Source organism: Cupriavidus sp. YAF13 (genome assembly GCF_052113425.1).
Classification (GTDB): domain Bacteria; phylum Pseudomonadota; class Gammaproteobacteria; order Burkholderiales; family Burkholderiaceae; genus Cupriavidus.
Map to the genome: position 1 here is coordinate 226,999 of NZ_JBFRDD010000007.1, position 57,671 is coordinate 284,669.

The following is a 57,671-nucleotide window of genomic DNA, read 5'->3' on the forward strand; positions in this document are numbered from 1 at the left end:
GCGCTCCAGCGAAAGCACCAGTTCGCCGCCTTCGGGCGTGGCGGCGCCGGCCAGGCCGGTCAGCCCGCCCTGGGGCACCACAGGCTGGCGCAGCCGGTGGCACAGCGCCAGCACGGCGGCCACTTCTGCCGTATTGCGCGGGCGCACCACCGCCAGCGGCGGCACCGCGCCAAGCGGCGCATACCAGTCCTTGCGAAAGCGCGTTTCGATGGCGTCGCCGGTTTGCAGCCCGGGCGCGTCCAGCAGCGTGGCGAGTTCCCTGAGCAGGGCGGAGGACGGGGCGGGTTGGGGAGCGGGGCTTGCCATGTGCGGTGTGTGTGAAGGAGAAGGGTGCTAATGCTATGGGAGGATGGGCACAGCGTTAAGGGCCAATCGGGCTGGTGACGATGGCACCATCACCGCAATGGGGCTCAGCCCGCCAGGAACGCCGAGATCGCCTGGGCCAGGAAGGCGCGGTCGGCCGGGATGTTGTGCGGGTTCCCGGCCCGGTGCCCGTAGTCCGAGGGAATCGGCCGCAGCGTGGCAGTGCGGGCTCCGGTGAGCTTGCCGATTTCCGCGGCGTTGTCCTGGGCCTGGAAGTAAGCATCGGTTTGGCCGGGCATCAGCAGCACGTGCGCCCTGATCGCCGCCAGCGCGCGGTCCAGATCGCCGCCGAAAGCGTCGCAGCGGCTGATATCGCCGTTCTGCCACGTCCACAGTTGCGCCAGCAGGTCGTTGGCGTCACGGCGCAAGAAATTGACGTCCCAGGTCTTCGCCAGGAAATCCTCCAGCGAGGCAAAGCCCGATTGCCGCCACAGCTCGTCGCGGTAGAACGCATGCGACAGCGCCCAGCCGGCGTACACGCGGCCCATGGCGCGGTACCCCGCGCGCGGCGGCTCGGTGAAGCGGCCGTCCCTGAATGCCGGATCGGCAGTGAGCGCGGCCCTGACGCCTTCGAGGAAAACCTGGTTGAACGGGGAGCATCGCGCGCTGCCGCAGACCACGGCGATCCGCTTGACCATGTCCGCATGGCAGGCGCCCCAGTGGTAGGCCTGCATGCCGCCCATCGACCAGCCGTACACCAGGGCGATCGTCTCGATGCCGAACACCTCCTGCAGCAGCCTGCGCTGCACCGCCACGGCGTCGTGGTGGGTAACGCAGGGGTAGGCGCCCGGCGCGAACCGTGCCGCGGCATTCGACGGCGACGCCGACAGGCCGTTGCCAAACAGGTTCGGGATGATGACGAAGTAGCGTTCCGGATCCAGCACGCCGCCCGGCGCGACCAGCCATTGGGTGTCGTAGTGCTGCGCGCTGAACGAGGTCGGGTAGACGATCACGTTGTCCTTGCGGGCGTTCAGCGTGCCGAAGGTCTTGTAGGCGAGCTGCATGCCGGGGAAGGCCTGGCCGGATTGCAGCGTCACGGTGCCTGCATCGAACAGCGCGTAGTCTTTGTCGACGGTCATGTCAGCAGCTCCAGGTAGGGTTGGCGGCTATTGTGCCCGCACTCGCATCAACACACTCAAGCACCGCTCCAGGCCTCCCGGTTGATCCCCGCCACCGGCGCGCGGCGTGGCGCCTGCGTGCGCGCCAGATGCTCCAGCGCGGGTTCGATCACCTCCGCCAGTTTGTGGAAGGCCGGCGCGATCTCGTCGTCCGGCACGCAGGCATATCCCAGCAGCAAGCCCTGGTTGGTCGCCCGCGCGGGGTCCGCGAAATAGCGCGACAGCGGCCGCGTCGACAAGCCCTGCGTACGCGCCGCCATGCTGATGCCGAGGTCGTCGGCGCCCGGCGGCAGGTGGATCACCATGTGCAGCCCGGCTTCATGCGTGGAGGTGGGCCAGTCCGCGCCCAGGCGCGTGGCGATGGCCTCGCGCAGCAGCCCCTGGCGCTGCGCGTAGCGCTGCCGCATGCGGCGGATATGCGTGGCGTAATGCCCCTCCTCGATAAAGTCGGCCAGCACCGCCTGCTGCACCAGCTGCCCCTCGCGGAACAGCTCCGACAGCCCTGTTGCGAAATGCGGCGCCAGCGGCTTGGGCAGCACCATGAAGCCCATGCGCAGGCCGGGGAACAGCGTCTTGGAAAACGTGCCCATGTAGATCACGCGGTCGTGCTCATCCAGCCCCTGCAGCGAGGCAAGCGGGCGGCCCTCGAAGCGGAATTCGCTGTCGTAGTCGTCCTCCACGATCCACGCGCCGCGCTGGCGCGCATATTCCAGCAGCATGCGCCGGCGCGACAAGCTCATCACCATGCCCAGCGGATATTGGTGTGACGGCGTGGCAAAGATAAAACGCGGCGGGTTCTGCAGCGTGGCCGCATCCGGGGCAAGGCCTTCGCTATCCACCGGCACGGGGATGGTCTCGATGCCGGCGCTGTTGAGCAGGCTGCGCGTGCCCCAGTAGCCGGGGTCTTCCATCCAGGCCTTGTCGCCGACATCGCCCAGCAGCCGCGCGATGAGGTCGATGGCCTGGTGGATGCCGGTGGTCAGGATGATCTGCTCCGGCTCGCAGCGCACCGAGCGCACCAGCCGCAGGTGCTCGGCCATCACGCGGCGCAGCGGCAGGTAGCCACCGTTGTGCGCATACGTCAGAAGCTCGGGCTTGGGGGCGCGCCAGTGCTTGTTCAGCAACCGTGCCCAGACCGCGTGCGGAAACAACGAAACGTCGGGTACGCCGGAGACGAACGCACCCCATTGGCGATCCGACGCACCGGAATGCGACACCAGATGCTGCCCGCGCCGCGAAAGCGCGAAGCGGTTCGGATTTTGCTGCGCCGCGAGCACTGGCATGGTGCCATTTTTCGCTCTGATGTTGTGCAATGCACTATGGTCGGGAAAACTCTGCGACACGAAGGTGCCACTTCCGCTAGCGGCGGTGACATAGCCCTCCGCCAGCAACTGCTCAAATGCATAAAGCACGGTATTGCGGGAAACCCCTATCTCCTTCGCAAGCAGGCGCGACGCAGGCAGCTTGCTACCCGCAACCAAAGACCCAGCAAGGATTTCCTGCCGAATGATCTCGTAGAGCTGGCGGTTCATATGCGCGCCGTTTTTATCCGCAGCACCATCCGCGGGCCGCTCCAGACGCTGCAGCAGCAGCTCCGACAAAATCGTCTCTTTCAAAGTGGCCCCGCGTGAAAAGAAAAATATGGATCTATGTATGGTACCAATGATCGGCTAAGTTTCGACACATCTTGTTTCGATCGTCGTTTTTTTCAACGGCGTTTTGCCGATCAGGCCGATTCGACCCCTCAGGGCACGTTCCAACCACGCGCCCCGCACAGCCAGTGGAGCCACTTATGCAACGTCCCACCGCTACGCCCGCCAGCCCCGCGCTTTCCACCGATGCCATCGCCGCCGCCGTGCGCGCGCTCGAGCCCTACATGGTCCGTACGCTGTCGGAGTTCGTGGCGGCGCCCAGCCCTTCCGGGCAGGAACAGCCGGCCGTGGCGTTCATGGAGGGCGCGCTGCGCGAGCTGGGCCTGGAGCCGGAGCGCATCTACCTGCGCAGCGAGACGTTGAAGGACCTGCCGCTGTTCTCGCCGCCATGCTGTCCGGACGGCGGACGCTACAACTTGCTGGCCACGCATCGCCCGGCGACGAAGGGCGGCCGCTCCGTGCTGTTCAACGGCCATCTGGACGTGGTGCCCACCGGCCCGGAGTCGATGTGGCGCCAGTCGCCCTATGCGCCGTTTGTCGAGGACGGCTGGCTGTTTGGCCGCGGCGCGGGCGACATGAAGGCCGGCATCATCTGCACGCTTGCCGCCTATAAGGCGCTGAAGGATCTCGGCGTGCAGCCCGCCGGCGCGGTCGGCTTCAACGCCGTGCTCGAAGAGGAGAACACGGGGAACGGCGCGCTGGCTACCGTGGCCGCGCTCGCCAGCGCGGTGGGCGCCGGCAAGCTGGCCTCGTTCGACACCGTTGTGATTCCCGAGCCGCTGGGCGAGAGCCTGATGAGCGCGCAGATGGGCGTGTTCTGGATGTTTGTCGAACTCACCGGCCGCCCGGCGCATGCCGCCTACATGACCACCGGCGTGAACCCGGTGGAGGCCGGCATCGCGGTGATGGCCGACCTGCGCAAGCTCGAGGCCGAGTGGAACCTGCCGCAGAACCGCCCCACCGTCTATCGCGACCACGCGCACCCGATCAACTTCAACCTCGGCCAGATCCAGGGCGGCGAATGGAACTCGTCGGTGCCCTGCACCTGCACGCTCGGCATTCGCATCGGCTTCTACCCGACCATGAGCGTGACCGATGCCAAGGCGCGCGTCGAAGCCTGTGTGCGCGGCACGCTGGAGCGCCTGGCCAGCAACCTCACGCTCCAACTCCGCTACGAAGGCTTCCACGCCCCGGGCTGCGAGTTCGATCTCGATGTGCCCAGCATGCAGGCGCTCGGCGAGGCCCACCGCAAGGTAAATGGCGAAGCGGTGCGGCGCGAAGCCACCACCGCCACCACCGACGCGCGGCACTTCCGCCTGATGCTGGAAACGCCGGTGACGTGCTACGGCCCGCAGGCCCGCAACATCCATGGCATCGACGAGTCGGTTTCCATCCAGAGCATGGTGCGCGTTACGACCACGCTCGCGCAGTTCATGCACGACTGGTGCGGCGTAGAGCCGGTCAGCGCTTGAAGTCCACGCAGCAAATCGCCTTCGCGTATCCGCAGATCACGATCACCACCACAGGAAACTGACCGATGAAACACCTCACCCAACACCTGAAAAAGAGCTTTGGTAAAAGCCTGGTGTCGATGGCGCTGGCAACCGCCGGCCTGGCCCTGGCACCGGCACTATTGCCCGCGGGCAGCGCGGTCGCGCAGACCGCTGGCGGCACCTTGTCCGGCATCGTGCAACCCGAGCCGCCGATCCTGATCAGCGCGATGAACTCGCAGGCGCCCACGCAATATGTCGCCGGCAAGATCTACCAGGGCCTGCTGACCTACGGCCCGGACCTGAAGCCGCACCCGGAACTCGCCAAGTCGTGGAAGATCTCGGCCGATGGCCTGACCTACACGTTCGAGCTGCAGAGTGGCGTGAAGTGGCATGACGGCAAGCCCTTCACGTCCGCCGACGTGGTGTTCTCGATCGACAAGATGCTGCGCGAAGTGCATGTGCGTACGCGCGCCGTGCTGAACAAATACATGGAATCGATCCGCGCCGTGAATGACAGCACGGTCGAGATCAAGCTCAAGGAAGCGTTCCCGCCGTTTATCTCGATGTTCGAGACCGGCACCATGCCGATGATGCCCAAGCACATCTACGACGGCACGGATTACCGCAACAACCCGGCCAACCAGAAGCCTGTCGGCACCGGCCCCTTCATGTTCAAGGAATGGAAGAAGGGCGCCTACATCAAGCTGGCCAAGAACCCCAACTACTGGAAGAAGGGCAAGCCCTACCTGGATGAACTGGTGTTCTACGTGATCCCGGACTCGGCCTCGCGCGCGGTGGCCTTCGAGAAGGGCGACGTGCAGGTGCTGCGCGGCGGCGACGTGGACAACGTGGACGTGAAGCGCCTGCGCGCGTTGCCTAATGTGGAATACACCACCAAGGGCTGGGAGCTGTTCTCGCCGATGTCGAACCTGTTGATGAACATGCGCAAGCCGCCGTTCAACAACGTCAAGGTACGCGAGGCGGTGATGCACGCGCTCAACCGCAAGATGATCGTGGACAACATCTTCTTCGGCATGGGCAAGCCGGCGGTCAGCCCGTTCGCCTCCGCCACGCTGTTCTTCGACAAGAGCACGCCGGTCTATGACTTCAACTTGAAGAAGGCGCGCGAGCTGATCAAGGAGTCCGGCGTCAACGTGGGCCAGTACCCGGTCAAGATCCTGTCGTCATCCTATGGCGCAAACTGGGACCGGCTTGACGAGTACATGAAGCAGATGCTGGAACAGCTTGGCTTCAAGGTCAGCATCGAGTCCGCCGACGCCGGTACGTGGTCCGCCCGCGTCAGCAACTGGGACTTCGACCTGACCGCCACGTACACCTACCAGTACGGCGATCCGGCGCTGGGCGTGGAACGTCTCTACGTGACCAAGAACATCGTCAAGGGCACGCCGTTCGCCAATGTGCAGGGCTACAGCAATCCGCAGGCCGATGAACTCTGGGCCAAGGCCAGCGTCACCATGGACCCGGCCGAGCGTCAGAAGCTCTATAGCCAGGTGCAGAAGATCCTGATGACGGAAGTGGCCGCGGGCAACCTGTTCGAGCTGGAGTTCCCCACGCTGTATCGCAAGAACGTGAAGAACCTCGTGACCACCGCCATCGGACTGAACGAGTCGTTCGACAACGTTTCCATCGAGAAGAACTGAGTACGCCGGAGTACGCCGTTACCCAGGTAACAAGTAGCCAGTACGGTCACGCGCCGGGCCATCCGCCCGGCGCGCGCGTGGAGCATGCCGTGAATTTTCTCTCTTTCCTGCTATCCCGACTGTGGAAGGCCCTCGTGGTCGTCCTCGGCGTGGTCATCATCAATTTCTTCCTGATCCGCATGGCGCCTGGCGACCCCGCCACCGTGCTGGCGGGTGAGGCCGGTGCGGGCGATGCCGCCTTCGTTGGCCAGTTGCGTCAGCAGTTCGGGCTGGACCAGCCGGTGCTCACGCAGCTTGGCATCTACCTCAAGGGCGTGGCCAAGCTCGATCTCGGCTACTCGTATCGCAATCACCTGCCGGTGCTCGACCTGATCCTGGACCGGCTGCCCGCCACCATCGTGCTGATGAGCGGTGCCTTTGTCTTTTCCATCGTGCTTGGCGTGTTCCTCGGCGTGATCTCGGCGCGCACGCGCTATGAGAACAAGCGGCGCTGGATCGACAGCGCGGTGATGTCCGCGGCGCTGCTGTTGTACGCCACGCCGCTGTTCTGGCTTTCGCTGATGGCCATCATCCTGTTCTCGGTGGTGCTGGGCTGGCTGCCGGCGTTTGGCATGGAAACCATTGGCGCAGGCTATACCGGGCTGGCGCGCATCCAGGATGTGGCGCTGCACTTGATCCTGCCCACCGTCTCGCTCGGCTGCTTCTTCATGGCGGTGTACGTGCGCCTGACCCGCGCCTCGATGCTGGAAGTGATGGGCATGGACTTCGTCAAGACCGCGCGCGCCAAGGGCGTGCCCGCTGGCCGCGTGATCCGCGTGCATGTGCTGCGCAACGCGCTGCTGCCAGTCATTACCTTTGCCGGCATCCAGCTTGGCCAGATGGCCGGCGGCGCGGTGCTGACCGAGACCGTCTTCTCCTGGCCGGGCATTGGCCGGCTGATGTTCGACGCCCTGCTGCAACGCGACTACCAGCTGCTGCTCGGCATCTTCTTTGTCACCTCGGCGCTGGTTGTGTTCTTCAACCTGGTGACCGATATCGTCTACCGCTTCATCGACCCCCGCATCTCGGTGGGCGGCAAGGGAGCCACGGCATGAAAGCCTTCGCACAACGTTATTGCCGCAACTACGGCGCCGTGATCGGCCTGGTCGTGCTGCTGCTGGTGGTCGCCGTGGCGCTGCTGGCGCCGGTGCTGTACGAGGAGTCGCCCTGGCTGATGGTGGGCGATCCGCTGGTGCGTCCGTTTGCCGACGCGGCGTTTCCCTTTGGCACCGACATGCTCGGGCGCGACATCACCGCTGGCATGCTGTACGGCGCGCGCGTCTCGCTGCTGGTGGGCGTGATCTCCACCGGGGTGGCGCTGGTGTTCGGCATCCTGATCGGGTCGGTGGCCGGCTACTGCGGCGGACGCATCGACGACGCGCTGATGCGTTTTACCGAGTTCTTCCAGACCATCCCGCAACTGGCGATGGCGGTGGTGATCGTGGCGATCTTCAATCCCACCATCTACTCCATCGTGGCGGCCATCTCGGTGGTGTCCTGGCCGCCGGTGGCGCGTCTGGTGCGCGGCGAGTTCCTCACGCTCAAGCAGCGCGAGTTCGTGCAGGCTGCGGTGGTGATCGGGCAGAAACCGCTGCGCATCATCCTCACGCAGATCCTGCCCAACGCCATGTCGCCCATCATCGTGTCGGCCTCCTTCATGGTGGCTACGGCAATCCTGACGGAATCCGCGTTGTCCTTCCTGGGCCTGGGCGACCGCAACATGATGAGCTGGGGCTTCATGATCGGCGCGGCCCGCACCATGATCCGCGAAGCCTGGTGGATGAGCGTGTGGCCCGGCGTGGCCATCCTGCTGACGGTGCTGTCCATCAATCTGATCGGCGAAGGCCTGAACGACGCCATGAACCCGCAACTGCGCCGCCGTGGCGAGTAACGACAAGGAAGACGCCACCATGCAAGCACAAGACAAGCTACCGCTGCTATCCGTGCGCGACCTCACCATTGCGCTGCCTGCGGGCGGTGACCGTGCGCACGCGGTGAGGGATGTCAGCTACGACCTGCACGCCGGCGAGATTCTCTGCATCGTCGGAGAATCCGGCTCGGGCAAGTCGATGAGCGCCAACGCCATCATGGGCCTGCTGCCGCCGTACCTGAAGCCGCAGGGTGGCCAGATCCTGTTCCAGGGCAAGGACTTGCTCACGCAGGATGAGCAGACCTTGCTGTCCATGCGCGGCAAGGCCATGGCCATGGTGTTCCAGGAGCCGCTGTCGGCGCTCAACCCCGTGATGACGGTGGGCGACCAGATTGCCGAGGTCATGCGCGTGCACGACGCCTACCCCGGCGAGGCGCGGACCAAGCGCGTGCTGGAACTGCTGGAGTTCGTCGGCCTGCCCGATCCGGCCACGCTGATCCACAGCTATCCGTTCCGCCTGTCCGGCGGGCAGCGCCAGCGCGTGGTGATCGCCATGGCGCTCGCGCTGGAGCCGGCTTTGCTGATCGCCGACGAGCCGACCACTGCCCTGGACGTGACCACGCAGGCCCAGATCCTGGCGTTGATCAAGCGCATCCAGGCGGACAAGGGCATGGGCGTGATGTTTGTCACGCACGATTTCGGCGTGGTGGCGGAAATCGCCGATCGCGTCGCGGTGATGGAGAAGGGCGTGCTGGTGGAGGTAGGCCCGGTGCAGCAGGTGCTCAACCATCCGCAGCATCCCTATACCCGCCGGCTGATCAGCGCCGTGCCGCACGGGCGCGCCAAGGCGCGCGACCAGCAGGCGGCAGAGACCGTGCTGGAAGTGCGCGACCTGCGCAAGACGTATTCCTCCGGCGGCGGCCTGTTCAGCAAGAAGCGCGTGGTCAACGCCGTGGACGGCGTGAGCTTCAGCGTGCGGCGCGGGCAAACACTCGGCATCGTTGGCGAATCCGGCTCGGGCAAGTCCACCATCGGCAAATGCCTGCTGAAGCTGACCGGCATCGACGGCGGCGAGCTGCTGTTCGACGGCCAGGACATCGCCCGGCTGACGGAGCGCCAGTTCCGCCCGCTGCGCAGCGATGTGCAGATGATCTTCCAGGATCCGTTCGCCTCGCTGAACCCGCGCCATACTGTGGGCCGCATCATCACGGATGGCCCCGTGGCCAATGGCGTGCCGCTGGCGCAGGCCCAGGCGCGCGGGCGTGAGCTGCTGCAGCTGGTGGGCCTGGAGCCTTCCGCGTTCGACCGCTATCCCAACCAGTTCTCCGGCGGGCAGCGCCAGCGCATCGGCATTGCGCGCGCGCTGGCGCTGGATCCCAAGTTGCTAGTGGCCGATGAATCCGTCTCCGCGCTGGATGTCTCGGTGCAGGCGCAGGTATTGCAACTGCTGAGCGACCTGCAAAAACGGCTGAACATCGGCCTGATCTTTATCACCCACGACCTGCGCGTGGCCGCCCAGATCTGCCACCACGTGATCGTGATGCACAAGGGCCGCGTGGTGGAGTCCGGCCCGCCCGATCAGATCTTCGACGCGCCGCAGCATGCCTACACCCAGCGGCTGATCGCCGCGATTCCCGGCAAGGAGTGGGACCCGGCCCTGATCCGCGCCGCTGCCTGAGCCCAACAGCACGACCCCGACAGCACAACCGATATCAACGATGGAGCAACAGATGAAGAACGCCGAACTGGTTCGCCGCAAGGATGCCGCCACGCCCCGTGGCGTTGGCGTGATGTGCAACTTCTACGCCGAGCGCGCCGAGAATTCGGAGATTTGGGATGTGGAAGGCAAGCGCTATATCGACTTCGCCGCCGGCATCGCCGTGCTCAACACCGGCCACCGCCACCCGCGCCTGGTCGAAGCCATACAACGCCAGCTTGAGCGCTTCACGCACACCGCCTACCAGATCGTGCCGTACGCCAGCTATATCGAGCTGGCCGAGCGGATCAACCAGCGCGCGCCGGGCCGCTCGGCCAAGAAGACGGCGTTCTTCACCACCGGCGCCGAGGCTGTGGAGAACGCCATCAAGATCGCCCGCGCCGCGACCGGCCGCCCGGGCGTGATCGCCTTCTCCGGCGGCTTCCACGGCCGCACCATGATGGGCATGGCGCTGACCGGCAAGGTGGTGCCGTACAAGGTGGGCTTTGGCCCGTTCCCCGGCGAGGTCTTCCACGCGCCGTACCCGTGCGCGCTGCATGGCGTGTCGGTGGAGGACTCGCTCAAGGCGATGGAGCACCTGTTCAAGGCCGACGTGGATCCCAAGCGCGTGGCCGCCATCATCTTCGAGCCGGTGCAGGGCGAGGGTGGCTTCAACGTGGCGCCGACGGCCTTCGTCAAGGCGCTGCGCGCGATCTGCGACGAGCACGGCATCCTGCTTGTCGCCGATGAAGTGCAGACCGGCTTCGGCCGTACCGGCAAGCTCTTCGCCATGGAGCACTACGACGTGGCGCCCGACCTCACCACCATGGCCAAGAGCCTGGCCGGCGGCATGCCGCTGTCGGCGGTGTGCGGCCGTGCCGAAGTGATGGACGCCCCCGCGCCCGGCGGCCTGGGCGGTACCTATGCCGGCAATCCGCTGGCCGTGGCGTCCGCCCTGGCGGTGCTGGACGTACTGGAAGGCGAACAGTTGATCCCGCGTGGCGCGGCACTCGGCCAGCGCCTGGTCGAGCGGCTGGAAACCCTGAAAGCGCGCGTGCCGCAGATCGCCGAGATCCGCGGCCTGGGCGCGATGGTGGCGGTGGAGTTCCGCCGCGCCGACGGCGCGCCGGACGCGGAGTTCACGCGCGAGGTGCAGAACCGCGCGCTGGAGCAAGGCTTGCTGCTGCTGTCCTGCGGCGTGTACGGCAATGTGATCCGCTTCCTGTTCCCGCTGACGATTTCCGATGCGGTGATGAACGAAGGGCTGGATATCCTGGCCGATGTGCTTACGCGCTGAGCCGCGAATCCATCCACGAATCCATCCGCGAATCAATCCACGAACGGACAGAGAGTCAGAACGATCATGCAACTCAAAGACCCCACCCTGCTACGCTCGCAAGCGTTTATCGGCGGCCAGTGGCAGAACGCCGACAGCGGCGCCACCTTCCCCGTGACCAACCCCGCCGACGGTTCGCTGATCGGCACCGTGCCGCTGATGGGCGCGGCGGAAACCACCCGCGCCATCGAGGCGGCCCGCGTGGCGCAGGCCGCATGGCGCCGCAAGACGGCCCGCGAGCGTGCCCAGGTGCTGCGCGCCTGGTACGACCTGATGCTGGCCAATGCCGACGACCTGGCCATGCTGATGACCACCGAGCAAGGCAAGCCGCTGGCCGAGGCGCGCGGGGAAGCCGTCTACGCCGCCTCTTTCCTGGAATGGTTCGCCGAGGAAGCCAAGCGCGTCCACGGCGACGTGCTGGCCACGCCCGCGTCCGACAAGCGCCTGCTGGTGGTCAAGGAACCGGTTGGCGTGTGCGCGGCCATCACGCCGTGGAACTTCCCGCTGGCCATGATCACGCGCAAGGCGGGCCCGGCGCTGGCGGCGGGTTGCGCCATGGTGCTCAAGCCGGCTGAAGACACACCGCTGTCGGCGCTTGCGCTGGCGCTGCTGGCCGAACGCGCGGGCTTGCCCGCTGGCCTGCTGAGCGTGGTGACGGGCGACGCTGCCAGCTCGATCGAGATCGGCGGCGAGCTGACCGGCAGCCCGGTGGTGCGCAAGCTCAGCTTTACCGGCTCCACGGAAGTCGGCCGCATCCTGATGCGCCAGTCGGCGCCCACCATCAAGAAGCTGTCGCTGGAACTCGGCGGCAACGCGCCCTTCATCGTGTTCGACGACGCGGACCTGGACGCCGCCGTGGAAGGGGCCATGGCCTCCAAGTACCGCAACGCCGGCCAGACCTGCGTCTGCGCCAACCGCCTCTACGTGCATGACAAGGTGTACGACGCCTTCGCCGAAAAGCTGGTCGCCGCGGTGAACAAGCTCAAGGTTGGCCACGGCCTGGAACCCGGCGTACTGCAAGGCCCGCTGATCAATGAAGACGCGGTCGCCAAGGTGGAGCAGCACATTGCCGATGCACTGGGCAAAGGCGCGCGCGTACTCACGGGCGGCAAGCGCCACAGCCTGGGCGGCACGTTCTTCGAGCCCACCGTGCTGGCCGGCGTCACGCCGGACATGGTGGTGGCCAAACAGGAAACCTTCGGCCCGCTCGCGCCGCTGTTCCGCTTCACCAGCGACGAGGAAGTGGTCAACATGGCCAACGATACCGAGTTCGGCCTGGCCTCGTACTTCTTCAGCCGCGACATCGGCCGCATCTGGCGCGTGGCCGAGGCGCTGGAGTACGGCATGGTGGGCATCAATACCGGCCTGATCTCCAACGAGGTGGCGCCTTTCGGTGGCGTCAAGCAATCCGGCCTGGGCCGCGAAGGCTCCTCGTACGGCATCGAGGAATACCTGGAGGTCAAGTACCTCTGCATGGGCGGCGTGGACCGCTAAGCCCTCAGCCCAACGCAACGCGTTTTCAGGAGAAACCGCCATGAGCAGACCCCAGGCCGTACCCACCGTGCAGGTCGACAATGATCGCGTGGTCGTCACCGAGTGGCGCTTTGCGCCGGGCGCGCAGACCGGGCATCACCGCCACGGCTACGACTACGTGGTGGTGCCGATGACCACCGGCGCGCTGCGGCTGGAGACGCCGGCCGGCGAAGTCGTCAGCCAGCTCGTGGCGGGCCACGCCTATTACCGCGGCGCGGGCGTCGAGCACAACGTGATCAACGCGCACGAAGGCGACTGCGTGTTCGTGGAAATCGAGATCAAGCCAGTTGCGCCGCCTCCCGCAGCCGGGAAACCGTGAGTCTCACCAAAAGAAATCATGCGCGCCTTCTTCTCGGATGACCAACTGCTGCACCAGCCCCGCCAGTTCATGCGTGCGGGCCGCCTGTGCGAACCCACCGACGTGCCCGCCCGGGCCCACGCGCTGCAACGCGCGCTGGCCGGGCGCGGCATCACGCTGGCTGAGCCGGCCGACTTTGGCCGCGCGCCGCTGGAGGCCGTGCATAGCCCGGCGTATCTGGATTTTCTTGGCTATGCGTACGAGCGCTGGATGGCGCTGGCGCGGCCCGGGTTCGAGCCGGGCATCGAAGTGCTGCCCAATCTTTCGCCCTACTACAACGGCCGCGTGGACCAGCCGCGCCGCGTGCCATGCCCGACGGATTCCATCATTGCCCAGGCCGGCTATTACCTCGGCGACCTGAGCGCGCCGCTCGGGCCGCAGAGCTGGCGCTCCATCCTGCGCTCCGCGCACAGCGCCGTGGCGGCCGCGCAGTACGTGTGCGAGCAGCAAGACCGGCAAGGCATCGCCTACTCGCTGTCGCGCCCGTCCGGCCACCATGCGCACAGCGACCGCGCGGTGGGCTTTTGCTACGTCAACAACTCAGCCATCGCCGCAGAGACCTTGCTCAATCGCTTCAACAAGGTGGCGGTGCTCGACGTGGACGCACACCATGGCGATGGCACGCAGCAGATCTTCTACCAGCGCTCCGACGTGATGACGATCTCCCTGCACGCCGACCCGAGCGCGTACTACCCCTTCTATACCGGCTATGCCGTTGAGCGCGGCTATGGCGCGGGCTACGGCTACAACCTGAACTTTCCGTTGCCGCATGGCACCGAGGACGCCGGCTTCCTCGGCGCGCTCGACAACGCGCTCGATGCCCTGCGCGACTACCGTCCGCAGGCACTGGTGCTGGCACTGGGCTTCGACACCTACATCCACGATCCCATCAGCGTGCTGCGCGTGGGGCTGGACGCCTATCGCGGCATTGGCGAGCGCGTCAATGCGCTCGGCGTGCCCACCGTGGTGGTGCAGGAAGGCGGCTATGAGGTCGAGGCCATCGGTCCGGCGCTCGATTCCTTCTTGTCGGGCCTCGTGCCCGCCATGGCCTGAGCCACGTGCCGCAACTCTTGCGCTACCCGATTTCGCTTGAACAAGGAGAGCCGACATGACGACACTGAAGATCGATGGCGACCGCCTGTGGCAGTCGTTGATGGCATTGGCGCGCATCGGCGCCACGCCGCGCGGCGGCAATGCGCGCCTGGCGCTCACCGCGCTCGACGGCCAGGGGCGCGACCTGGTCACGGGCTGGATGCGCGACGCCGGCCTTACCGTCACGGTTGACAAGGTCGGCAATATTTTCGGCCGCCGCGCGGGGCGCAACGACAGCCTGCCGCCCGTGATGACCGGCAGTCATATCGATACGCAGCCCACGGGCGGCAAGTTCGACGGCTGCTTTGGCGTGCTGGCCGGGCTGGAAGTCATGCGTACCCTGAACGAGCAGGGCGTGCAGACCGAGGCGCCGCTGGAACTGGCAATCTGGACCAACGAGGAAGGCACGCGCTTCGTGCCGGTGATGATGGGCTCGGGCGTGTTCGCCGGCATCTTCCCGCTGCAGACCGCGCTCGATGCGACCGACACCGACGGCAAGCGCGTGGACGATGAACTGCGTGCCATCGGCTACGCCGGCAGCGCCGAAGTGGGCGGTCGCGAGATTGGCGCGTATTTCGAGGCGCATATCGAGCAGGGCCCGGTGCTGGAGGACGCCGAAAACGTGATCGGCGTGGTGACCGGCTCGCTTGGCCTGCGCTGGTACGACGTGACCGTGACCGGCATGGAGGCCCATGCCGGCCCCACACCGATGCCGCTGCGCCGGGATGCGCTGTATGGCGCGTCATTCATCCTGCAGGAGGTGGTGCGCATTGCGCACGATTTCGCGCCGCACGGGCGCGGCACGGTCGGCGTGCTCGATGTCCATCCGGCCTCGCGCAATGTGATTCCCGGCACGGTGAAGTTCACGGTGGACCTGCGCCACCAGGACGCCGGCAAGCTGGCCGAGATGGACGCCCGCCTGCGCGCGGCCTGCGACGCGCTCGCGCAAGGCAAGACCACCGGCAACCCGCTCGGCGTGCGGATCGAAGACGTGCAGTATTTCCCGCCCACGCCGTTCGCGCCGGAACTGGTGGGCCACGTGCGCCAGCAGGCGGCGGCGCTAGGCTACACACACCAGGACATCGTCACCGGCGCCGGACATGACGCGGTGTACATCGCCACGGTGGCCCCCACCGCCATGATCTTTGTCCCTTGCAAGGACGGCATCAGCCACAACGAAGTGGAAGACGCCAAGCCCGAGCACCTGGAAGCCGGCGCCAATGTGCTGCTGGGCGCGATGGTGGCACAGGCTGGTGGCGTGAGCGGCTGAGCGCCCGAGCACCCGATTGGCGACGGTTCTGGCGCCGCGCCGGGTCAGTCCAAACCAGTGCGCCGCGCAAGCAGGATGCACCGCGGCGCGAAGCGCGGCCAACCATCGTGGTGCGCTAGCCAACCCAACACCACCGTAACGGCGGGGGCTGCCCCGTCGCGTCCGCGCGCACCCGGATGCCGTCGCGGGCCAGATGGCACAGCACTTGCAATTCAAGCGCATCGCCCGTCGCTGCCACCACGACGGTTCACTTCTTCACTTCTTCATTTCCAGAAGCAAGGAATCCCATGTCCTTCCGTTTGCTCCAACACCGCACCGGCGCCATCGCGCTGGCGGCCATGCTGGCCACCGGCCTGGTTGCCGCTTCCCCTGCATCGGCGCAAGCCACGCACGACTGGCCCACCCAACCCGTGCGCATCGTCGTGCCGTTCCAGGCCGGCTCCGCCACCGATCTCATCACGCGCCAGCTCGGCATCGGGCTGGGCCGCGAGTACGGCCAGACCTTCGTCGTGGAAAACCGGCCAGGCGCCGCGGCCATGATCGGCAGCGAGGCAGCCGCGCGCGCGCCTGGAGACGGCTACACCTTGCTGATGTCGGGACCCGCTTCCATGGTGACCAACCGCTTCCTCTACAAGAAGCTCAGCTACGATCCAGACGCCTTCGAGAAGGTCGCGGTGGTGGCCATCACGCCGAACATCCTGCTGGCCAGCCCTGGCCTGCCCTTCAAGACGCTGCCGGAAATGATCGCTTACGCCAAGGCCAATCCAGGCAAGCTGACCTATGCGTCGTTTGGCGCGGGCACCACGTCGCATATGGCAGGCGAGATGCTCAAGGCGCTGGCCGGCATCGATATCGTCCATGTGCCGTACAAAGGCGCGGGCGAAGCGATTCCCGCTTTGCTGTCCGGGCAGGTGTCGATGTACTTCGACACCATCATGACGGGCTTGCCGTATGTGAAGGCGGGCAAGCTGCGCGCGCTGGGTGTTTCCAATGCCAGGCGCTCGCCGATGGCGCCGGATATTCCCACGATTGCCGAGCAGGGCTATCCGGGCTTCGATATTGCGCCCTGGTACGGGATTGTCGCGCCGAAAGGCACGCCGGCCGAGGTGGTGGCCAAGTTGAATGTCTCGATCAACAAACTGCTCAAGGACCAGGGGTTTCGCGAGAAGCTCGCCGCAACCGGCGCGGAACCGCGCGGCGGTTCGGTGGCCGATTTCAACGCCATGGTAGGCGCGGAAATCCCGCGCACGGAGAAGCTGGTGAAGCAGTCGGGGATCAGCCTGCAGTAAGGCCAGTGGGGCAGCCAGCGCAAGGCAAGAAAGCACCCGGCGAACCGGGTGCTTCAATTCGCCGACAAAGCCGGATCTGCGTTGTTGTGCTCTCCTTTCCCACGCGGCGCCTGCGTGCTGGACAACACCACGGGCTTCGCTTCAAAGTGGCTCCTAGCTGATGGCGAGCGGATTTGGCCCGTCCGGCGGCTTCGGCCCGCTACATCATGTGGCGTGAAAAGCGCCCGTGTTCGGCGCCGACCATCAGGTCCGCGAACTGTTCGCTGCTCATGTGCACGAGTTGCTGGTGATCGCCAGCTTCGAAGAACACTTCGGGCTGGGCCAGCAGGGCTTCGTCGAGGTAGGTGTGCATGCCGTAGGCCATGGCTACCGGCGGGATGGCGCCCAGGTCGCAATCCTTGAAGACTTCGCGGATCTCGTCTTCGTGGGCCAGCACCAGCGTGCGGCCGGATTGCGCGCAGATGGCTGCCAGGTTCAGGTGATGGCTGGACGGGATCACGGCGGCTACGTAGCCGATGTCATCCTCCAGCAACAGGGTCTTGGCCAGGCGATCTCCGGGAACGTGCGCTGCCTCCGCAGTGGCCATGCTGCTGAGGGTGTAGGGATGGCGGATGGTGTCGAAACGGCTGTTCCTGCTGTTGAGGCAATTTGCCAGGGTGGTAGCCAAGGCCATGATGCGTCTCCTTCGCTGTACGTTGCGCTCAGGGCCGCGACGGACCCTTGCGCTTCCTACTATAGACGGTGCCCCTGGCGCCGGGGTGCCATGCGTAGCGCGTCATGCCTCGTCGTGCGCATCCATGGGGGGTACCCGGCGCGGTTGTGGCCACAGGGCCTGCAGCTCGGTCTTGAGGAAGTTCAGCAGGTAGCGCGTGGCCATGGTCTGGTAGCGGTTGGGCATGGTCAGCATATAGAGGCGGCTGCCGAACACGCTGATGTGGTAATCCGCCAGCACGGGCAGCAGGGTGCCAGCGTCGAGTTCCGCGCCGATGGCATAGAGCGGGAAGATGCCCAGGCCCAGGTCGCCCAGCACGCCGTCCTTCAGGAAGGCGAAATTCTCCGAGCTCAGCGTGGGTTCCAGCGCCACTTGCTCGCGCACGGCGTCGCTGCCCGTGCCGCGCGTGCCGAAGGCCTTGAGCTTCTGGCCGATGGGCGAGGCGCAGACGATGGCGTGGTCCTTGAGATCGGCCAGGTCGCGCAGGGGCGGCTGCGTGGCCAGGTAGCCGGGAGACCCGCACACCACCCACTCGACCGCGCCGATCTCGGTCGCCACCACCGAGTCCGGCGGCGTGGAGATGATGCGCAGCGCCACCTCCACGTCTTCGGACACCAGGTTGTGGATGCGGTTGTCGAACACCACATCGAGGGTGATGTCGGGGTAACGGTGCTTGAACTTCACCAGCAGCGGCGAGAGCATCGAGTGCCCCAGCCCGGTAGGCACCGACAAGCGCACATGGCCTTGCAGGCTCTTGCCCATGCTGTTGATCAGCGCGTTGGCCGCCGCCACTTCACCGAGGATGTTGCGCCCGTGCTCGTAGAGGCCGGCGCCCACCGGCGTGGGCTCGACGTGCCGGGTGGTCCGGCGCAGCAGCTGCACGCCCAGCGCTTCTTCCAGCGCCTTCAGGTGGTAGCTCACATTGGCGCGGGTCATCTTGAGCTTGCGGGCGGCAGCCGAGAGGTTGCCGGCGTCGACGATGTCCACGAACAGGCGTAAGGCGTTCAGGTCCATTTGGTGGCTTGGTCTTGTCCGGGTGAAAGCGTGCTGGGGTTGACGGGCATGGCGAACAGTTTATCAAGCCGCCGCGCGTCCATTGCGTGAACCAGCAATGCTGGCCGTTCCTGGTGGGCACGCCATCTAAAGACGGACAAGCCAAGACAACGGGTTTGCGTCAAAGGTCAATGCGCAAAGGATCGCGCCGAGGCATTCTACTTACGTCCCCGTATGCCCCTGATGTCCTCTTATGCCCCCTTATGTCGAGATGATGATTTTCGTAAGAGCGGCTTTATCCAGTCCGGGGCAAGCGGATTGCCACTACGGTTCAGCGCGTAAAGCGCGATGCCTGCCGCCAGCAAGGCGCGGCGCGTGGGCGCATAGCCCGCGTGCGCGGCGCTCACATCGGTGGCCGCCAACGACCTGGCGCACCACCGGGCCGCCGGCAAGCACATCGAGATCGCTGAAATCCGCCGCCGAAGCGGCGGAACTCGCGCGGTGCTATCGGCGTCTCAGCCATTGCCTCCGGACTGTGCGACATAGCGTTTCCCCCGATATTGGCGTCGCCAGCTCTCTTTGGAATGGCGCGCTTTGCACGGTATCACCGGCCCGGTCCGTCGGGAAAGGAGAAATCCATACGGTCTTTCCGTGCAATGCGGTCCGGCGCCTATTGGAATGACAGTGAACAGTTAACACTTGATTCCGCAAGCGCGAATGCAGCGTATCAAACGCCGTGCCGGAGCCGGTCCGCCGGGGCTTGCATCGCGCTAGCGGATTGCCATTTCCTGTTTTTGAATGATGGATGGGGCTTGAATGCCAGGCATCAAGGTCAGGATCGAGTCTAGGCGTGGATGCATGCGAGCTTGCGCCAAAAAGTGGATATTGCTTAGCTTTCGGCCTATGCGTTTATCTGGTTCGGGGGCAGCTACGGGAAAGCCGGGCGCGCTCTGACAGGCTTTTTTATCACATTGTCTGTACATTTTTCGTGGCAGAACGGGAATTGCGGCTTCCATGCATGCGGGGTGATGTCCTTTCAGGAACCTTTCGGGACGTGGTTCTATTGCGTCATCGCACTGCCGGGTGAATGCGCCGTTAGGGCGCATACCAATGGGGGGATCCAATGGCGTCGATGTGGCATGGCAGAGAAAACCGGCATATAGGGTAATACCTGAACCCGCATTGCGATCCGGAATGCGGACGCTCTGGCGTCCAATCGCACCCGCATTGGGCGTGTCCACGGCGTTTTCAATTCTTGTGCAAATTTGGTCGGTTGTATCAACTTCTTACGCGATTGGATTTTCTTTAATCAAACGTGGTAGGCTATGCCAGCAAATTTTCCCCTATCATTGAATTAACACCGCTCCAGGAGAATCAAAATGGCAACTTACAAGCAGCTGATTGCAGAGAAGGAAGCGCTCGAAGCAAAGCTGGCCGAGATGCGTGCCAGCGAAGTGGCGGGCGTTATTGCGCAGATCCAGGGCCTGATGGCGGAATATGAGCTGACGGCCGACGACATCGCCCCGAAGCGCCGCCGGGGCCGCCCGGCTGCCAGCGCGAATGGCGCCGCGGCCAAGCCCAAGTCCAGCCTGCCCGCGAAGTATCGCGATCCCAAGACTGGCGCCACCTGGACCGGCCGTGGCCGCGCACCGGGTTGGCTGGGTAAGAACCGTGCCCGCTTCCTGATCGCCGAAGCCTGATCGCATTGCTGTCTCATTGACGCAGTGGCGCCGGCCCCGCCGGCGCTAGCTTCCCCTTTGCGGGCACTGCGGTAAGCCATTGGCCGAGCCTTGCGCCAGGCCAATGGCGCCCCTCACCAAATTCCCCCCCCAGCCCCGATATGAAAAAAGCGCTGCTTTCCGCGTTGCTGCTTTGCTCGTCTTTTGCCGCGCAGGCGGATGAGAAATTGTTGTCAAAGCAATACGGGGCCTGCATGGATCGTCCGGATGTCACTACCGCCGGCATGCACGACTGCATCGCGGCGGAGACGGCGCGGCAGGATAAATCGCTGAATGCCGCTTATAAAAGCCTTCAACAGGCATTGTCGCCCGCCAGGAAAGCAAAATTGCTCGACGCCCAGCGCGCTTGGCTGAAGTTCCGGGACGCCAATTGCAGCTTCCAGGCCGATCCCGATGGCGGCACGATCGCCGGTGTCAACGCCTCCGCCTGCTTGATGCAGATGACGGCGGACCGGGCGCGGGAGCTTAGCGATTTCGCCGCCGAAGCGGCAGGGCGCTAGCCGGCAGGAGGCCAGCGGCACCCAGGAATATGCCTTTTTGTGCTCTTATCCAGATTGTCAAAAAGAATTATCCATTCTGTTAAAAACATGTGGGATTGTCAAAACCAGGTGACGGCGTACCATGTCGGGCACATCGTTGCTTGGTTTGACCGGAGATCCCCATGAGCCTGGATGCAGAATCCTTTTCGCTGCTGCGCGCGTCGGTGCAGCGTTTCATCGACGAACGCCTGAAGCCGGCGGAAGACACGCTCGAGGAAACCGACGATGTGCCGGCGGACATCGTTGCCGACATGAAGGAGATGGGCCTGTTCGGGATTTCCATCCCTGAGAACTACGGTGGCATCGGCCTGTCGATGTCGCAGGAATGCGACGTGGTGTACGACCTTGGCCACACAGCCTTTGCCTTCCGCTCGGTCTTCGGCACCAATGTCGGCATCGGCTCGCAGGGCATCCTGATGGACGGCACCGAGGCGCAAAAGCAGGAATACCTGCCGAAGATCGCCAGCGGCGAACTGGTGATCTCGTTCGCGCTGACCGAGCCCAATGCCGGCTCCGATGCGGCTTCGCTGCAGACCAAGGCCGAGCTCGACGGCGATCACTACATCATCAACGGCACCAAGCGCTTCATCACCAACGCACCGCGCGCGGGCGCCTTCACGCTGATGGCGCGCACCGGCGGTGCCGGCGCTTCGGGCATCTCCTCGTTCATCGTGCCGGCCAACACCCCGGGCATTTCGCTTGGCAAGCCGGACAAGAAGATGGGCCAGCGCGGCACCAAGACCTGCGACGTGGTGCTGGAAAACGTGCGCGTGCCGGCGGCCAACATCATCGGCGGCGTGCCCGGCGTTGGCTTCAAGACTGCCATGAAGGTGCTCGACCGCGGTCGCCTGCACATCTCGGCGCTGGCCTGCGGCATGGCGCACCGCCTGATTACCGATGCCGTGGCCTATGCCAAGGAGCGCAAGCAGTTCGGCCAGCCGATCGGCGATTTCCAGCTGATCCAGGCCATGCTGGCCGATAGCCAGGCCGAACTGTACGCCGGCTTGTCGATGGTGCGCGATTGCGCCCAGCGCTACGACGCCAAGACGCCGGGCAAGAGCGATCCGGAAGTCAGCATGCTGGCCTCCTGCACCAAGATGTTCTGCACCGAGATGGTGGGCCGCGTGGCCGACCGCGCCGTGCAGATCCATGGCGGCGCCGGTTATATCGCTGAGTACAAGGCAGAGCGTTTCTATCGCGACGTGCGCCTGCTGCGCCTGTATGAAGGCACCACGCAGATCCAGCAGCTGATCATCGCCAAGCAGCTGCTGCGCGACTGATCGGAGGGCGCGGATGCCTGCCGGCACGGCCGGCGGGCTCCGCGAGAGGGCCCGTGCCGCATTAGTGCCACTTGTGGGCAGCGTGCATCGGCCCGGCCAATGGACGCGCGCAACGCAATGTCCTGTTGTCTCAACGGAGGCTGCCCCGATGGCTATTGCCGCTCTCAAGGTTCCCGTTCGCTACGCCGGTTTTCCGTCCATGCGTGCCCCTTGCCGCCTCGACGCCGCACCCTCGCAAGCGGCGCCCGGCAACGACCACGCGGGCCCGGATAGCACCGCTCCTTGCTACCCGATCATCGAAGCGCTGATGGCCCGCGCCGCGCGGCCCGCCTACACGCCGCTGGACTGCATCCGCCTGGCGCTCGATGCCGCCAGCGCGCTGGGCCGCGACGATCCGGTTTCCTCGGTCCAGCCAACCCGCCTGCAAAGCTTCGATGGCGCGCTGTATCGCACCGGCACGGGCGCCTGGACCATTCTCTATAGCGATAGCCTGGCAGCGCCGGATGTGCGCTTCATGATTGCGTACCTGCTAGGCCGCCAGCTTCTGGGTGGCAGCGAGCTGGACTACGTGGAATGCACCAATGCCGAGCTGATGGCCATGCCGGACGACGAATCGGCCGGCGGGCTCGCCTATGCCCTTGCCAGCCGGCTGCTGATGCCGCTCAATGCCTGCCGCCTGGCCTTGCCCGGCGCGGTGGACCTCGACGTGCTGGACGCGCTGGCCGAGCGCCTCTGCCTGCCGGTGCATCACGTGGCGCGGCGCTGGCTGTCCTATACCTCGCACAAGGCCGTGCTGACGCTCAAGCGCGATGGCGCTGTGTTGGGCATGTGGGCGAGCGAGACGGCGTTCGGGCTGCGGGCCGATGACCTCGGCGGTGGCGCGGGCGTGCGCACGGCGTCGCAAGCACTGTTGCTTGGCGACGGCGTGGGCATCGAGCTGGCCGTGGGCCCCAGGCACGTGGCAAGCCGGGCGGCCGCGCGCCAGCGCGCTGCCTTTCCCATCTGACGCGTTGGCGCGTCAGTGCTCGTGGTGCAGGTACTTGGCCTGCCGCGGCAGCCGGAAGCTGACCAGGAACACGATCACCATCATAGCCGTCACGTACCAGTAGAAGCTGGATTCGTGGCCCAGCGATTTCAGGTCCAGCGCGACATATTCGGCCGAGCCGCCAAAGATCGCATTGGCCACGGCATAGGCCAGCCCCACCCCCAGCGCCCGGATCTCGGTCGGGAACATCTCGGCCTTCACGATGCCGCTGATGGAGGTGTAGAGGCTCACGATGGCCAGCGCCAGGGAGATCAGCACGAAGGCGACAAAGGGGCTCTTCACGCTCCCGAGCGTCGTCAGGATCGGAACCGTGCCCAGCGCGCCGAGCGCGCCGAACAGCAGCATATTGTTGCGCCGCCCGATGCGGTCCGACAGCGCGCCAAAGAACGGCTGCATGCACATGTAGAGGAACAGGCAGCCAGTCATCACGTAGCTGGCTGTCTTGATCGACATGCCGGCCGAGTTGACCAGGTACTTCTGCATATACGTGGTGAAGGTATAAAAGATCAGCGAGCCGCCCGCGGTGTAGCCAAGCACGGTGAAGAAGGCTGCCTTGTGGTTGCGGAACAGCTCCGTCAGCGTGCCGGCCTCCTTGCTCGCCCGGGTGGCGGCGGAGGTCGTTTCATGCAGGGTGCGGCGCAGGAACAGCGCCACGACCGCCGTGACGGCGCCGATCACGAACGGGATGCGCCAGCCCCACGCTTTGAGCTCAGCCTCGTCGAGGAACTGCTGCAGCACCACCACCACGAGCACTGCCAGCAACTGGCCGCCGATCAGCGTGACATACTGGAACGAGGAGAAAAATCCCCGCTGGCCCTTGAGCGCCACCTCGCTCATATAGGTGGCGGTGGTGCCGTATTCGCCGCCGACGGACAGTCCCTGCAGCAGCCGCGCGACCAGCAGCAGCGCCGGCGCCCAGGCGCCAATGCTGTTGTAGGTAGGCAGGCTGGCGATCAGCAGCGAGCCGCAGCACATCATCGTCACCGAGATCAGCAGCGAATTCTTGCGGCCATGCCGGTCGGCAAGCCGCCCGAACAGCCACCCGCCAATCGGCCGCATCAGGAAGCCCGCGGCAAATACGCCGGCGGTGTTCAGCAATTGCGCAGTGGGATCGGATTTGGGGAAGAAGGACCCCGCGAAGTAAATGGCGCAGAACGCGTAGACGTAAAAGTCGAACCACTCGACGAGATTGCCGGAAGACGCGGCCACGATCGCGTAGATGCGCTTGCGCTTTTCCTCGGCGCTCGGCGGCGCATCGACAAGGGGGGCGGACAGGTCGGTCATGGTTTGTCTCTTCCTTTCGGCATGTCGCCCACGCTAACAGGCCGTGGTGCGAGATCGGCACGCAGGATTCCAGTGTAGTGCGGTTGCGCCGTGATGACGGCACAGGGTGACCTGCCTTGCACTACTTGGGGGGGGCGGAAGGGAATGGCTGGCGAGGAGGTTCGCTGCCCGTACCGGCGGGTGCCGGCCGAAAAACGCGTCTGGCCGCATCGCGCGGCAGGGCTGGCGCCGTGGGTCGCGGCAGCGGCGAGGCGATTGGCCAGGTCCGCTGCGTTTGACGTGAATAACGCCTATTACTGTGTCTTGCTGGGTATTGCCACGTTTTGTCTGCGTTACTGCGCTTCTTGCGGCCAGACTCCGTCCACATCCCTTAACAGATGGCCTGCCAGGATGTAGTCGCCCAGTCGGGTCGCCTTGGCTTCGAGATCGAGCAGTTCATGGTCGGCAAGCGTGCCGAGATCAAACTGGCAATACAGATTGCGCTGCCTGAAGGTGGTCTTGGTCTTAGCCAGCCCTTCGATCAGGGCTTCGCGCGAATGGACAGCAATGCTCTCCTGTCCGCGGTATTGCACTTTGATGCCGCGTTTCTCTCCGAGCCGGCCGAGTTCGACGGCGTCCTGCCATCCGGTTTCATAGTCCAGCTCAAGCGCCAGCACATCTTTCGATGCGAGAAGCCGAAGCGCTTCTGCTTTGCTGCTAGCTCGCACTATTGACATCCACACCTCTTATATCGTCTTATACTGTACGAATATACAGTCAACGCGTCATTGCGGCAAGGGGTTGCCCCCAAGCCGATGGGACTACTGCGCCAGCGGCGTCTTGCACCGCCCTGCGCCGCCACTATTTTCCTCCAGTATTGCCCTTTAGGGGACGGCCACGGCATCGTTTGCCTGCCTGCCCGCCTTTATCGTCGCCTTTATCGTTGTTATCGTCGCCCCGGCATCTTGCGCTGCCGTGACAGAAAAATCTCCCGCATACACATGCACCACCCGCGCCGGATCCAGGTGCTTGCGGATGGCCGCGTTGACCTGTTCGACGGACGCCGTGGCGATACCTTGCTCGTATTCCGTGACAAAGCGCATCGTGCGTCCCAGAAATAGCTGGCTGGCAAGCGTGCCGGCCAACGTGGAATCGCTGGTGCGGGCCAGCGTGCCTTGCTGCAGCAGCCCACTCCTGGCTTGTGCCAGCTCCTCCGGCGTGATGCCGGCGGCTGCCAGCCGCGACAGTTCTTCTTCCACGCCACGCTTTAGCTTGCCCAGGTTCTGCGGCGCATAAAGCGCTTGCATGCCGAAGCGCCCGTTGGTGTCGAGCGCGCCCACCTGAACGAAACTGCCGACACTGTAACTGATGCCGTCGTGTTGGCGCAGGCGATCCGCCAGCCGGCTCTTGAGCGCGCTTCCGCCGAACACGCGATTGGCGATCACCAGGGCCGGATATTCCGGTGCGTCGCTGGTCAGCGCGACCGGCAGCGCGGCCAGGTAGATGGCATTGGCCTTGTCCGGTGTCTGGCGGGCCAGGCGGGCCGGTGCCAGCGGCACAAAGGGGCGTTCGATGCGGGCATAGGGCACCTGGGCTTGCCAGTCGCCGAACAGCGTGGCCAGTTGCGCCTGCACCGCCTGGCGGTCGAAGTCGCCGACCAGCGCGGCCTGGCCGTGGCTCGCGCCGTAGAAGCGTGTGTGGAAGGCGCGCAGGTCGGCCAGTTGCACTTGCCGCAGCGCCGCGATGTCCTCCTGCGGGGTGCCGACATAGCGCGGATCCCCCGATGGGTAGGGATTGCCGTAACGGCCGAGCACATTCGACGCGATCGCCTCGGGCTGGCCCAGGCCGCTCTCGATGCCGGCGATGGCGTTGGCGCGCAGCGTCTCGAACTCTGCGGCGGGCAGGCTGGGCTCGCGCAGGATGTCGCGCAGCAGCGCGAGCGTGTCGGCCAGCGTTTCGCGGCGCGCTTCAAAGCGCACAGTGACCGCCTCGGCATCGCCCTGGACCGACACCACGGCCTTGAGCGCGGACAGGCGGTCGGCGATTTGCTGCCGCTCAAGGCGGACGGTGCCGCGCATCAGCATGGCGGCGGTGAGGCTGCCCACGGCGTCCTGGCCTTGCAGGCTGGTGACGTCGCCCATGCGCAGGATCAGCGTGCCGTTGACGGTCTGCCCGCGGCTGGGCTTGGGCAGCAGGGCGAACTGCATGCCGTTGGCCAGCATGCCGCGCAGCGTGTGCGCCTCGATATTGTCCGGGCTGGGATCAAAGGCTGCCACCGCGGCCTTGGGCGGCTTGCCCTGGTAGGCCGCCACCAGCGCGGCGACGTCCGGCGCCGCGGGCATGGTGGCCCGGGCCAGCGTCTCGGCCGGCGTGTCGCCGGGCATGTCGATGGGAATGAAGCGGCCGAGCGTGCGGTTGCTGGCGCGCAGGTAGTTCTGCGCGACCCGTTGCAGGTCCGCCAGCGTGACGCGCTCGGCCTGCTGGCGTGCCACCAGCAGCAGGCGCCAGTCACCCTTGGCGATGGCCTCGGACAAGGCGATGGCGTAGCCGGAAGGATTCTCCAGCAGGCGCTCGTAGCTGTTGAGCAGGCGCGTGCGGGCGCGGTCCAGTTCCACCTGCGTCACTGGCCGGGCGGCAAAGCCCTCCACCTGCGCCACCAGCACCTGGCGCGCGGCTTCGAGATCCTGCGTCTTGCTCAGCCCGGCGGCGAACAGCACCGAGCCGGGATCCTTCATGCCCGATACCGAGCCAGACTGCCAACTGGCTTTGCCGCTCTCGACCAGCGCCTTGTACAGGCGGCCGCCCGAGCCATCGGTCAGGATATCGGCGAGCAGCTGCAGGGCCACCGTATCCGGATGCGCGCCCGGCGTGATGTGATACTGCACCGCGACCAGTTGCGAGTCGCCGACACGGCGCAGCGTGACCTCGCGCGCGCCCTCCTGCGGCGGCTCCACGGTGTACTGGACCGGCAGCGCACGCGTGGGCCGGGGGATCGCACCGAAGTATTTGCCGATGCGAGCGAGCGTGGCGGCCGCGTCGAACTTGCCCGCCACCACCAGCACCGCGTTATCGGGCTGGTAATAGCGGCGGTAGAAGTCCTGCAGGTTGCCGATGGCGACGTGCTCCACATCGCTGCGCGCGCCGATCGGCGCCTTGCCGTAGTTGTGCCAGCGGTAGGCGGCCGAGCGCATCTGCTGCATCAGCATGCCACCGGGATTGTTCTCGGCGCGCTCCATCTCGTTGCGCACCACCGTCATCTCGCTGTCGAGCGCCTCACGGGCGATAAAGCTGTTGACCATGCGGTCCGCTTCCATCTTCAACGCCCAGTCGAGATTTTCCTCGCTGGCCGTGAAGCTCTCGTAGTAGTTGGTGCGGTCGAAAGCGGTGGTGCCGTTGAACTGCATGCCGCGGCGCGTGAGCTCCTGCGCAATGGTGTTGCCCGGCAGTGCCGGCGTGCCCTTGAACAGCAGATGCTCGAGCAAGTGCGCCATGCCGGTCTCGCCATAGTTCTCATGGCGGCTGCCGACCAGGTAGGTCATGTTGACGGTGGTGACGGGCTGCGCAGCATCGGGCGCAAGCAGCACGCGCAGGCCGTTGGGCAGCCGGTACTCGGTAATGCCCTCCACACTGACGACTTCCGCCGGCGCCGCGCCGGGCAGCCTCGCGGCGGCGGGCGCCGGCGCCTGGGCCACGCCGGGCGCGGCGCTTGCGGATACGCTGAAAGCCAGGGCTAGCAGGAAGGAAAGGCGCTTGATGATGAGACGCATGCGAAATTCGAAGTCTGGATTAGCTCCCTTGTCGCGGAGATCTGAGCGATTCTGCGGGGCGCGGCAAGGCAGCGGTAAGGCTGGCCCGGTAGCCGATTCTAGCTGTTGCCGGGCCCGTAGCGGCATGTTGCTGCGCTTTTCAACCGGTGCACAGTGAATTTGGGAATTTTCCGCACCCTTCAAGCTGTGGCAGCCCACTTGCATCATCCATCGCCACTCTCGCCCTCCGGCTCATCCATCGCGGCGGCCAGTTCGCTCAACACCAGCGTCTCGTGCGCAAGCACGGCCACCAGCGAAAGCAGATGGGCCTGGGTCTCTTCACCAAGGTTGCAGAAGGTGCCGCCCGCCGCGTTCTCGACGGCAACCGACAACAACGCATTGAGCTGCGCGGTTTTTTCGGCAGCAAGGCTTAGCGGGCTTTCGGATGGAGCATGCGCGGTCAGGAAGGTATCGCGGCCTGTGCGTTGCGCGGTGATGTTGTAGCGCGGGTAGTTATACATCGAGCATCCTCCATTGGGGTGCGCGCACGCGCTGGCAGATGATGGGGAGCTTGGGGGATGCGATTTGCCCGGAATGGGCGAATGAAGACTGGGGCATGGAGGTGCCTCCTCTGTCGGCGTACTTTGACACCGCTCCCCGCTGCTAATCGGGGTGGGCGGGCGCAAGGCGGGGTTAGCAGACCGGGACAGAGAACCGGCGAGCCCGAAGGCTCCCCCGCCTAGGCCCGCCCATAAGGACGTGCAGAGGCACGACGGACGCAAAAACGCCGCCTGGTGGCGGCTGTCCGCCTCTGTCATCCGGGCTGCTAAACCCGGCCGCTGTGGTTGCAGCGACGAGCGAAGTATAGCGTCGCGCAATGCAGCCTAACCCAGCCGCAACAAAAAGTCACATCCACTACACCATTCAAGAAATATCCATCGCAGATTGAGATTTGTCTCATTGATTCCGATGAGGAATTACGCGCAAATGGGGGGCGAATTTGCGCACAAGACCAACTCGACGGTAACAATTTTTATAGCCGGTTCTAGCCGAAATTCGTACTTGTCCGATTTCAATCGCCGCCCTCCGTTGCTACGCTGCGCAGCTTGATATCCGTTGCAGGCAGCGTAACGCGCCACGGCGAAATCGCAAACGGCCAGATCCGATATCGCTGCTCGAAAGCCGCCCTCCGTTGCAACGTCTTTTCGCATTGGCGCGCTCACAACGGAACGTGAATATCCGCGACTTCCGCGTTAATGCCCCGCGCGGGGTGAGCGCATTCCGGCTTCGCCGGAATTTCCGTCCAACCAAGACAACAATCGAGCCGATTGCATGGGTCTATGCCTTGCTCTGTTTCTGCGCCGCGCTGTTCCCGCTTCCGTTAGCTTGTTGATGGCGGGTGGCGCGTTGGCGCAGGGTTTGCGGGATGTTGACGAGGCATTGCGCCGCACGCGGCAGGAACAGAATCAGCAACTGCAGCGCGAGCGCAATATCGAACAGGCTGAGCAGCGCGCCCGGCAGATGCAGGCGCCGAGTGTTTCCCTGGACGGCGGGCAGGCGTCGAGCGTTTCCCTGTCCACCTCGCTGCCGGTGGAAGCCCCTTGCTTCACCGTCGACAGGGTCCTGCTGGACGTGCCGCCAGAACTCCCCGAAGTGGTTCGACGGCATGGCGCCAGCGCGCTCCCGCTGGACACATTTCGATTCGCCCAGGCGTACCTGGATCAGTACGCAAATCAATGCGTTGGCCGCGAGGGCATCAATATCATCGTGCGCCGCCTGGGTGCGCAGATCCTGTCGCGCGGCTACACGACGACACGCGTCGCCGTGCCGCAGCAGGATCTGTCCGGCGGCACGCTTCGTCTGTCGCTGATTCCCGGTGTCATCCGGCAGATCCGCTTTGCCGATGAGGCCCTGCGCGGTTCGTGGCGGTCCGCGTTTCCGGCCCGGCCTGGTGATCTCCTGAACATTCGCGAGCTTGAGCAGGGCCTGGAGCAGATGAAACGCGTGCCGAGCCAGGACGTCGACATGCAGATCGTGCCGGGGGAAATGCCCGGTGAGTCCGATGTGGTGATCTCAGTCAAGCGGACCAAGCCCTGGAGGCTCGTCCTCAGCCTGGACGACAGCGGCAGCGCCGGCACGGGGCAACTGCAGGCCAACGTATCGCTGGGCTTCGACAACCCGCTCGGGCTGAATGACCTGTTCAACATTGGCGTCAGCCACGACGCCAATATCACGCAGAGCGATCGGGGAACCCGGGGTGCCAACGCTTACTACGCTGCGCCGTGGGGAAACTGGACGCTCGGCGCTGCGGCCAGTACATACAACTATCACCAGCGCATTGCCGGAGTGAACCAGGTCTTCGCGTCAAGCGGGGACTCCAAGGCAGCGGAGTTCAAGGCCCAGTACCTGTTTCAACGCGACCAGTTCCAGAAGAACACGCTGCAGTTCCGTCTTGGACACCGCTGGAGTCACGCGTACATCGAGGATACGCAGATCCGCAACCAGCAGCGCAGCACGACCTTTGCGGAAGTCGGCTGGCTGCATCGCCACTACCTGGGCGAGTCGCAGTTCGACTTCGCGCTTGCGTATCGCGCTGGCGTGCCCTGGCTCAATGGGCAAACCGAGATTCGCACGATCGCGCCCAATCCACCCAGCCAGCGCGACAAGTTCCTCTATCGACTCGCCGCGCTCGATGCCACGCTGGTGGTCCCATTCTCGGTGCCCGGCGGGGCAGGTGGCAGCCGGATGCCGATGCGCTACATCGCCACGGTGCACGGGCAGTACACCGGCCAGGCCTTGCTGGCGAGCGAGTTCATCTCGATGGGCAGCCGTTGGACCGTGCGCGGCTTCGACGGGGACGTGACACTCGCTGCCGAGCGTGGCGCGTACTGGCGCAACGATCTGGAGATCCCGCTCGGCGCCACCGCGCAGAGCGTCTACGTGGGCCTTGATGCCGGCACCGTTGGCGGCCGAAGCGCCAGCTATCTGGCTGGCCGCACCCTGGCCGGCGTCGCGGCAGGCCTGCGCGGCAGCCCTGCGAAAGGTCTGTACTACGACGCCTTCCTCGCCTGGGGTCTCGTCAAGCCCGCCAATTTCCCCACACGCTCGCCGGCAGGCGGGTTTTCGGTGTCTTTCCAATACTAGGAGAACAAGGATGCAAAAGCAGATTAAACCCGCGATGGCCGCGATGGCCGTGACGACCTTCATGCTCGCCGCCTGCGGTGGTGGATCGGATGGCAGTAGCGGGACAAAGACCAATGAAGCGCCGGCCGTCACCGATAGCGCAGCAACACCCGTGCCGGTGAGCGCAGCCCCGCTCGATGCGGCCTGCCTGGCGGCGCCCGCCGCCGGACAGAAGCTCACCGCGACGCTGAACTTCGGACCCGTGAGCGAGGTGGCAACCTTTGATGCCACAGCCATTGGCACCACGGTCTTCGACGGCGGCAGCTACGACACGCTCGAGGTCAAGCTGGTCAATGGCCTCTTCAATGGCCACGGTACAAACGCTCGGCTCTATATCGATCCGGCCTCCGCGATCTTTCCAATCGGCGTAACCGATTACGGTGACCTCGATCAGGGCGCGTACAACAAGTACACCAAGTATCGTCGTTTCACCTTCAAGGACAACGTGTCGGGACAGACAGGCACACCAAACCTGGTTGGCATGAAGCCAAACGAGACGCGCAGCTTCACCATGTCGGAAGCAAACGCCGGGGACCTGGCGACCAAGCCGCAACCCGCCCTCAAGCCTATCGGCCGGATCGTCAACGTTGCCGTGCAATACATCGGCCGCGAAGACGTGACGGCCAAGGGCTTGACGTACAAGGGCGCTTGCAAGCTGGCGCTGCATTACGACCGCAAGTATCCCGGCAGCCTGTTCCCGCTGCCCGTGCTGGAAGGGACCGCCTGGCTGGCTCCGGGCGCCGGCATCGTCAAGCTCTCCGGCGCGCCGCTGGTGGGCGTGGCCACCGTAACGGCCGAAACGACTGGCATCGTGGCCGCCAACTAGTGCCCTGACAACTAGTGCGCTGAATCCGAAAGCGCAATACGGCTGGCTGCCGCACCTCCCTGTTTGTGACCTGTTTGTGACCTGTTTGTGACGCCTTGACGCCTGGACGCAATGAACAACAATCGCTATCGCCTGGTTTTCAACATGACTCGCGGCATGCGGATGGTTGTCGCCGCATGCTTCACTGTCGCGCACAAAGCGGCGGCGGGCGCATGCCCGGGTACGCTGATCGGCCGCGCACCGGGGGTGGTGGCAACCCTGCGGTCGATCGCCTGCACGGTACTGCTGGCGCTGGGCATGGTGCAGGCAGGCGGCGCGCAGATCGTGCCGGACGGCGCCACCGGGCGCGGCCCTGGCGTGGCTGCGGCGCCCAACGGCACGCCGATGGTCAACATCAACACGCCCTCCGGGGCTGGCGTGTCGCATAACCAGTACCAGCAGTTCTCGGTCGACGGGCGTGGCGCCATCCTGAACAACGCCACGGCTATCACGCAGACGCAGCTTGGTGGCTATGTGCCCGGCAACGCGAACCTGGGCGCAAGCGGCCCTGCGCGCATCATCCTGAACGAGGTCACGGGCGCGGCGCCAAGCCGGTTGAATGGATACATCGAGGTTGCCGGGCAGCGCGCGGACGTCATCATTTCCAACGGTTCGGGCATTTCGGTCAACGGTGGCGGCTTTATCAATGCCAACCGCGCCATGCTGACAACCGGCGCGCTGGTGTTCGGCGGCGACGGCAGCCTGGCGGCATTCCGCGTGATCCACGGCGGTATCCAGGTCGAGGGCCAGGGCTTCAACGGCACCAGTCTCGATCAGGTCGACCTGATCGCCCGCTCGGTGGCCATCAACGGCAAGCTGTGGGCCAACGCCGTCAACGTCATCACCGGCACCAACCAGGTCGACTACGCCACGCTCGGCGTCCACGTGATCCCCGGCGATGCCAATCGCCCCACCGTTGGCATCGACGTGTCGAACCTTGGCGGGATGTACGCGAACCGCATCCGCCTGATCGGCACGGAGGCGGGCGTCGGAGTGCGCAGCGCCGGCACGCTGGCCGCGCAGGCAGGCGACTTCACGCTCGATAGCGCGGGACATGTCGCGCTATCGGGAACCACCTCCGCCACTGGCGCGTTCGCCATGCACGGGGCGCAAGGCATCGGGAACACTGGCACCACCGCGGCTGGCGGCAGCCTGTCCGCCACCAGCGAGGGGACCATCAGCAACGCTGGCGCCCTGATCGCCGCCCAGGACCTGACGGTGGCCGGCCGCTCGGTACAGTCCAGCGGAACGCTGGCCGCCGGCATTGATGCCAACGGCAATACGACCCGGCCGGGCAGCCTGACCGTGCGTGGCACGCAGTCCGTGGCTTCCACCGGGCAGAACCTCGCTGGAACTCGCCTGGACGTGAGCGGCGGCGCCCTGAGCCTGGCCGGCAGCCAGGCGCGCGCCAACGGCGACGTCGTTCTCGCGGCGCAGTCGGGGGATCTCGATCTGTCCGGCGCCACGCTGGCGGCGGGGCAGGCGCTCACCGCCAATGCCGCCGCCACGCTGCGCACCGACGGTGCCCGGCTGACGGCAAACCGGATCGATGCGTCGGCGCAGACGCTGTCGAATCGCGCGGGCACGCTGTACGCGCGGAACGGGGCCGGTATCGCGATCCAAGCCGACGCCGACAACACGAGTGGCGCCATCCTGACCGACGCGGGCGACCTTGGCGTTTTGGCCGGCGGCACCTTGGCCAACGCGGACGGGCGCATCACCAATGCCGGCACGGGGCAGACCTCCGTGCAGGCGGCCCGGCTGGAGAACAGCAACCGCGGCGGCGCCACCGGCGCGGGCATCATCGGCGGTAACGGCGCGCTGATACTCACGGCGGGCCAGTTGGCCAACACCGGCGGCGGCCAACTCATCGCCGGGACCGATCTCACACTGCACCTGCGCGGATCGGCAGACAACACGCGTGGCCAGATTCACGCCGGCCAGCGCCTGCATGTCGACGGCAGCCAGGTCGCCTGGCGCAATGACGGCGGCACGATCTCAGGGCAGTCGATCCAATTTGCGGGTGCCTCGCTGTCGAACCGGCAGGGCACGGTGCTGGCCAATGGCGCCTTGACGGCCAACCTCAACGGTGACGTGGACAATACCGGCGGCAACTTGCAGGCGGGCGACACGCTCTCCCTGACCGCAGGCGGCACCGTCACCAACGACAACGGCCAGATCGCCAATACTGGAACGGGCAGCACGCGTATCACCGCCTCTGCCATCGACAACATCCACGGCGCCACCCTTGGCGGCAACGGCGACGTTCAGCTCCAGGTGCGGCAACTGGACAACACCGTGGGCGCGCAGCTGGTCTCGGGCAAGAACCTGCAACTCGACATCGGCGAGTCGTTCAGCAACGCCGGCGGCAAGGCCTATGGCGCAACGGGGCTGACCGTGACGGCCCAGACCGGCAGCATCCGTAACGAGGGCGGCAGCCTCGCGTCGGGTGGCAATGCGTCCATTCAGGCTGCGAAGATGCACAACGCCGCCGGCAAGGTCGTCGCCGATGGCGATATCGGGCTGACCGCCGCCAGCCTCACCGGCGCCGGTACCCTGCACGCCGGGCAGGATCTGGCGGTGGCCACGCAGGGCGACTATGTCAATGCCGCCGGCAGCCGCCTCAAGGCGGAGCGCGACCTCTCCTTCGGCACGACCGGCGTCTTCACCAACCAGGGCAGGTTCGAGGCCGTCAATATCCTGGACCTGTCGTCCGGCCGCATCGTCAACGAGGCCGGGGGCACCATCAACGCCGCCACCACGAAGCTGGCCGCCGCAGGTGAGATTGCCAACGCCGGCCGGCTGGAGGGCAACACGCTCACCACCAGCAGCGACACGCTCAACAACACCGGGACCATGATTGGTGGCATGTTGACCACCAACGCCCGGGCAGTGCACAACATCGGCGCGGCCGCCGTCATGGCGGCCACCGACACGCTGAATGTCTACGCCCGGCAGCAGGTCACCAATACCGGGAGCGCCACGCTTTACAGCCTGGGCGACCTCCATATCGCGGCCAACGGTGAGCGGGATGATCGCGGCCTGCTCAAGAACCGCACTGGTCAGGTATTCAACGACAGCAGCACCATCGAAGGCGGCAGCAGCTACGGCGTGCTTGAGATCGCCGCGCAGGACCTCATCAACCAGCGTCCGGCGCCGCCAGTCGCCATCGACACCACCGTTGACACGAAGCACGAGCGCAAGCGCGAGAAATACATTGCGTGCGCCACGACCAACCCCTATCCGAAAAAGGGCTGCACGCGGGCCGTCTGGGCCGGTCCTTACAAGACGCCAGTCGATGCGTCATTCACGGGCTCCCAGATTCTCGCGCGCGATGACGCCAGGAAACGCCTGGTTGCCGACATCAACGGGGTCGCCACCCAGATCGACTACAACACGCTGACGGAAAGCGGCGGGGTCTTGCTGGTCAATTACTGGGATGGCTACAACCGCGATGTCCACTACGACCCGGCCACCGAGTACGCGAGCCGCAATGACGGACATCGCGGCTGGCAGCGCGTCGAGATCGCGCGCGACACGACCACGACAACCGCCACCGAGCGAGATGCCAACCCCGGCCAGCCGGGCGCCAGCCTGATCTCGGGCGGCGACATGATCCTCGCCAACGTCGGCAACCTCACCAACCGGTACAGCACAGTGGCCGCCGGCGGCGGCATGCAGATCGGCGACCAGCACCAGGGCGGCGAGGTGGCCTCTGGCCAGTACGGCACCACCACGGTCGCCAATATCGGCCAGACCCTGTACCGGCGCACCACGCAGGGCATTGTTTCCACCTACGCCTGGAACAAGGACCCCAGCCAGGACGTAGGCCAGGTCGTGCAGCCGGGCGTGGTGCTGACGCCAGTTGCGGTGGGCACCATTGGCGGCGCCATCACCGCCGGCAAGCGGCTGACCATCTACGGCGGCAATGTCCAGAACGAGGATGTCGGCAAGAGCGACCCGATGGCCGGCACCGGCAGCACCACGCTGACCGGCGCCACGGCGGCCGCACGGCGCGTGGCCAACGTGTCGCTCGCCAACACGCCGATCAAGCTGCCATCCAACGGGCTCTTCACGTATCGCACCGAGCCGGGCTACACCTACCTGGTCGAGACCGACCCGCGCTTCACCCGGTACGGCAACTTCCTGTCGTCGGACTACATGCTGGGGCTGCTCGGCATCGATCCGGCCATGACGCAGAAACGACTCGGCGATGGCTTCTACGAGCAGAAGCTGCTGCGCGACCAGGTGACCCGGCTCACCGGAAGCACCTACCTTGCCGGCTACGACAGCGCCGAAGAGCAATACAAGGCCCTGATGGCCGCCGGGGTCCGCGCCGCAAAACCGTTCAACATGCTGCCCGGCATGACTCTGACCGCCGCGCAGATGGATGCACTCACCACCGACATCGTCTGGCTGGTGTCCGAGACGGTCACCTTGCCTGACGGCAGCACCCGCAGCGTGCTGGTGCCGCGCATCTACCTGGCCCGCACCCGCACCGGCGACCTGCAGGCCAACGGTGCGCTGCTGGCGGCGGATAACATCGAACTGCACGCGAGCGGCACCATGAAGAACAGCGGCGTGCTCGATGCCGGCAGCCGGCTCTCGATCGCGGCAACGGACGACGTGATCAACCGCGGCGGCGCGATGCGCACCCAGGGCGTCACCGCCATCTCGGCGGGTCGGGACATCCTGAACCAGTCCGGCCAGATCAGCGGCGACAAGGTCGGCCTGGCGGCCGGGCGGGACATCCGCAACGTGACGCTGTTCGACCAGCAAGGCGTGCAGTCATCGGCGGGCAACGCGAAGGCGTCGACCAGCCTCTATGGCCAGCAGGCCCGCATCACGTCGCATGGCGACATGCTGCTCTCGGCCGGCCGCGATGTGACGGCGACCGGCTCGACCCTCTCGGCTGGTGGCGATGCGGCGGTGATCGCGGGCCGCAACCTCACCTTCGACACCCTGGAAGGCAAGACCCGGCAGTCGCTCTACCACAGCGACAAGCACCACGGGGAGGACAGCCGCACCGCGCACGCCGTCAGCACGGTCAAGGCGGGCGGCAGCCTCACGGCCACCAGCGGCGGCGACACGGCACTGAAGGGCACCCAGGTTAAGGCCGGCACGGACCTGACCCTGATCGCGGGCGGCAACCTGAGCGCCACCGCGGTCACCAACGAGGCCACCCATGACAATGTGGCGCGCCAGAGAAGGAGCCGCCAGCAGGAGGAGCACAGCCGCGACCAGTCTACCGTTGGCGTAAGCCTGTCAGCCGGCGGCAATGCCACCCTGGCGGCGGTCAAGGCAGCCGACCAGGGCGGCGGGACCGGCCGCCCCGACGGCAAGGGCAACGTGACCCTCACCGGCGCCAGCGTGCAAGCCGGCGCCAACGGCCAGGGCGGCGGCGCGCTGACGGTGGTGGCGGACCGCAACGTGACGGTTGTCGAAGCACGCGAACTGCACGACAGCAGCCTCGACGTGCAGCGCAGGGGCGGCAGCGTCATCCGGCGCACTTCCAGCAGCCTGCAGGCCAGCAGCCACGAAGACCTGGGTGTGGGCAGCACGCTGGCGGGCGATGCGATCAAAGTCCAGGCCGGCAACGACCTCACGGTGCGCCAGAGCGCCATTGCCGGCGCCAGCGGCGTGGCCTTGACGGCCACGCGCGGCAACGTCCTGATTACCGCCGGCGAGAACATCCGGGAAGAAAGCGCCTCCCGCCAGGAGAAGACGTCCGGGCTCTCCGCCTTCGCAGGCAAGGGGGGCGTCGGCGTGTCGGTGGGCAGCAACAGCGCCAGCGGCGCCAGCCACACCCGCTCGGTCACCCAGAGCGATGCCCGCAGCCTGGTTGGCGCCAGCAACGGCAACGTCACCATCACTGCGGGCAAGGATGCCGGCATCATCGGCAGCGACCTGGTGGCCGGCCGCAAGAGCGGGAATGCCGATCTCGCCGCCGGCAACATCGACATCCTGGCCAAGAACGTGACGATCGCCGAAGGCGTGGATCGCATCGATCAGGATGCCAGCCAGCGCAACAGCGCCAGCGGCCTGTCGGTGGCCCTGGCCGGCACACCGCTGGATACGCTCAAGAACCTGCAGGCCGTACAGAAGGACCCCAGCGCCGTGTCGCGCGTCACGGGGACGTTGAAGGAACTGGGCGCCTCCGCCTTGACGATGCCGCAGGTTGACGTGCGGATCGGCAACCAGAAAGGCAGCGCCCAGTCCACCAGTGTCGCCGCCATCAGCAGCGGCAGCAGGCTCAGCGGCGCGGGCAACGTCCGCGTGCGCGCCACCGGCAACGGCGAGACCGATGCCAACGGCAAGGCCGTGGACGGCAACGTCCTGGTGTCGGGCAGCACGATGAGCGCGGGCAATGCCGCCGTCCTGGATGCCGCGCGCGATGTCACGCTGCGCGCCTCCACGGACAGCTATCAGGCAACGCGCGGCGCCAGCAGCAGTGGCTGGACGCTCAGCAACGCGCTGCCCAGCCTCGGCGACGTGGCTCGCCACATCGGCGGTGGCCCCAATCACAGCGGCGTGGGCATGTTGCCCTACGGCAGCCAGAAAGCCGACGCCAGCGGGGAGCTCGCGAGCAGCAAGCAGAGCGCCAGCGTGATCACTGCCAACACCGTGGCAATCAAGGCGCACACCGGCGACATCACCATCGCCGGCAGCGGCATCGCCGCCGGGAACGACGTCATGCTCTCCGCGGCCAAGGGCAAGATCGACATCCTGTCCGGGCAGGACACGCTGTCGCAGCGCGCGGACAATGCCAGCCGGCAGATCGGCGACCTGGGTGGCACCGGGTACTCGGGCACGGTAGGCGTACGCAGCGAGTCGCACCACACCGACGGCACGCGGGCCACCCAGAACACCATCCGCAGCCAGGTGGCCAGCCGCAGCGGCAACGTCACGATGGCGGCCGGCGAGAACATCACCGCGCGCGGCGCGGATATCACCGCCGGCAAGGACGTGACGCTGATCGGCAAGAACGTCATCCTCGATCCGGGCACCGACGCGGCCAGCCAGAACGAGCGCCACCGGGTGAGCCAGTACGGATCGACCCTGGCGCTCTCCGGCTACGCAGTCAGCGCCGTGCAGGCCGTGGAGAACGCCGCCCGGGCCGTGGAAGCCAAAAAAGACGGCCGCGTGGCCACGCTCTACGGCGTGCAAGCTGCGCTGGCGGTTGCCAATGGCATCCAGGGCATCCAGGCCGTGACCAGCGGCGGCACCAGCGCCACCGCCGCGCTCAAGGTCACCGCCAGCATCGGCGGCGGCACCAGCGAAAGCCAATTGCACAGCCTGGCGAGCACGAACCAGGGCACCACGGTCGGGGCCGGCAACGCCGTGACGATCGTCGCGACCGGCTCGGGCCAGAAGGATGCCGAAGGCTTTGCCACCGATGGCGACATCAGCGGCCGCGGCGCGCAGATCCAAGGCAAGACCGTCAGCCTGAGCGCATCCCGCGACGTGAACCTGGAAAGCGCCCAGGACCACACCAGCATGGACAGCCGAAGCAGCGGCAGCAATGCGAGCATCGGCGTGGGCTTTGGCATCGGCGGCCAGCAAAACGGCTTCACGCTGGAGCTGGCCGCCAGCCAGAACAAGGCCAACGCCAACGGCCAATCGGTGACCAACCAGAACGCGCACGTGGCCGGCACCGACAAGGTCACCGTCACCAGCGGGCGCGACACCAACCTGAAGGGCGCGCAACTGATCGGCGACACCGTGGAAGCGACGGTGGGCCGCGACCTGAATATCGAGAGCCGCCCGGACACGGACACCTATCACGCCAGGGAATCGTCCTCAGGTGCCCAGGCCAGCCTCTGCGTGCCGCCGTTCTGCTACGGCACCACGGCACACGCCAGCGCAAGCCTCACGCAGGGCAACACCGACAGCACCTACAGCTCGGTCAGGGAGCAGAGCGGCATCTACGCCGGCAAAGGCGGCTTCGATGTCAACGTCAAGGGCAACACCGACCTGAAAGGCGGGATCCTGGCCAGCACGGCAGCGCCAGCCAGGAACAGCCTGACCACCGGCACGCTGACCCAGAGCGACATCCAGAACAAGGCGGAGTACAGCAGCAGCACCTCGACCATCGCGGGCAGTTACAGCGGTGGCAGCAGCGTGAAGGCTAGCGATCCGAACCTCGGGCCGGTGCAGCCGGCGCACGTGGACTGGGGCAATGCCAATGTGCTGCAGAGTGCGGCCAACAGTCTGGCCGCCACGGCGGCGGGCAACGCGCAAAAGCCGATTGCAGGCAGTGCCGCAGGCGTGACCAAGAGCGCGGTTGCGGCAGGCACGGTCACTATTGCCGACGGTGCGGCCCAGCAGGCCAGGACCGGCAAGACGGCGGAAGACACGGTTGCATCCCTGAATCGCGATACGGAGAACGCCAACCAGGGCATCGACAAGATTTTCGATGCGCAGAAGGTCAAGGACCAGCAGGAGTTGAACCAGCTGAAGAATCAGGTGGCGCAGCAGGCTGCGCCGTTGATCTATCAAAAGGTTGGCGACGTGCTGGTGGGTTCCTCGCCCGAGACCAAGGCAGCAGTGCATGCGCTGGTGGGTGGTCTGATGTCGCGGGCGTTGGGCGGAAGCTTTGCGGCAGGCGCTGCGGGTGGGGCCGCAGCGTCGTTGGCGATGGAGGCTTTTGGTAAGGCGCTGCTAGAGCAGAAGGATCTGTCTCCGGATGACCGCAAGGCGCTGGCGCAACTCGCTGGATTGATAGTGGGAGGTGCGGCGGGGGGCGCGGCAGATGGGGCTGTTGCTGATGTTGCAGCGGGCGCGAACATTGGGAAGGTGGCGACGGAGAATAACTATCTTAGTCACATCCAGAAACGCGATCGCGCTGAGGCACTTGCTGCTTGCAAGCACGATTTGTGCAGAAGACAGGTGCAGGCCGAGTATGCGGCTGAGTGGGAGAAAAATCGCGCGAGCGTTGAGAATTGCTCTAGTCAATCAGAATGTCTGGCCGTCGCGCAAGCGCTACGCACGGAGCAACAAGAGCAAGGACAGCGGATTGCTGAACTGCAGGCCAAGGGAGCGTCGAACTGGACGAATGCAGAGCGCATGGAGTATGCCGACCTGCGTCTGGGCGACACCAGCCTGAATCAGATGCGCAGTGTTGCCCTAGGCAACGCCGCCAAGCTAGCCGGTGGCAATGCGCTGCGCGAGCAAGAAGTAGCGAATCTGATAGCCGATGTCGGGGTCGGTGCGGCATCCGGCTTCGGCGCGACGATAGGGAGGTACTCGCCGAACGCGGGTGCAGTGGGCAATATGAAACAGTATCTGTCTAGTGACGGATTTGGTTCAGAGCTAAATAAATCGATTAGAAAGACATCTCAGCAATATCAAGGGCAAAGCGTCTACAAGGCAACGGAAGATGTCGGATCGCACGTGAGAAAGGGGGATCAACTATACTTGGATGGAGCACACAAGGATCATCTCGAAATTTTTGACAGGAGCGGAAATTTTAAATGGGTTTTAAATCTAGATGGATCTATAAATTCCGCGAAAACAGATGCAGCCCGAGGTAGAAAGATAAAATGATTGGCATTTTCAATAAAATCAAGGATTCCATGTGGAATCTCGCAAGGTCCCGTGGCGTGGCGGAGCGTACGATCCACGAAGACTGGAGTTTGAATTACAAGCGGGATATTGATTTGACGTTTGCATCTGATATTTTGACGCTGTCTGAGCTGGTTCGTATACATCGCGAAGCCATTGAAAAGGGCGACCTAACAACGGCACGCTGTGCTCTGATAGAGGCACAGGGTTTTGCGCACAATCTTAGTAGTTTATTCTGGTCGATAAAGGAAGATTTGCTTCGTGGAAGTGATAAAGAACTGAATGTATCCGGAAATCCAGGTCTTGACTGGCCGGCATTGCCGGAGCGATATGAATACCCAAATGAATATCGGTACCACGATCCGAGTAAGCTAGTGACAATGGATAGTGATAAATACAAATGGAATGCCGACATCAGGTGTTGGGAGCGGGTTGTCGACTGACCAGGAACCATGAATCCGAGCAAAGAACAGTTACTTCACGCTTATCAATGGGATATGAAATTCATGTCGATAGATGACATCCCGTTGGCAAACTTGCTGGCGTCTATCGAGAGTATGTACCCAGAGCCCGCTCGAGGCCGATGGCAGGCCGCGCTCGATTGCATCTATCGCCTCATTACGTGCGAGCTTGCGGACATCACTTGGGTTGGGGAAATTGAAGAGAATTTGACGATCCTATTTGAGTCACTCGCAACATACCCGCCCTTGCAGCTAGAACCAGGCTACTGGTTGGAGCTCCAGATGTATGGAACGGAGAAATGCGTTGACCTGATCAATCGCCATCATATCGATTGGGATAGCGATCTGAACCCCGCATTCGCTCAGGAGCTTGAGCAGATATTTGATCGCTATGGAGTTGGCCTCGATAAATCTCCCTTGACTCCGATTCGATCCTAGATTTCAACTCTGAAGAGAAACTGATCTCGATTCCGCTCCGAGGGATTAGGGGCGATTTTCAACTCGGGGCAGAAAGGCAATCAGGGCGCCGGAACGTCACCAACGAAGGTGGGGAGTCCTTCTGGTGCCATAAACACGGCAGCGGGTGCGGATAATGCGACAAACGTTGCAACCTACGGATCACTGAAGGACCAACTTGCCAGGGAGAATCTGGCCAACATCGGTGCGCAGGACTCACGGTTTGGCTGCAGCAGTACTAGGAAGCGGTACACGGAATCCGAATTTCTCTATTGGAACTGGAACTGCAGCCGATGCAGATAGATTGGGGAAAGTGTGGGTTGGAGATGGCGCTCGACCTATGAATGGCGTAGCCGGTGGTTTAGTGAGTGCGGATGGAAATCGCGTGTACCGACCGCCTGCTGTGAAACCCAATACATGCACACAGTTTGTGCCGACGGGCGCTCAAGCTAGTTTCCAACGGTTAGAGAGTGGTGTCGTTACTAGTAATGGCCATTTGAATATTGCGAAGCCATGAAAGCGATTGTTAAAGGAATAGATATCGGTGGCCACATTGGTTTCGACCAATATTGGCCAGAAGATCCATCGTGCTTTGGTCTATGGCTAACCGTGCAGGTCGGGCCGGACGACGAAGAAGGAGGGCATCTGTACCAAATACTGGCGTGTACGCCGGCCTGGATAACCAGGGAATATGGTCAGACGGGAGCGATATGGGGGCGCCATATGCTAATTGTTTTTGACTTCGATCCTGAACGTATAAAGAGCGAAATCACTCGGTATGTAAACGGCTGCACAGGGAAGGATTTTTGGGAAGTGGCTCAGAAAGTAGCCAGGATTGGTGCATGGGAGTTCGAGGACTATCAAACTTGATCTAGCTATTGTAAGCAGCCCTTCTTTGCCACCCGGGTTCAAGGTGGACCAGAAATGAATGAGGAACTGAAGGACAAGTGGTTCGGTGAGAGCATCAAAGATCGTATTTCGAAAATTCACCTTGAACTTGAAGACGATGCTGTTGGGTTATGGCAAATTATTCCTTTTGGAAGGCAAGGCTATGGCTTGGCTGGCGAGGACTTGGTTGAGTATGTTCGTCGATCGCTCCTGGCACTTTTTGCCCACGGAGCCATTCCAGTACAAGGGGCCATAGATGGAATCCACTACTGGGAGCCGGTAGATCGATTTGGCGCAGATCCCCAATTGATGGTCCAGGGCGTAATCGATGAATGGTTGGCATCGAGCGAAGATCCCGATCCCGGTGGACTTTGGTTTGCCATGCCAAGTAGTTGTGAGATCCTCAAGGCAGATCACCCAGAGTGATGCGGAGGCCGAAGTTCTGTTCAACGTGCTGTGACGAGCGACCTCAAGAATATCGGAGAATCACTACCTCAAGGGCAGTACACAGGCACCGTCGTTGTGAGTGGAACAACTTTCAACTACAGTGCCTACAAGCTTCCAAACGGCACGATTAACGTTGGACGTATTACGCCACCGAGATGAGTATGGGCATTGTGAGAGGGTTGAAAGACGACGAGCGGACTCTGTTAGCCAAGTTAATTGCCGGTAAGCCCCAAGAAATGCGTCTCCTTGGTTCTCTTGCTGACGCACTCGTTGAAGAAATGGACGATGGTGGAATGGGAAGCCTGCGCTTCTATGCTTCGGATGCGCGGTCGCGTCGCCTCGGCGAACAATTGGCCAAAAGGGAGTTCGTCGATATCGACGGCATACCGGTTATGGTTGCAATCAATTTGGACGACCACGGAGACCTCTATGAGCTTGATATCTGGAAGGTTGATTTCTCGCCATTTAATCGGTTCCCGATCATGGCGTCATAGCGATTAGGATATTGGATTCATTATGCAGAACGTCGTTTCACGCGTTCTTCATACGAGCTCTATGGTGCTCAATGATGATGAGGTAAAGCGTCTCGTTTCATGGACTAATGAATTGTCAGGCGGTGAGCTGCTTATCTCAGAAGATGCGCTATGCAAGTATGTAGAAAGAATACAGTCCGGGGATTTAAAAATTTTTGCGATAGAGCCTTCATGGGGTGCCGAGGTGGTATGCGTTTATGAAGGTGAGGTAAGCGAGGGGGCGGAATTTATACAGCAAAGGCAATGAGAGAAATTTTCAAAGTAAAAGATGTTGTGGGGAACATTGATATCGATCAATATTCTTTTCAAGAAAATATGTCGCGCTTTGTCCCGTGATATACCGTTAATGATATGAGAGATTTTCAGATTGTTTTTGTCAGTGACGTAGATCACGAGCATCTGATGGCGGAAATATCCTATCGGAAGCAGCGTTTGTGCCTGATAAGCAAAGAGGGTGGAAACGAAAAAATGGAAATAGAATTTCTAACGGAAATTTTTATTATCGAGGATAGCGTGGTGATGAAATTTCCACTTGTTGAATTTGTAGACGTAATCAAGCAAGCGGAGGCGGAGCTACGGCGGTGCATTTGAATGCGCGGGATATGGTGCCACTGCTTGCTGCCCCCACTCGACCAGGATGGAAGTAATGAGCGACCAGTATCTGACAGTGGAGCAGGCGTATCGTGCAATGTTTTATTTTTTGGAGCACGAATATGATCTGACAAAAGCCGATGAGATTGGAGGGCTTCTGAGTTCGCTCTCATGGGAGATCACTCAGCGACATGGTCCTGCTGATGCGGCTGCATGGCAAGATTGGCGGGATGCTGTTCGAAAGGCTTTAACGATTTCGGACAATGCATCGCCGTGAAAGCAAGAGTGAACCAGCATGACGTCGCTTCGCTTGCCGTATGTTCGAACTCTAATACCTGGGATTAGGGTTTCCAAGGCTGTTTGAGCCCGCGTGGGATGAACGGCCCGGCCGTGAGTGCCAGGCGCGATAGCGCCTTCGGTTTTGGGGTTGGCCGCTGGCGGAGCGGGTTTCATCCATTCGGTGGCAGCCTTGACGCGCAATCGCGGCACGGCTGTGCTGGCAGTCCTTGTCGGCAGCCAGGCGGTGACGATACGAGTAGGTCGTGATGCCCTGACCTTCGAATCAGCTCGGCAACAACCTTCGCGCGCTTCCGCAGAGCCAGAAAATCTCGTCAGGAAAAGTCACTAAGACTGCTGCGACAATGTAAGCCAATAATTTAAGGGCGGTGCCGAAGGCTTCATTGCAGCTCCTGGTACTTACGGAGTTGGTTGCACCCAATCACCGATTAGCTCCTCTGCCCCGCGCTTGTCTACGCGGTAGACTTTTCCGTCTCGAACTAACTCGGCATAACCTCTAAAAAAATAACCTCGCTTGTCATAGCGAGGAGGAATTATTACATTGCCAGATTTATCAATGAACCCCCACTTGCCATCTATCGCCACGGTAAAAAGATTGTCATTGAGCCACTTCCCGGACCACACATTAAAAGCAATTTGGTCGTAGTTTAATTCTAGTAATTTATTGCCTTTCAGGTCGTATAGCATTCCATCGCGTCTAGCTTTAAAGCCAATTATAAAACCATCACCCTCATACTCGACAATCTTTGGGCTGTCTTTAAGTGTCGGCGCAATTATTTCACGCCCCGCCATATCGATAACCCCCCACCCGCTCGCTCTTTCTACCGCTGCAATGCCTGCTATGTCGCTGAAATAATTTATCTTTTTATATGTAAGGGGAATGACCACATTCCCCCTTGTATCAAGATACCCGCAATTACCTTCAGCGCAGACGCCAATGAGTCCATTTTTCAAGCCCAAGACTTCGTCATACTCAAAGGGTATAGCGACCCTTCCGTTTTCATCGATATAACCGATCTTTTTACCTAGCCTTGCGGCACTTATGCCCTCCTTAAAGTGCAAGGAATTGTTGTAGATTGGCGGAATGACAATCACGCCATTCTTGTCTTTAGCTCCCCAGAGTCCATTCAGATTAAAAGTGATTGGATAGCCATCCATATCATTATTTTCAGCGGATACATTGGCAGAAGACATTCCGAGAATTAAGAGGCACAAGCTCCGAACCAATAGTCGGGTAACCATAAATATAATTTCTCTCCAAAATTACCTGCGATTGTAGTACTAGTGACATCTTAAACTTTAACATCCCGTCATGGCTTTGCTTCGTCCGCGCAGAGATAAGCCTTTCCTTGCCGAGGCATCTTAGGCGCACGTGTCATCGACGGTGCGGGTGTGAGGGTTGGGGGTCGTAATTGGCTGGCGCGGCGTCATTCAGCGCTGGACCGCTTCAACGGCGTTGCCCAAGCGGCTGGCGCAGGTTGCGGCTGACGGCCGGCAGGATCGATCCGGTTCTTGCGGCCGTTGGCTAGCGTAGCGGATGTGACTTTTTGTTGCGGCTGGGTTCGGCTGCATGGCCCCACGATATACTCCGCTCGTTGCTGCAACCACAGCGGCCGGGTTTGACAGCCCGACGACAAAACACGCTGTCAAACTTGCTCGCAAAGGAGGCACTCCCATGCCCCAGTCTTCATTCGCCCATTCCGGGCAAATCGCTTCCCTCAAGCTTCCCGTCATCTGCCAGCGCCTGCGCGCCTCCCAACGGAGGGCGCTCGATGTATAACTACCCGCGCTACAACATCACCGCCCAACGCACAGGCCGCGATACCTTCCTGACCGCGCATGCTCCATCCGAAAGCCCACTAAGCCTCGCTGCCGAAAAAACCGCGCAGCTCAATGCGTTGTTGTCGGTTGCCGTCGAGAACGCGGCGGGCGGCACCTTCTGCAACCTCGGTGAAGAAACCCAGGCCCATCTGCTTTCGCTGGTGGCCGTGCTTGCGCATGAGACGCTGGTGTTGAGCGAATTGGCCGCCGCGATGGATGAGCCGGAGGGCGAGGGTGACGATGGATGACGCGAGCGCGCTGCCGTGCTGCCGCTGTGCCGGAGGTCTTCGTGTCGCAGTGGCGGGTCAAAACACGCCGCCGAGGCAAATGTCCGAATCCAGCTAGTTCTGCCCTCGCAACGGAGTAGCATGCTGGCTATGAAACTCGATCCGGATACCTGCTACAAGGCCGTGGCTTCGCACGACCGCCGCTTCGACGGGCGCTTCTTTGTGGGCGTGTCGTCCACCGGCGTCTACTGCCGGCCGATCTGCGCAGTGCGCACGCCCAAGCGCGAGAACTGCACGTTTTACGACAGTGCCGCCGCGGCCGAGAAGCAAGGCTTCCGGCCCTGCCTGCGCTGCCGGCCGGAGCTGGCGCCGGGACACGGGCTGGCTGACCTGTCGGGGCGCCTGGCCCAGGCCGCGGCCACGCTGATCGACGAGGGCTTCATGGTGGATGCTGGCGTGGCCGGGCTGGCCGCGCGCATCGGCATTACCGAGCGCCACCTGCGCCGGCTGTTCGATGCGCAGTTCGGCGTCTCGGTGCTGGAGTATGCGCAGACGCAGAGGTTGCTGCTGGCCAAGCGTTTGCTGACCGATACGGGGCTGACCGTGACCGACGTGGCGCACGCCGCCGGCTTTGGCAGCGTGCGGCGCTTCAACGATGTGCTCAAGACGCGCTACGGGCTGACGCCTATGGCCATGCGCAAGCGCGCCGCCGACAACGTGGCCGACGAGCTGGTGTTCGAGCTGGGCTACCGCCCGCCGATGGCGTGGGCCGCGTTCCTGCAATTCCTGGGCGTGCGCGCGGTGGATGGCATCGAGCAGCTTGGCGATGGCACCTATGCGCGCACGCTGGCGATCGAGAGCGGCGGCCGCACCCATCTGGGCTGGCTGCGGCTGGAGCACGTTGCACGCCGCCATGTGATCAAGGTGACGTTGTCCGGTTCGCTGGCGCACGTGATTCCGCAAGCGCTGGGCCGCGTGCGGCGGTTGTGCGACCTGGGCTGCCGGCCCGATGTGGTCGATCAGCATCTGGGCCCGCGGCTGCCGAAGCGCCCGGCATGCGTTTGCCGGGCGCGGTGGATGGCTTTGAGATCGCCGTGCGCGCGGTGGTGGGCCAGGTGATCTCGGTGAAGCACGCGCGCACGCTGCTGGCGCGGCTGGCCGAGTGCCACGGTCTGCCGCTGGCGCAGCCCACGCCGGCGCTGCGGGTGACGTTCCCCGGCGCGGCTGCGCTGGCTGGCGTGCCGCCCGAGGCCTTGCGTGAGATCGGCATCCCGCTGGGCAAGGGCCGGGCCATCCATGCCATCGCTGCCCGCGTGGCGTCGGGCGAGCTCAGGCTGGAGCCCAACGCCGCGCCGGAAGACACCGTGGCGCGCCTGCGCGAGGTCGACGGCGTGGGCGACTGGACCGCGCAATACGTGGCCATGCGCGCGCTGGGCTGGCCGGATGCCTTCCCTGGCACCGACTATGTCTTGCGCAAGGTGCTCGGCATCGCTACCGTGCGAGGCATGAACCAGCATGTCGCGCAGTGGGCGCCGTGGCGCGCCTACGCCGCCATCCACCTGTGGCGGCGCTACGAGGACCACAAGTTGGACAAGTTGGACAAGCCGGACAAGTCGGTACGAGACGACAAGGCAAGGGACACATCAAGGAACGCACCATGATTGCATACCGCATCGTCGCCAGCCCGTTGGGCGAAGTGTTGCTGCGCGTCGACGGCGCGCGCTTGAGCGGGCTGTTCTTCTCGGGGCAGAAGTACTACCCGGCGGCGGCCACGCCGGACACCAACGTGCCCGCCGCCGCGAAGCCTGTCTTCGAGCAGGCCGCCGATGAACTGGCCGACTACTTCGCCGAGCGCCTGCAGGTCTTCACCGTCCCCATGGTGCTGGGCGGCAGCCCGTTCCAGCATGCGGTGTGGCAGGCACTGTGCGAGATCCCGTTCGGCGAGACCACGTCATATGGCGAACTGGGCGCCGGGCTGGGCCTCGCCCCCACCCATGCGCGCGCGATCGGCGGGGCGGTGGGGCGCAATCCTTTGTCGGTGATCGTGCCTTGCCATCGCGTGCTGGGCGCCAGCGGCGACCTCACCGGCTATGCCGGTGGCACCGACCGCAAGCGCGCGCTGCTCCGGCTCGAAGGCACGGCCGCGGCTATGGCACTGCCTATACTGCGTCAGTCGGCGTTGGCATTTTGAGCAAGCGGCATCGCACCGCCGTGCGTGACCGTCCGCGCCAGGCCGTTACGGGAGGTGAGACCGATGGCGCGTTTGTTCGTGGCGATTGAGGTTCCGCCGGCGCTGGCGGCATCGTTGCTGGCTCGCGTGCCGCGCGTGGCGGGCATCCGGGCGGCGGCGCCGCATCAGGTCCATCTCACGCTGCACTTCCTCGGCGAGCAGGACGACGCCACGGCGGCATGTATCGAGCGGGCGCTTGACGGTGTCTGCGGCGCGGCCTTTGCGCTCACGGTGAAAGAGGCTGGCTATTTTCGGGGCCGGCGGGCGAGCGTGCTGTGGGCGGGCGTGGCGCCCAATGCGGCGCTGGACAGCCTGCATGGGGAGATGGCGCAGGCGCTTGCCGGATGCGGGAGCGCGCTGTTGGCGGACGCTGACGCACCGGCGCGTGCGCGCTTCCATCCCCACATCACGTTGGCGCGCTGCGGGCCTGCCGTGGCGGATACCGCGCTGCAGGCATGGCGCGACGCGCAGGCCATGCTGGTGTGCGAGCCGTTCCCTGTGGAGCGCTTCATCCTGTACCAAAGCCATCTGCGCGCGGGCGGCGCGCAGCATGCGTGCCGGCACGCGTATGGGCTGGATCCGGCGGCACGCTGATGCCGCCGGCAACGGCCAGCGTCATGCCAGGTTGCCCAGGCCAAGCGCCACCCCCAGCGCCAGCAACACCGAACCGATCACCCGATCCAGCCAGCGCTGGCGCCGCAGCATGGCGGCGCGCAACGCGGGCGTGGAAAAGCAGCACGCAATCAGGCCGAACCAGGCCAGGTGCGCCAGCGACATGAACAGGCCATAGCTGAACTGCACTGCCAGCGGCGTTTGCGCATTCACCACCTGCGTATAGGTGCTGACCACGAACAACGTGGTCTTGGGATTGAGCGCATTGGTGAGAAAGCCCATCTTGAGCGCGCCGAGCGCTGTCAGCGCAGGTGTGCCAGCATCCGTAGCATCCGCACCGAGCGGCGGCGCGTTCGGGTCCGGCGCGCGCTTGCGCAAAGTCTGGATGCCGATCCAGATCAGGTAGGCCGCGCCGAGCAGCTTCACCACCGTCAACAGCTTGTGCGCGTGCTCCATCAACAACGCCACGCCAAACATCGTGTAGAACACGTGCACCTGCACGCCAAGGGCGATGCCGAGCGCGCACAGCAGCCCGGCCTTGCGGCCATGCACGAAGCTGTTGCGCATCACCATGGCGAAGTCGGGGCCTGGGCTGATCACGGCTAGCACGGTGATGGTGGCGACGGCCAGCAGTTCAGTGAGAGAGTGCATATCGTGTGAGTATCCTTGACGGGATAGAGGCGGTGTCCCAAGCATTCTCTGCATTCTCTGTGTTGATAGGTAGCGCCACAACCGATTTATACTCGTGCAAATCCGTGAGAAAAACTGACACATCAAGGCAAGCATGCACTGGCTGGGCGGGATCCGTTTCTTCGAGGCCGCGGCGCGGCACCAGAGCTTCATGCGGGCTGCGGACGAACTGCACCTGACCCACGGCGCGGTCAGCCGCCAGATTCGCCAGCTGGAGGAGGCGCTTGGCGTGGCGCTGTTCGAGCGCCGCAACCGGGCCGTGTTCCTGACCGAGGCGGGGCACATCCTGCATGCCGCCGCCACGCAGTCGCTGGAAGTGCTGGGCGCGGCCGCGCAGCGCATCCGCGCGCATGCCCAGCCCAGGGCGCTGGTCTTGTCGTGCGAGCCCACCATTGCCATGCGCTGGCTGATTCCCCGCCTGCCGCGCTTTAGCGCGGCGCATCCGGAGGTGACGCTGCACCTGATGGCCGCTGGCGGTCCGGTGGACTTCGCGCGCAGCGGCGTGGACCTGGCGCTGCGCCGCAACGATTTTCATGTGGGGCCGGAGCTGCATGCCCATGAAGTTGCCGAGGAATGGGTGGGCGTGGTCTGCCGCGCCGGGGCTAGCGTCGGGGCGTCGTCCCACCGGCTGCACACGCGCTCGCGCCCGGATGCCTGGCAGCGCTGGGCCAAGGCTGCCGGCGGTGCGCAGCGCTTTGGCGCCGATGCCTGGTACGAGCATTTCTACCTGACCATCCAGGCTGCCGCGGCCGGGCTTGGCTGCGCGATCGCGTCGCGCCTGATGGTGGCCGACGAGCTCGCCGACGGCCGCATCGCCGCGCCGCGGGGCTTCGTGCGCGACGGATCTTGCTATCAGTTGCTCTCGCCCGTGGCGTTCGAGCACGATGCGCGGCGTCGGGCGGTAAGGGACTGGCTATGCCAGGAGGCGCAAGCATCGCTCGGCGCGGATCCGGCCCAGGTGGCCGCATCGCCACATCCAGCGCGCGGGGCCAAGGGCGCGGCAAAACGACGTGGGCGTGAAGACGGCAAATGAGGCGCAAACCCGCCCCGGTGGGCTACCCCACGGAAGTCTGGCTCAAGTTTTGCCACACTTCGCCGTTGTTCAAACAAGAGCTTGCGCAGCAGCAGGCGCCGCGCTTAACATGCGGCGCTAGCCGCTCGCCCCCGCTTGCATCCGGGTACGCGGGCAGCCCGAATTCCCCCGTCGCAAGCCAGTCTGGCGCGACGCAGGCCTCTCTCAGACGTTTGCGTGATTTTCATGAGTCTCCAAGATTCCCCGGAGCAATCCGAGCTTGACGCCGGCGCGTTGCCAGACGACCGCTATCGCCTTACCCATTCCTCGCAGATCGGCACCGTGCTGCGCGACCTCGCCTGGCAGAAGTGCATCCTGAACGTGCGCGCGCGTAGCGCTCACGAGATGGTCACGTCCGTGCTGCATGTGGATCCGGCCAGCCGCACCTTTGTCTTCGACTGGTGCTCCACCGAGCCCGAGCGACAGGCGCTGCTGGCCTCCAACGAAAATGCCTTCTCGGCATCGCTGCGCGGGGTGCCCGTGAACTTCATGATCGGCACGCCCGGGATCACCCAGTTCCAGGGTGGCCCGGCATTTTCCGCGCCGTTCCCGGAGAAGCTCTATCACTTCCAGCGCCGCCGTCATTTCCGCGCGCGCACGCTGGTCACCAAGGGCTATGTCTGCACCATCAAGATGAGCGACGGCACCGTGCTCAAGCTCGACATTGCAGATCTCTCGCTCTCGGGCGTCGGGTTGCGCTCCAAGACCGTGGACGCCACGCAGTTGCCGGTGGGCACCACCATCTCCGGCGTGCATCTGGATTTTGGTGCGCTGGGCAAGCTGGACCTCAGCCTGCAAGTGGTGGGCCACTGGCTGGCCGGGCGCGATGACAGCGCCATCCATCATTTCGGCTGTGCGTTCTCCAACCTCGATGGCCGCATGGAGAATTTCCTGCAGCGCCTGGTGTTTGCGCTGGAGCTTGCCAGCCGCGGCTAAGCGCATCTGGCTGTTGTTCATGTCGTTTCCGCTCAGCCCGTGCTGATGCGGATCCGGTTGCGGCCGGCCCGCTTGGCTTCGTAAAGCGCGCGGTCCGTGTGCGCCAGCCATTCGTGGTGGCCCGCCATGCCGGCATCGACGGCGGCGACGCCAAGGCTGGCGGTGTGGCCGCGCCGGAAGCCGCGCCCGGCTGCAGCGAGCGCGAAAGCCGCTCGGCCATTTCCACCGCCTGCGTCAGGCTCGCGCCACTGAGCAGCACGCCAAACTCCTCGCCGCCGTATCGCTCCACCAGGCATTGCCGCGCTTCGCCTCGGGCCGCCGGGCCGTGCTGCGCGGCGTGCCCGCCTCCAGCATGGCCGCCGCCACCGCAAAGAACCCGATCGCCAGGCCGATGGCGCGCATGGCGTAGAGCCGCCGGACGAAACGCATGCCCTTGCCTGCCGTCGGGTTAAGGGGGCTTTGCGCCATGAATCCGCGGTTCCCTGTCGATCTTGATTTCGGGCGGCTCAGGCGGCGATCAGCTTGCCGATCGCCACTGCTGCTTCGCGCATTGGCGGCAGCAGGCGCGAAATCATCTCCGCTTCCGATACCTGCGCCGCGCGCACGCTGACGCTGATGCCCGCCATGACACTGCCCGAGATGCCGCGCACCGGCACCGCGATGGCGCGCAGGCCGGGCTCCAGCTCTTCGTCGATCAGCACATAGTCCAGCTCGCGCGCATGCGCAAAGCTGGCCTCCAGCTCGGGCCGCGAGATCTTGGTCTGCAGTGTGCGCGGGCGCAGGTCGACGTGATCGAAGAAGTCTTCCAGCGCCGGCTCGGCCAGGTGGGCCAGCAGCATGCGGCCAATCGACGTGCAGTACGCCGGCAGCCGGCTGCCCATGCCGAGCGAATAAGTGAGCACCCGCTGCACTTCCGAGCGCACCAGGTAAAGGATGTCGGTGTCGTCCAGGATGGCCAGTGCCGAGGTCTGCTGGATGCGCGTGCTCAGCGCGTCGAGGATCGGCTGGGCCAGCGATACCAGCGACGTCGACGAGAAATACGCGTGGCCCAGGTGCAACACGCGCGGGCGCAGCGCGAACTGGCCGCCTTGCTGGCTCACGTAGCCAAGCTGCTCCAGCGTGTACAGGCAGCGCCGTACCGATGCGCGCGAGAGCTGGGTGCGCTGCGCCACCTGGGAAATGGTGAGCGGGCGCTTACGCTCCGAGAAGGCTTCGAGCACGCTCAAGCCGCGCGCCAGCGACAGCATGAAATTCGGGTCGCCGGCAAAACTGTTGAGAAGGTCGGCCTGGGGGCGGGCGACGCGGACAGTGGCGGCCGTTGCCTGGCCAGGGCTGCTGGGAATGGGGGCTTCCATGTGGGCGAGTGCGCGCGGGTTGTTCGATAATCGCGCATCTTAAACCGGCTGGGCGCCTCGGGCCAGCGCTTTTGTTGCGGCCGATCCCCGTTTTGGTGCGGGGATAGGGCCGGCCGCAAAAAAACGTCGCCGTCTCAAGGGCACGGCGACTGGAAGGGTGTGTCATCAAGACGGGGGTCCCGGCGACACGTCCAGCATAGGAGGCGGTGGTCAGACATTAAATACAACTTCCGAGGGGATTCATGTCTCGCCATGTCTGCGCAGTCGGGCGCGCGTGGCACCTGGCGCCCCCCGCCGCGGCGAGGCGGGTAAAATCGCGCCCTTGATGCCGCCGCCGTCCCGGTCCGCCCCCGCCAAGCATTGCGTGGCGGCCAGGCCAGCGCCCGCAGCCCACCGCGCAGCCCCGAATTGAAGCCAGCCATGACCCATCAGCCTGAACTCTCCCCCGAAGCCGACGACCCGGACGCCGCCGGGGACAACGCAGAAAAGATCCAGGAGCCGCGCCTGTGGCGTGCCGACGGCTGGACCGCCCGCGTGATCAAGAACGAGGACGACGACGGCTGGGCCGTTGCCATGATCAAGGACGGCGAGCCCGAACCCGCGCTGGTTGGCCCCTGGACCATGGGCCGCGACAAGAAAAATCCCAAGCCGCTGGACACCAACGCCTTCTCGACCCTGGTCAAGACCGCCTCCGAAGTGCTGCGCCGGCACGAGCAGCAACTGCACGCCATGCTGCACAAGAGCGTGATCGTCGACACGGATACGGCGCGCATCAGCGTGACGCTCGACATCGTGCCCGACGAAGACAACCCATTCGCGGTGCTGCGCGCCACCGACGAGCTCGGCGACGAACTGGCCCAGGTGCGCGTGTCGCCGGGCTTCAAGCTGAGCAAGGCCAGCGCCGCGGACTGGATCGAGAACGAGTACCGCAAGCCGCGCTGAGCGGCCAGGAACCGCCGCCCGGACTGTGCCATGGCGGACGCCCCGCGGAGCTAGTACGACGCCAAGCCTGCCGGCCGCCTCAGGCCAGCAGCACCAGTGCGATGGCGATCGCCGCCGGCAAGCCCTGTACCCACAGGATCTTGCGGCTGGCCGTGCAGGCGCCGAAGATGCCGGCCACCAGCACGCAGCACAGGAAGAACAACTGCACCGGCACCGCGGCGGTGGCCAGGCCCCACAGCAGGCCGGCCGCGAGAAAGCCGTTGTACAGCCCCTGGTTGGCCGCCAACGCCTTGGTGGCGACGGCGAACTCGTGCGTCAGCCCGAAGGCCCGCATGCCCTTGGGCTTATCCCACAGGAACATCTCCAGCACCATGATGTAGACATGTTCCAGCGCTACCAGCGCCACAGCGGCAAGGGACAACCATTTCATGGCAGGGATCTCGGAAAGAGCAAAGACGGGAAGGGGTTTGGGCGGTCTGGCGTTTTAGCGCATCAGCGCATCAGTGTTGTGGCGCAGGGGCGAGCCGCGCGATCAGTGCGGCATGGCGCGGGTGCGATGCCAGCAGGCTGCCGGCATCGGCCAGCTCGAACTCGCTGAACTCAAAGCCCGGCGCCACGGTGCAGCCGACCAGCGAGAAGCCATCCGGATCGCTGCGTTCGGCGGCGAACCAGCAGCCAGCCCTGACCACCGCCTGGAACACCGCATCGTCATCGGCGAGCGCGTTGCCCAGCCGGTGCGTGGTGAGGCTGCCGTCTTGCTCCAGTACATGCACGTTGAGCGGGCAGCCCGCGTAGAAGTGCCACACCTCGTCGGAGCGGATGCGGTGCCAGGCGGAGTAAGCGCTGTCGCACAGCAGGTAGTAGATCGCGGTGGAGGCGGCATGTGTGGCGGGATTGCCTGCCCCTTCACGCGACAGATGCGACACACGCGACACGCGCGCGCCGTCGCGATGGGTCTCGCGGTAGTAGCCGCCTTCCGGATGCGGCTGCAGGCCGAAGCGCTGGATCAGCTGGTCTTTGTCTTTGTCTTGGTGTTGCGAGTCAGGTTGGGCAGGCATGCGCGGCGCTCCGGGATCGGTAGCCGCCATCATGCCCGCTTGCCGGCGCGGTAAGCAACCAGCAACCACGCGAAAGCTACTCCGCAGGCTCAGCGCATCGCGTTATCCGCCTGCGGACCGATCCACGCGCGCACGGCACGCACCGCGTCGTCGTCGCGCCGGTGTGCCGGGTAGACCAGGTAATAGCCGTCGCCCTCGATGGCCGGGCCGCAGGGCTGCACCAGCGCGCCGCTGCGCAATTCTTCCGCCACCAGTGTCAGGCTCAGCAAGGCTACGCCCTGGCCGCCAAGCGCCGCGAGGATGGCGTGGGTCTCGTCGGAAAAAACGGGGCCGCTGGCCGCATCCAGCCGGTCCAGGCCGGCCTCCTGCTGCCACAGGGCCCAGGTTATGGGGCGGCGCGCGTGGCTGCGCCATTGGTGGTGCAGCAAGGTCTGGCGGCGCAGCCCCGCGGCGCTCTTCACGCCTAGCAGCGGGCTGCAGACCGGGGCAAAGCGCTCACGCCATAGCAGCTCGGCGTCCAGCCCGCGCCATTTGCCGCTGCCGTAGCGGATGGCGGCGTCGGCGTGGCCCGCATGCAGGTCCACGGCATCCAGCGAGGCATGCACATGCAGGTCGAACTCCGGCGCCACGGCCCGCAGCCTCGGTGCGCGCGGCAGCAGCCAGCGTGCGGCGAAGGCCGGTGTGGCCGATACCGTGAGCGTCTTGCGCGATGGCGGCGCGCGCAGCTTACCCACGGCCCGCTCCAGCGCATCAAAGCCCTCCCGCGTGCCCGGGTACAGTGCGGCGCCGTGCGCGCTCAGCACCAGCCGGCGCGGCAGGCGCTCAAACAGTGTCACGCCAAGCACCTGTTCCAGCAGCCGCAGCTGATGGCTCACCGCCGTCGGCGTGACCGACAGCTCTTGTGCGGCGTGCTTGACGCTCAGGTGCCGCGCGGTGGCTTCGAACGCGCGTAGCGCGGTGAGCGGCGGCAGGCGGCGGGGTGTGGTTTCAGATGAGAAATCTTCAGCCATGAGGCGGAGAAAGGATCGGTTGTGAGCAGACTATGGCGAGTCTACATTGCCATCACCCTCAACCGCATGTGCTGACCCATGAGAACGGCTCAGGCATGACCAACCGCAAATGAGAACAACATGGCTCACCTCCTGCATATCGACGCCAGCGCCCGCCCGGGACGCTCCGGCACCGACGCCCACGGCTCGCACACGCGCCGTCTCTCGCACCGTTTCGTCAGCCTCTGGCAAGCGGCGCGTCCCGCGGACACGCTGACTTACCGCGATGTGGGCCAGCAACCGCCCGCGCCGGTCAACGCTGACTGGATCCGCAGCGCCTTCACGCCGAGCGCGCGGCGCGAGCGGT

The 57,671-nt window shown here is 64.5% G+C and carries 50 protein-coding genes and 1 pseudogene (2 of these 51 only partly in view); 34 read left to right on the forward strand and 17 right to left on the reverse strand.

The annotated features are described in order from the left end of the window. The 3 genes from AB4061_RS08630 to pdxR form a co-directional block, all read right to left on the reverse strand. A protein-coding gene (locus AB4061_RS08630) for an FAD-binding oxidoreductase (protein ID WP_441632735.1) crosses the window boundary here: on the reverse strand, positions 1-306 show its 5' portion. 1,125 nt of this gene lie to the left of the window's left edge; 306 of the gene's 1,431 nt are visible here — the first part of the coding sequence; it begins with the start codon at positions 304-306; its stop codon lies off the left edge, out of view. A gap of 104 nt (positions 307-410) precedes the next feature. After that, entirely contained in the window at positions 411-1,442 is a 1,032-nt protein-coding gene (locus AB4061_RS08635; protein ID WP_441632737.1) for an alpha/beta fold hydrolase, read from the reverse strand. A gap of 56 nt (positions 1,443-1,498) precedes the next feature. Beyond that, a complete protein-coding gene (pdxR, locus tag AB4061_RS08640; RefSeq protein ID WP_441632739.1) occupies positions 1,499-3,097 on the reverse strand; it encodes a MocR-like pyridoxine biosynthesis transcription factor PdxR in 1,599 nt (532 codons plus the stop codon). Positions 3,098-3,273: 176 nt separating this feature from the next. Here pdxR and AB4061_RS08645 point away from each other — a divergent pair, with 176 nt between their 5' ends. From AB4061_RS08645 to AB4061_RS08695, 11 genes are all read left to right on the forward strand, one after another. Beyond that, on the forward strand, positions 3,274-4,605 hold the full coding sequence (locus AB4061_RS08645) for an ArgE/DapE family deacylase (protein ID WP_441632741.1): 1,332 nt from the start codon (positions 3,274-3,276) through the stop codon (positions 4,603-4,605). Positions 4,606-4,670: 65 nt separating this feature from the next. After that, positions 4,671-6,287, forward strand: a complete 1,617-nt coding sequence (locus tag AB4061_RS08650; protein WP_441632743.1) for an ABC transporter substrate-binding protein — start codon at positions 4,671-4,673, stop codon at positions 6,285-6,287. Between the two features lie 89 nt (positions 6,288-6,376). After that, the gene (locus AB4061_RS08655) at positions 6,377-7,381 is read left to right on the forward strand and encodes an ABC transporter permease (RefSeq protein WP_441632745.1); all 1,005 of its coding nucleotides are present in this window, start codon (positions 6,377-6,379) and stop codon (positions 7,379-7,381) included. Further along, positions 7,378-8,217, forward strand: a complete 840-nt coding sequence (locus tag AB4061_RS08660; protein WP_150986491.1) for an ABC transporter permease — start codon at positions 7,378-7,380, stop codon at positions 8,215-8,217. The genes AB4061_RS08655 and AB4061_RS08660 overlap by 4 nt, the downstream gene beginning before the upstream one ends. Before the next feature lie 19 nt (positions 8,218-8,236). Further along, positions 8,237-9,874 carry an ABC transporter ATP-binding protein gene (locus AB4061_RS08665; RefSeq protein WP_441632747.1) on the forward strand — a complete coding sequence of 546 codons (1,638 nt, stop codon included), beginning with the start codon at positions 8,237-8,239 and terminating at the stop codon, positions 9,872-9,874. 52 nt (positions 9,875-9,926) lie between these two features. Beyond that, entirely contained in the window at positions 9,927-11,189 is a 1,263-nt protein-coding gene (locus AB4061_RS08670) for a 4-aminobutyrate--2-oxoglutarate transaminase (protein ID WP_441632749.1), read from the forward strand. A 66-nt stretch (positions 11,190-11,255) separates the two neighbouring features. Further along, the gene (locus tag AB4061_RS08675) at positions 11,256-12,722 is read left to right on the forward strand and encodes an NAD-dependent succinate-semialdehyde dehydrogenase (protein ID WP_441632751.1); all 1,467 of its coding nucleotides are present in this window, start codon (positions 11,256-11,258) and stop codon (positions 12,720-12,722) included. A 40-nt stretch (positions 12,723-12,762) separates the two neighbouring features. Then, positions 12,763-13,080 (forward strand): cupin domain-containing protein, encoded by a 318-nt coding sequence (locus AB4061_RS08680; RefSeq protein WP_441632753.1) that lies wholly within the window; start codon positions 12,763-12,765, stop codon positions 13,078-13,080. 18 nt (positions 13,081-13,098) lie between these two features. After that, the gene (locus AB4061_RS08685; protein WP_441632755.1) at positions 13,099-14,172 is read left to right on the forward strand and encodes a histone deacetylase family protein; all 1,074 of its coding nucleotides are present in this window, start codon (positions 13,099-13,101) and stop codon (positions 14,170-14,172) included. A 55-nt stretch (positions 14,173-14,227) separates the two neighbouring features. After that, positions 14,228-15,481: a Zn-dependent hydrolase gene (locus tag AB4061_RS08690; protein WP_441632757.1), complete on the forward strand. Its 1,254-nt coding sequence runs from the start codon at positions 14,228-14,230 to the stop codon at positions 15,479-15,481. Positions 15,482-15,768: 287 nt separating this feature from the next. Beyond that, the gene (locus AB4061_RS08695; protein ID WP_441632758.1) at positions 15,769-16,770 is read left to right on the forward strand and encodes a Bug family tripartite tricarboxylate transporter substrate binding protein; all 1,002 of its coding nucleotides are present in this window, start codon (positions 15,769-15,771) and stop codon (positions 16,768-16,770) included. Between the two features lie 199 nt (positions 16,771-16,969). On the opposite strand, the gene AB4061_RS08700 is transcribed toward AB4061_RS08695, so the two are convergent. The 3 genes from AB4061_RS08700 to AB4061_RS08710 all read right to left on the reverse strand — a co-directional run bounded on the left by AB4061_RS08700 (position 16,970) and on the right by AB4061_RS08710 (position 19,716). Next, complete coding sequence (locus tag AB4061_RS08700; protein ID WP_441632760.1) at positions 16,970-17,443, reverse strand: aminoacyl-tRNA deacylase; 474 nt, start codon at positions 17,441-17,443, stop codon at positions 16,970-16,972. A gap of 102 nt (positions 17,444-17,545) precedes the next feature. Then, positions 17,546-18,496 carry a LysR family transcriptional regulator gene (locus tag AB4061_RS08705; protein ID WP_441632762.1) on the reverse strand — a complete coding sequence of 317 codons (951 nt, stop codon included), beginning with the start codon at positions 18,494-18,496 and terminating at the stop codon, positions 17,546-17,548. Positions 18,497-19,245: 749 nt separating this feature from the next. After that, entirely contained in the window at positions 19,246-19,716 is a 471-nt protein-coding gene (locus tag AB4061_RS08710; RefSeq protein ID WP_441632764.1) for a hypothetical protein, read from the reverse strand. A gap of 138 nt (positions 19,717-19,854) precedes the next feature. Here AB4061_RS08710 and AB4061_RS08715 point away from each other — a divergent pair, with 138 nt between their 5' ends. The 4 genes from AB4061_RS08715 (at position 19,855) to AB4061_RS08730 (ending at position 23,039) form a co-directional block, all read left to right on the forward strand. Next, a complete protein-coding gene (locus AB4061_RS08715; RefSeq protein WP_441632766.1) occupies positions 19,855-20,175 on the forward strand; it encodes an H-NS histone family protein in 321 nt (106 codons plus the stop codon). Between the two features lie 140 nt (positions 20,176-20,315). Next, entirely contained in the window at positions 20,316-20,714 is a 399-nt protein-coding gene (locus AB4061_RS08720; protein WP_441632768.1) for a lysozyme inhibitor LprI family protein, read from the forward strand. A gap of 161 nt (positions 20,715-20,875) precedes the next feature. Beyond that, a complete protein-coding gene (locus AB4061_RS08725) occupies positions 20,876-22,033 on the forward strand; it encodes an acyl-CoA dehydrogenase family protein (protein WP_150986502.1) in 1,158 nt (385 codons plus the stop codon). A 148-nt stretch (positions 22,034-22,181) separates the two neighbouring features. After that, positions 22,182-23,039, forward strand: a complete 858-nt coding sequence (locus AB4061_RS08730) for a hypothetical protein (protein ID WP_441632770.1) — start codon at positions 22,182-22,184, stop codon at positions 23,037-23,039. A gap of 12 nt (positions 23,040-23,051) precedes the next feature. Here the strand turns inward: AB4061_RS08730 and AB4061_RS08735 are convergent, their stop codons facing one another. The 4 genes from AB4061_RS08735 to AB4061_RS08750 all read right to left on the reverse strand — a co-directional run bounded on the left by AB4061_RS08735 (position 23,052) and on the right by AB4061_RS08750 (position 28,608). Next, positions 23,052-24,362, reverse strand: a complete 1,311-nt coding sequence (locus tag AB4061_RS08735; protein ID WP_441632772.1) for an MFS family transporter — start codon at positions 24,360-24,362, stop codon at positions 23,052-23,054. A gap of 332 nt (positions 24,363-24,694) precedes the next feature. After that, positions 24,695-25,078: a hypothetical protein gene (locus AB4061_RS08740; RefSeq protein WP_006159736.1), complete on the reverse strand. Its 384-nt coding sequence runs from the start codon at positions 25,076-25,078 to the stop codon at positions 24,695-24,697. A gap of 147 nt (positions 25,079-25,225) precedes the next feature. Next, positions 25,226-28,108, reverse strand: a complete 2,883-nt coding sequence (locus tag AB4061_RS08745) for a M16 family metallopeptidase (RefSeq protein WP_441632774.1) — start codon at positions 28,106-28,108, stop codon at positions 25,226-25,228. Between the two features lie 203 nt (positions 28,109-28,311). Beyond that, a complete protein-coding gene (locus AB4061_RS08750) occupies positions 28,312-28,608 on the reverse strand; it encodes a hypothetical protein (protein WP_183034803.1) in 297 nt (98 codons plus the stop codon). Between the two features lie 898 nt (positions 28,609-29,506). On the opposite strand from AB4061_RS08750, the gene AB4061_RS08755 reads away from it, so the two are divergent. The 11 genes from AB4061_RS08755 (at position 29,507) to AB4061_RS08805 (ending at position 45,352) form a co-directional block, all read left to right on the forward strand. Beyond that, positions 29,507-31,231 carry a ShlB/FhaC/HecB family hemolysin secretion/activation protein gene (locus AB4061_RS08755; protein WP_441632776.1) on the forward strand — a complete coding sequence of 575 codons (1,725 nt, stop codon included), beginning with the start codon at positions 29,507-29,509 and terminating at the stop codon, positions 31,229-31,231. Positions 31,232-31,241: 10 nt separating this feature from the next. Beyond that, complete coding sequence (locus tag AB4061_RS08760) at positions 31,242-32,096, forward strand: hypothetical protein (RefSeq protein WP_441632778.1); 855 nt, start codon at positions 31,242-31,244, stop codon at positions 32,094-32,096. 111 nt (positions 32,097-32,207) lie between these two features. Further along, positions 32,208-41,681 (forward strand): hemagglutinin repeat-containing protein, encoded by a 9,474-nt coding sequence (locus AB4061_RS08765; protein WP_441632780.1) that lies wholly within the window; start codon positions 32,208-32,210, stop codon positions 41,679-41,681. Further along, positions 41,678-42,142 (forward strand): hypothetical protein, encoded by a 465-nt coding sequence (locus AB4061_RS08770; RefSeq protein WP_441632782.1) that lies wholly within the window; start codon positions 41,678-41,680, stop codon positions 42,140-42,142. Before AB4061_RS08765 ends, AB4061_RS08770 begins: the two co-directional genes overlap by 4 nt. A gap of 9 nt (positions 42,143-42,151) precedes the next feature. Then, complete coding sequence (locus AB4061_RS08775) at positions 42,152-42,598, forward strand: hypothetical protein (protein ID WP_441632784.1); 447 nt, start codon at positions 42,152-42,154, stop codon at positions 42,596-42,598. Positions 42,599-43,129: 531 nt separating this feature from the next. Next, on the forward strand, positions 43,130-43,486 hold the full coding sequence (locus AB4061_RS08780) for an immunity 8 family protein (RefSeq protein WP_441632786.1): 357 nt from the start codon (positions 43,130-43,132) through the stop codon (positions 43,484-43,486). Positions 43,487-43,540: 54 nt separating this feature from the next. Beyond that, the gene (locus tag AB4061_RS08785) at positions 43,541-43,930 is read left to right on the forward strand and encodes a hypothetical protein (protein WP_441632788.1); all 390 of its coding nucleotides are present in this window, start codon (positions 43,541-43,543) and stop codon (positions 43,928-43,930) included. Between the two features lie 182 nt (positions 43,931-44,112). Further along, positions 44,113-44,445, forward strand: coding sequence for a DUF6984 family protein (locus AB4061_RS08790; protein ID WP_441632790.1), 333 nt, complete (start codon positions 44,113-44,115; stop codon positions 44,443-44,445). Positions 44,446-44,467: 22 nt separating this feature from the next. Continuing rightward, positions 44,468-44,731, forward strand: a complete 264-nt coding sequence (locus tag AB4061_RS08795) for a hypothetical protein (RefSeq protein WP_441632792.1) — start codon at positions 44,468-44,470, stop codon at positions 44,729-44,731. A 104-nt stretch (positions 44,732-44,835) separates the two neighbouring features. Continuing rightward, entirely contained in the window at positions 44,836-45,075 is a 240-nt protein-coding gene (locus AB4061_RS08800) for a hypothetical protein (protein WP_441632794.1), read from the forward strand. 55 nt (positions 45,076-45,130) lie between these two features. Next, the gene (locus AB4061_RS08805; protein ID WP_441632796.1) at positions 45,131-45,352 is read left to right on the forward strand and encodes a hypothetical protein; all 222 of its coding nucleotides are present in this window, start codon (positions 45,131-45,133) and stop codon (positions 45,350-45,352) included. 419 nt (positions 45,353-45,771) lie between these two features. Here the strand turns inward: AB4061_RS08805 and AB4061_RS08810 are convergent, their stop codons facing one another. Further along, positions 45,772-46,566, reverse strand: coding sequence for a WG repeat-containing protein (locus tag AB4061_RS08810; RefSeq protein WP_441632798.1), 795 nt, complete (start codon positions 46,564-46,566; stop codon positions 45,772-45,774). Positions 46,567-47,144: 578 nt separating this feature from the next. On the opposite strand from AB4061_RS08810, the gene AB4061_RS08815 reads away from it, so the two are divergent. From AB4061_RS08815 to thpR, 4 genes and pseudogenes are all read left to right on the forward strand, one after another. Then, positions 47,145-47,441, forward strand: a complete 297-nt coding sequence (locus tag AB4061_RS08815) for a hypothetical protein (protein WP_441632800.1) — start codon at positions 47,145-47,147, stop codon at positions 47,439-47,441. Between the two features lie 129 nt (positions 47,442-47,570). After that, a pseudogene (locus tag AB4061_RS08820) lies at positions 47,571-49,081 on the forward strand (AlkA N-terminal domain-containing protein). Continuing rightward, a complete protein-coding gene (locus AB4061_RS08825) occupies positions 49,078-49,611 on the forward strand; it encodes a methylated-DNA--[protein]-cysteine S-methyltransferase (RefSeq protein WP_441632802.1) in 534 nt (177 codons plus the stop codon). The pseudogene AB4061_RS08820 and the gene AB4061_RS08825 overlap by 4 nt, the downstream one beginning before the upstream one ends. A 63-nt stretch (positions 49,612-49,674) precedes the next feature. Continuing rightward, the gene (gene thpR, locus AB4061_RS08830) at positions 49,675-50,244 is read left to right on the forward strand and encodes an RNA 2',3'-cyclic phosphodiesterase (protein ID WP_441632804.1); all 570 of its coding nucleotides are present in this window, start codon (positions 49,675-49,677) and stop codon (positions 50,242-50,244) included. Positions 50,245-50,265: 21 nt separating this feature from the next. Here the strand turns inward: thpR and AB4061_RS08835 are convergent, their stop codons facing one another. Further along, entirely contained in the window at positions 50,266-50,913 is a 648-nt protein-coding gene (locus AB4061_RS08835; RefSeq protein WP_441632806.1) for a LysE family translocator, read from the reverse strand. Positions 50,914-51,046: 133 nt separating this feature from the next. Here AB4061_RS08835 and AB4061_RS08840 point away from each other — a divergent pair, with 133 nt between their 5' ends. Beyond that, on the forward strand, positions 51,047-51,985 hold the full coding sequence (locus AB4061_RS08840; protein WP_441632808.1) for a LysR substrate-binding domain-containing protein: 939 nt from the start codon (positions 51,047-51,049) through the stop codon (positions 51,983-51,985). Between the two features lie 225 nt (positions 51,986-52,210). Next, complete coding sequence (locus tag AB4061_RS08845; protein ID WP_441632810.1) at positions 52,211-52,960, forward strand: flagellar brake protein; 750 nt, start codon at positions 52,211-52,213, stop codon at positions 52,958-52,960. Positions 52,961-53,194: 234 nt separating this feature from the next. On the opposite strand, the gene AB4061_RS08850 is transcribed toward AB4061_RS08845, so the two are convergent. Continuing rightward, positions 53,195-53,428 (reverse strand): hypothetical protein, encoded by a 234-nt coding sequence (locus AB4061_RS08850; protein ID WP_441632812.1) that lies wholly within the window; start codon positions 53,426-53,428, stop codon positions 53,195-53,197. A 38-nt stretch (positions 53,429-53,466) separates the two neighbouring features. Further along, positions 53,467-54,315: an IclR family transcriptional regulator domain-containing protein gene (locus AB4061_RS08855; protein WP_441632814.1), complete on the reverse strand. Its 849-nt coding sequence runs from the start codon at positions 54,313-54,315 to the stop codon at positions 53,467-53,469. 420 nt (positions 54,316-54,735) lie between these two features. Between AB4061_RS08855 and AB4061_RS08860 the strand changes: the two genes are divergently transcribed. Further along, complete coding sequence (locus AB4061_RS08860; protein ID WP_416051208.1) at positions 54,736-55,257, forward strand: hypothetical protein; 522 nt, start codon at positions 54,736-54,738, stop codon at positions 55,255-55,257. Positions 55,258-55,336: 79 nt separating this feature from the next. Here AB4061_RS08860 and AB4061_RS08865 read toward each other — a convergent pair whose 3' ends face one another. The 3 genes from AB4061_RS08865 to AB4061_RS08875 all read right to left on the reverse strand — a co-directional run bounded on the left by AB4061_RS08865 (position 55,337) and on the right by AB4061_RS08875 (position 57,325). Continuing rightward, positions 55,337-55,687 carry a DUF1304 domain-containing protein gene (locus AB4061_RS08865; protein WP_441632817.1) on the reverse strand — a complete coding sequence of 117 codons (351 nt, stop codon included), beginning with the start codon at positions 55,685-55,687 and terminating at the stop codon, positions 55,337-55,339. 70 nt (positions 55,688-55,757) lie between these two features. Continuing rightward, a complete protein-coding gene (locus AB4061_RS08870) occupies positions 55,758-56,315 on the reverse strand; it encodes a cupin domain-containing protein (RefSeq protein ID WP_441632819.1) in 558 nt (185 codons plus the stop codon). 89 nt (positions 56,316-56,404) lie between these two features. Next, positions 56,405-57,325, reverse strand: coding sequence for a LysR substrate-binding domain-containing protein (locus tag AB4061_RS08875; RefSeq protein WP_441632821.1), 921 nt, complete (start codon positions 57,323-57,325; stop codon positions 56,405-56,407). A 120-nt stretch (positions 57,326-57,445) separates the two neighbouring features. Here AB4061_RS08875 and AB4061_RS08880 point away from each other — a divergent pair, with 120 nt between their 5' ends. Beyond that, a protein-coding gene (locus tag AB4061_RS08880) for an FMN-dependent NADH-azoreductase (protein ID WP_441632823.1) crosses the window boundary here: on the forward strand, positions 57,446-57,671 show its 5' end (the start). 470 nt of this gene lie beyond the right edge of the window; the window shows 226 of its 696 coding nt (coding positions 1-226); it begins with the start codon at positions 57,446-57,448; its stop codon lies off the right edge, out of view.

Bases quoted from the DNA above. Each gene is read 5' to 3' on its own strand.
- AB4061_RS08805 (WP_441632796.1), top strand. From the start codon at position 45,131: ATGAGCGACCAGTATCTGACAGTGGAGCAGGCGTATCGTGCAATGTTT.
- AB4061_RS08685 (WP_441632755.1), top strand. From the start codon at position 13,099: ATGCGCGCCTTCTTCTCGGATGACCAACTGCTGCACCAGCCCCGCCAG.
- AB4061_RS08740 (WP_006159736.1), bottom strand. From the start codon at position 25,078: ATGTCAATAGTGCGAGCTAGCAGCAAAGCAGAAGCGCTTCGGCTTCTC.
- AB4061_RS08680 (WP_441632753.1), top strand. From the start codon at position 12,763: ATGAGCAGACCCCAGGCCGTACCCACCGTGCAGGTCGACAATGATCGC.
- AB4061_RS08660 (WP_150986491.1), top strand. From the start codon at position 7,378: ATGAAAGCCTTCGCACAACGTTATTGCCGCAACTACGGCGCCGTGATC.
- AB4061_RS08790 (WP_441632790.1), top strand. From the start codon at position 44,113: ATGGGCATTGTGAGAGGGTTGAAAGACGACGAGCGGACTCTGTTAGCC.
- AB4061_RS08835 (WP_441632806.1), bottom strand. From the start codon at position 50,913: ATGCACTCTCTCACTGAACTGCTGGCCGTCGCCACCATCACCGTGCTA.
- AB4061_RS08765 (WP_441632780.1), top strand. From the start codon at position 32,208: ATGAACAACAATCGCTATCGCCTGGTTTTCAACATGACTCGCGGCATG.
- AB4061_RS08800 (WP_441632794.1), top strand. From the start codon at position 44,836: ATGAGAGATTTTCAGATTGTTTTTGTCAGTGACGTAGATCACGAGCAT.
- AB4061_RS08810 (WP_441632798.1), bottom strand. From the start codon at position 46,566: ATGTCTTCTGCCAATGTATCCGCTGAAAATAATGATATGGATGGCTAT.
- AB4061_RS08730 (WP_441632770.1), top strand. From the start codon at position 22,182: ATGGCTATTGCCGCTCTCAAGGTTCCCGTTCGCTACGCCGGTTTTCCG.
- AB4061_RS08745 (WP_441632774.1), bottom strand. From the start codon at position 28,108: ATGCGTCTCATCATCAAGCGCCTTTCCTTCCTGCTAGCCCTGGCTTTC.
- AB4061_RS08860 (WP_416051208.1), top strand. From the start codon at position 54,736: ATGACCCATCAGCCTGAACTCTCCCCCGAAGCCGACGACCCGGACGCC.
- AB4061_RS08875 (WP_441632821.1), bottom strand. From the start codon at position 57,325: ATGGCTGAAGATTTCTCATCTGAAACCACACCCCGCCGCCTGCCGCCG.
- AB4061_RS08645 (WP_441632741.1), top strand. From the start codon at position 3,274: ATGCAACGTCCCACCGCTACGCCCGCCAGCCCCGCGCTTTCCACCGAT.
- AB4061_RS08850 (WP_441632812.1), bottom strand. From the start codon at position 53,428: ATGGCGCAAAGCCCCCTTAACCCGACGGCAGGCAAGGGCATGCGTTTC.
- AB4061_RS08870 (WP_441632819.1), bottom strand. From the start codon at position 56,315: ATGCCTGCCCAACCTGACTCGCAACACCAAGACAAAGACAAAGACCAG.
- AB4061_RS08855 (WP_441632814.1), bottom strand. From the start codon at position 54,315: ATGGAAGCCCCCATTCCCAGCAGCCCTGGCCAGGCAACGGCCGCCACT.
- AB4061_RS08695 (WP_441632758.1), top strand. From the start codon at position 15,769: ATGTCCTTCCGTTTGCTCCAACACCGCACCGGCGCCATCGCGCTGGCG.
- AB4061_RS08650 (WP_441632743.1), top strand. From the start codon at position 4,671: ATGAAACACCTCACCCAACACCTGAAAAAGAGCTTTGGTAAAAGCCTG.
- AB4061_RS08750 (WP_183034803.1), bottom strand. From the start codon at position 28,608: ATGTATAACTACCCGCGCTACAACATCACCGCGCAACGCACAGGCCGC.
- AB4061_RS08670 (WP_441632749.1), top strand. From the start codon at position 9,927: ATGAAGAACGCCGAACTGGTTCGCCGCAAGGATGCCGCCACGCCCCGT.
- AB4061_RS08725 (WP_150986502.1), top strand. From the start codon at position 20,876: ATGAGCCTGGATGCAGAATCCTTTTCGCTGCTGCGCGCGTCGGTGCAG.
- AB4061_RS08760 (WP_441632778.1), top strand. From the start codon at position 31,242: ATGCAAAAGCAGATTAAACCCGCGATGGCCGCGATGGCCGTGACGACC.
- AB4061_RS08865 (WP_441632817.1), bottom strand. From the start codon at position 55,687: ATGAAATGGTTGTCCCTTGCCGCTGTGGCGCTGGTAGCGCTGGAACAT.
- AB4061_RS08785 (WP_441632788.1), top strand. From the start codon at position 43,541: ATGAATGAGGAACTGAAGGACAAGTGGTTCGGTGAGAGCATCAAAGAT.
- AB4061_RS08840 (WP_441632808.1), top strand. From the start codon at position 51,047: ATGCACTGGCTGGGCGGGATCCGTTTCTTCGAGGCCGCGGCGCGGCAC.
- AB4061_RS08635 (WP_441632737.1), bottom strand. From the start codon at position 1,442: ATGACCGTCGACAAAGACTACGCGCTGTTCGATGCAGGCACCGTGACG.
- AB4061_RS08775 (WP_441632784.1), top strand. From the start codon at position 42,152: ATGAATCCGAGCAAAGAACAGTTACTTCACGCTTATCAATGGGATATG.
- AB4061_RS08720 (WP_441632768.1), top strand. From the start codon at position 20,316: ATGAAAAAAGCGCTGCTTTCCGCGTTGCTGCTTTGCTCGTCTTTTGCC.
- AB4061_RS08665 (WP_441632747.1), top strand. From the start codon at position 8,237: ATGCAAGCACAAGACAAGCTACCGCTGCTATCCGTGCGCGACCTCACC.
- AB4061_RS08845 (WP_441632810.1), top strand. From the start codon at position 52,211: ATGAGTCTCCAAGATTCCCCGGAGCAATCCGAGCTTGACGCCGGCGCG.
- AB4061_RS08705 (WP_441632762.1), bottom strand. From the start codon at position 18,496: ATGGACCTGAACGCCTTACGCCTGTTCGTGGACATCGTCGACGCCGGC.
- AB4061_RS08690 (WP_441632757.1), top strand. From the start codon at position 14,228: ATGACGACACTGAAGATCGATGGCGACCGCCTGTGGCAGTCGTTGATG.
- AB4061_RS08815 (WP_441632800.1), top strand. From the start codon at position 47,145: ATGTATAACTACCCGCGCTACAACATCACCGCCCAACGCACAGGCCGC.
- AB4061_RS08715 (WP_441632766.1), top strand. From the start codon at position 19,855: ATGGCAACTTACAAGCAGCTGATTGCAGAGAAGGAAGCGCTCGAAGCA.
- AB4061_RS08795 (WP_441632792.1), top strand. From the start codon at position 44,468: ATGCAGAACGTCGTTTCACGCGTTCTTCATACGAGCTCTATGGTGCTC.
- AB4061_RS08770 (WP_441632782.1), top strand. From the start codon at position 41,678: ATGATTGGCATTTTCAATAAAATCAAGGATTCCATGTGGAATCTCGCA.
- AB4061_RS08780 (WP_441632786.1), top strand. From the start codon at position 43,130: ATGAAAGCGATTGTTAAAGGAATAGATATCGGTGGCCACATTGGTTTC.
- thpR (WP_441632804.1), top strand. From the start codon at position 49,675: ATGGCGCGTTTGTTCGTGGCGATTGAGGTTCCGCCGGCGCTGGCGGCA.
- AB4061_RS08700 (WP_441632760.1), bottom strand. From the start codon at position 17,443: ATGGCCTTGGCTACCACCCTGGCAAATTGCCTCAACAGCAGGAACAGC.
- AB4061_RS08735 (WP_441632772.1), bottom strand. From the start codon at position 24,362: ATGACCGACCTGTCCGCCCCCCTTGTCGATGCGCCGCCGAGCGCCGAG.
- AB4061_RS08825 (WP_441632802.1), top strand. From the start codon at position 49,078: ATGATTGCATACCGCATCGTCGCCAGCCCGTTGGGCGAAGTGTTGCTG.
- AB4061_RS08675 (WP_441632751.1), top strand. From the start codon at position 11,256: ATGCAACTCAAAGACCCCACCCTGCTACGCTCGCAAGCGTTTATCGGC.